The organism is Streptomyces candidus (genome assembly GCF_014207445.1).
GTDB classification, from domain to species: Bacteria; Actinomycetota; Actinomycetes; order Streptomycetales; family Streptomycetaceae; genus Streptomyces; species Streptomyces candidus.
This window is the reverse complement of the sequence record NZ_JACHEM010000022.1, coordinates 1-52,500: the sequence shown is the minus strand read 5'-3', so window position 1 is coordinate 52,500 and position 52,500 is coordinate 1. Positions and strand designations below refer to the sequence as shown.

Sequence of the window (52,500 nt, the reverse complement as noted above, 5' to 3'; positions counted from 1 at the left end):
GCCAGAAGGGCGTCCAGGTCTGTCTTCACACACTGACCAACGGGCGCCCTTCGCCATGGTCGCGACCAGCACAAACATCGGACTCATTCATCTAGGGGGATGCTCTTGCCGCGGCCCTTCCAGGAGTAGCTGACCGCCGCGGTCGTAGCTGTCCGTGTTCCCGGCCGGGCGGGCCGGACGGCTCCTTCGGCTGCTGCCCGTAGGAGGTCAGCTTTCTGCCCGTCGTGTCAGGACCGGGAGTAACCCCATAAGTGCGACGATTGGGTTATTTGCGGGCCCGAACAGTGAGATCGGCGGTCGCTTCCAGCCATTCGGGCAAGTACGCACGGGAGAGAAGTGCGGTGAAGAGAGCAAGTGCGCCCGGGCGGCTCCGGTCAGTTCGCGCCGTTGCACATCCTTAGGGAAGACTGCTGTGCACTTGGGGTCGCGCAGGTGGAAACGTTTCTTTGCACTTCAGGAGCCCCCGCGCCCGAAGTTTTATTTTTGGCCGGAATCTTTGGCCTGCGACGCAGACGTCCGACCGGATGCGCATTCTTCGGATTATCCGATTTTCTTCGGCGCCCTTGCCTCGGCACTTGCACATACGAATAGCTATGACGTGCACCCGCTCTCCCGTTCCGGGCTTCCGACAAGCCCTGGGCAGGGCGGCTGTGGTCCGGTCTCCGGTCCACAGCCGGCCAGGGAGGCCGGCGCGCACATCTGCGCGAAGGAGACGTCATGAAGAAGGCTTACGAAGCGCCCACGCTCGCCAAGCTGGGGACGTTCCGCAAGACGACCGGGCTCCTGGGGCGCTCGGGCAACGACCGGCTGCTCCTGAGCAAGAACTGACGGACCAACGGTTCTGACCACACGTCATGACTGAACTGCACGAGAGTGCGGGGACGGGCCCCGGCGACGCGCACTTCACGGTTTACACCGACCGTGAGGACGCGGCCGCCGTGGCCCGTTCCCTCTCCCGCCCCGGAACCCGTACCCTCACCCATGCCTCGGGCCGTCCCTGGATCGTCGGCCGCTGGCACGACACCGAAATCACCACCGCGCACGCCGGCCGTACCGGTCTCGCTGTCATCGGCTGCTGCCCGGTGGACACCTCCGAACTGGAGCGCCGCGCCGGACGGTTGCGTGACCTCCGCGAACTCGACGCCCTGGCCCGCTCCCTCCCGGGGAGCTTCCATCTCATCGCCGCGCACGACGGGCAGATCAGGGTCCAGGGCACAGCCTCCGGGCTCCGACTGGTCTTCCACGCGGCGGTCGAGGGTGTGCAGGTCGCTGCCAGCCGTGCCGATGTACTGGCCGCGGCGCTCGGCGCCGCGCTGGACGAAGAGCAACTGGCGGTCCGCTTGCTGTGGCCGGTTCCGCATCCGCTCACCGAAGCGCCCATGTGGCGCGGCATCAGTGCCGTATCCCCGCAGGACGCGCTGACCGTCGCGGCGGACGGCCGGACCGTAGGCCACTCCCGCTGGTGGACACCACCGGAGCCCTCGCGCACCCTCGCCGAGGGCGCCCCCCTCGTCCGCGACGCCCTCACCGCGGCGGTCGATGCCCGTACCCGGCAGGGCGGCGTCGTCAGCTCCGATCTGTCCGGCGGCCTGGACTCCACCTCCGTCTGCTTCCTGGCGGACCGCTCACCGGCTCACGTGGTGGCGAGCACCTGGCCGGGACGCGATCCCGCCGACACCGACCTGCACTGGGCCCAACAGGCAGCCCGCTCCATGCCGGACGTCGAGCACGTGGTGTGGGACGCCGACGCCTCCCCACTGGTCTACGACGACCTGCTCAGCATCGAGGACCTGCTGGACGAACCGACCATCGGCGTCATGGACCGCTCCCGGGTCCTGCACCACCTGCCCGCCATGGCCGAGCGAGGCAGCCGACTGCATCTGACCGGCATCGGCGGCGACCATGTGGCCTGGTGCTCCGAGGCGTACTACCACCGCTTGGCGCGGACCCGACCGCTGTTCGCACTGCGGCAGCTGCGCGGGTTCCGGGCCCTGTGGCAGTGGCCGCTGGATGGCACGGCACGGGCGCTGACCGATTCACGGCCGTACGGGAAGTGGCTCGCCGACTCCAGCACTCGCCTGCGCGACCCGCTGCCCACCTCCGTGAGTACCGGCCTCGGCTGGGGCATGCCCCCACGCCTCTTCGACTGGGTCACCCCCGACGCAGAACGGGCAGCACAGCGAGCACTGCGCGAGGCAGCGGCGCACGCGATTCCGTTGCACCCGGACCGCGGGCTGCACGCCGACCTCGAGCAGATCCGCTCCTGCACGCGCATGCTGCGCCAGTGGGACCGGATGGCAGCCCGGGCAGGCGTGCCGATGGCCTCACCGTTCCTCGACGACCGCGTCATCGAGGCATGCCTGGCGGTGCGCCCGAGCGAACGTGTCACGCCCTGGCAGTACAAACCGCTGCTGACCGCCGCGATGAGCGGGATCGTCCCCGACGCGTGCCTGCGGCGCACCAACAAGGCCGCCGCGTCCATGGACGCCGCCAATGGACTGCGCGCACACCGCGCCGACCTGGTGGCCCTGTGGAAGGACTCCCGGCTGGAGCAGTGGGGACTGGTCGACGGAAGCGCGCTGCGCAAGCTCGCCCAGCGGCCGGGAACGCCCGAACTGCGCGACGCGATCCTCTATTCCACCATCGCGGCCGAAAGCTGGCTGCGCGGCCTGGCCCGTACGACCGAGTCCACCGCGCAGGCCCGTTCCTGAACTGTTCGCTGCACTCCACCCGGGAAAGGTACGTACACCATGGCATTGCGGTTCGGCGCCAACGTCTCCGCGGCGGAGACCGAGTACGGCACGGTCCTTCTTGACGAACGCGGCGGCCAGTACTACGAGTTGAATCCCACCGCCACCCTGGTGGTCAAGACGCTGCTGGCGGGCGGTGACGAAGCGGAAGCGGTCGCCGCTGTCACCGGTGAGTTCGACGTCGACGACACCCAGGCGAGGCAGGACGTCGCCGCCCTGGTCCAGCAGTTGCGGAGCTCGGGGCTGGCAGAATGACGACCCCAAGCGCACTGGAGCGGCCCACCGGAGTCCCCTTCGCCCGGCGCCTGGCCGCCCGCCTCGTCCTGCTACCCGCCCTCGTGCTCGCCCTGCTGCCGCCCCGCCGGATCCGTGCCGTGCTCGGCCTCGCACGCCGCGGCGCCAGGCCGGCCACCGGCGTACAGGCCAAGAACGCACGGGATGCCATGTGCGCGGTGAGCCTGCGCTGCGCCGGTCCGATGGGCTGTCTTCCCCGTTCCCTGGGAGCAGCCCTGCTGTGCCGCCTGACAGGGACCTGGCCGACCTGGTGCACAGGGGTACGCGTGGTGCCACCGTTCACCGCGCACGCCTGGGTCGAGGTGGACGGCCGCCCCATCGACGAGGGGGTACCTGACAACTACTTCACCCGGCTCATCACAGTCGCTGCCACGAGCCGATCGGGCCGATGACCCAGACCGTCGCAGATCAGCCACAGCCCACCACCGGGGGCGACCGCTCCACGCACGCCGCAATCGCCACCATGTACCGACTGACCGACGGGCACCGCACCTCCGCCCTCATCGCCACCGCGCTCACCCTCGTCGGCTCCGCCCTCGGCCTGGCCCAGCCGCTCGTCGCGAAGCAGGTCGTGGACGCGAGCGGACGTGGACAGGTACTGGGGCCCCTGCTGCTGCTCCTGGCCGCACTCTTCGTCACCGAAGCGGCAACCGGAGCGATGGGCCGTTTCGTACTGGAACGCATGGGGGAGGGCGTCGTACGGCAACTGCGTCACAGCCTGGTGGGGCGGCTGCTCCACCTGGAGATGCGCGAGTACGACAAGCACCGCAGTGCCGACCTCATCTCGCGCGTCACCACCGACACCACGCTGCTCAGAGAAGTGGTTTCCCAGGCGCTGGTCGACCTCGTCACCGGCACCCTCGTCGCCGCCGGGGCGATCCTGCTCATGCTGTGGATCGACCCGCTGCTCCTCCTCCTGGTCGCGGCGACCGTAGCGGTCGCCGCCGTGATCGTCGCGGCGCTGCTGAAGGGCATCCGGGCCGCCTCCGAGCGCATGCAGACCTCCATCGGCGCCATCGCAGCCGACCTGGAACGCGCGCTCGGCGCCCTGCCGATGGTCCGGGTGCACCGCGCGGAGGACCGGGAAGCCGCCCGCATCGGCGAATGCGTCGAATCGGCGTACAGCGCCGGTGTACGGACTGCGAAACTCGCCTCCCTGATGAGCCCGGCCGTGGAACTGGCCGTACAGGGCTCCTTCTTGATCGTCCTGGTCATCGGCGGCCTGCGGGTGAGCTCAGACGCCAACTCTCTCGGCGACCTGGTCGCCTTCCTGCTCTACGCCTCGTACCTGGCCCTGCCGCTGTCCTCGGTCTTCCGCGCGATCGGCCTCATCCAGCGAGGCATGGGGGCCTACCAGCGCATCGGACACGCACTGTCCCTACCCTGCGAACCCGCACCGACCCACCTGCCGGCCGTACGCCCGCGCACCCTGCGGCTCGCCCAGCCGACCGCTGGGCAGGAGCAGCCCGCCCTCGCGCTGCAGGACCTCACCTTCGGCTACGACCGGGGCCGGCCTGTGCTGCGCGGCGTCTCCCTCAGTGCCCCCCACCGGAGCCAGACAGCTCTGGTCGGCCGCTCGGGGGCGGGCAAGAGCACGATCTTCGCCCTGGTGGCCAGATTCTATGAACCCGATGGCGGTGACCTGCTCTTCGACGGCCGGCCCGCCACTGAGCTGAGCCGCCAGGAGTGCCGGTCACGCATCGCGATCGTCGACCAGAACACGCACGTCGTCCACGGCACGCTGCGCGCCAACATCACCTACGCCCAACCCCACGCCTCCGAGGCGGAAATTCAGCGCGTGGTCGAACTCGCCCAGCTCACCGACGTCGTCACACGTCTGCCCGGCGGACTCTCAGGGATGCTCGGCGAACGCGGGGGCACCCTCTCCGGAGGCGAGCGCCAAAGAGTCGCCCTGGCCCGTGCCCTCCTGGCCCGGCCCGCCCTCCTGCTGCTGGACGAGCCGACCTCCCACCTGGACGCCGTCAACGAAACCGCTCTCACCACCGTGATGCGCGAGGTGGCCCAGGAATGCGCCGTACTGGTCATCGCGCACCGTCTGTCCACTGTGCAGCACGCCGATCGCATCGTCGTCCTGGACAAGGGCACGGCCGTCGCCTGCGGACGCCACGAAGAACTTCTCACCACGAGCCCCGTCTACCGCGAGCTGGCCGCCGGACAGATACTCCGGTCGGCCACACATACGTCCAGATGAAGACCACACACGCCCGCGCGGCCTTTGCCGTCCTGGGCTCGGGGTGTTGACCGCCTTCGCCGACGCCAGCGTACTGTCCGGTCCCCTCTACGGCGGCAGCGTGCCTGTTGCGAAAGTGAGTAGGCTGCTTCCCCTCGCTACATAGCTGGGTGAGGCTTCGTTGCGGGGTGCCCTCCCGCTGCCCCGAGAATTGCAACAGTGTCGGGGTGGGGGCCATTGTCCGCCCAGTCCAGCGGGGACCAGCCTGCGCCGTGGTCTTCGCGGAGGGCGGGATCGGCGCCATGCGCCAACAGTTCCCTGACCGTTGCGGTGTGTCCCCAGCAAGCAGCTGCGCACAGTGGTGTGCCCTCCGTGCCTGGGCCGCTGCTTTCGGTGTCGGGGGAGGCCCCGGCCTCCATGAGCAGGCGGGCCACCTCGGCCTCGCCCTGCACCGATGCCAGGTACAGGGGAGTGGTGCCGTCAGTGCTCCTTCTCTCCGGACTTGCTCCACGGCGCAGAAGCGTCTTCGTGCTCTGGGCGTCGCCTGAAAGGATTGCCCCGAAAAGGCGCCGGGAGTGCTTCTTCTGCTGTCGCTGCGTCATAGCCGGTGAGGCTAGCGATCACGGGTACGCCAGAACCACTCTTATCCATTCGTTGATCATTGCGGTCGGCACAGTGGCCTCCACCGCCCGCCCCGGCCCGTACTTGCCGTTCCGCCCGTCCGGCTGCCCGGCCCGCGGTGGGGAGGAAGCCGCGCGGGTGGAAGAAGGGGCCGGGGGCCGAGCGGGACGTGCCTGCCCGGCACCCCCGTCGGCGTGGGCCCGGGGTCAGGACTCAAGGAGCGATGACAATGCTGTGACCGTGCATCAGGAGACGCGCCACGCAAGGGGCTTCGCTCTCTTGGGGGTGAAGTTCACGGTGACGGGCTTGTCGCCCTTGTCGACGAGGTAGACACCGCACTGCTGGACGGTCCTGCCGGGCTGGACCATGCCGTCGGGGACTCTGGACGCACATCCCTCGGGCTTGGCACCGCCGATGGAGATCAGGAGCATCTGCGATACCCGCTGTCCTGCCTCGGTGCGAAGGACCACCGCGTCGTCCATGGAGGGGGCCAGTTCGGTCGTTCCCTTGTTGCGGTACTCGAACGTGACGAAGTACAGGTCGGCGTCCTTCTCCCCGGCGTCGAGGTCGTAGCCGGCCAGTGCGTCGATACCGACCTTGCGCACGCTCTTCGGCGTGACGGTGAGGGGGAAACCCTTGCCGTCCGAGCCTGTCCATGTGGCCTCGGCGGGCCGTCCTGCAGGCAGGATGCCGCTGTCGTCGGCGTCACCGCCCTCGACCTTCCAGATCTGCGTGCCGGAGTCGTCCCGGTAGGAGACCGTGGCGGGCTTGGCATCCTTGGGAAGCATGACGACCTGGCACTCCAGGGCGGTCTGACCCGCGGCCAGGTTCGTCGGTGCGTTGGTGCCGGTGCACGTCTCCAGCGGGCCGGTACCGGGCTTGCCCAGCGGGTTGGTGTGGAAGAACGACATGCGCTGACCGCGGAAGCCGTCGGCGAGCACGAGGGCGAACCGGCTCGGGGCCGTGCCTGCATCGAAGGTGGCCGTACCGGAGTTGGCGACGGACACGGTCAGGTAGTGCGGCACCATCCCCTTCATGCCGTCCTCCAGCCGGACATCCGCGACATCGGTGTCCGTCCCGCGCGTGAGGGAGACGGGTGCGACCTTCAGATCGAATGCCTTCTCCTCGGTGTCGGTGTACTTCACCTGCCGTGCGGAGGTGTCGAGACGCAGCGGCGTGGCGGGGGACGCGGCCCTGGTTGCCTTCGGCTTGTCGCCGCTCGCGTTCTTGCCGGTCTGACCCGAATCCCCACAGCCGGTCAGAAGCAGGGCGACGAGGCCTGCTCCGGCGATGGTCGTGATCCGGCATTTTGCGCGCTGCACTGCAACCCCCGTGGTTCGTGTGGTTCTTCGCAACTCCCGTTGCGTATGAGGCCAACCCTAAGTGTCAGGTAAGGGGCGTGTGCGCCAGGTGCCCCTGGTCAGCGAACCGGGCAACGGCAAACGAGCCCGTGATACGCACCCGTCGTTGTGTATTCCTGAGACGCCTTCGCCGCACGGACGGCCGACGTCCTGCGGCCTGGCGCATGGTCAGTTTTGCGGCGCCGAGAAGCCATTGGGCCTCTGGTCCGGTAGCTTGCGGCCCTCCTCCACCGTGACCCGAAGGCGCAGATGCGGTGTTCACGGGCGGCAGCGGAGCTGCTGAACGAGGCGGGCGAGTTCGACCAGACGCGGGACGAGGGGTGGCTTTGTACCTCAGTGAGTTTTCGCCGACTTGGAGTTGCAGGTCAAAGGGCTTGAAGCATCGACTCTGCGTTCGCTCGCGCTGGTCGTGGGCGGTTGCTGGGGGTAGATCGTTGGTCAGCGGTCGGCTTTTCGGTTCTGAAGCACGGCTCGTCATCCCGGCCCTGTACCTGCAGGCGGGTTCGGGCCGCGGGGTTCGGGGCGGTGTCAGGTTCGCCCCTCGCAGAGGACCAAGTCGTCCGCCCGGGACCATGAGCGGATGTCCGAGGAACCGAACCCGATGCTCAGCCTGTGGCCGCTCGTGCCGTCCGGTGCCACCTACTGACCGCTGGAGAGCTGTGCGGCGACGGTCCAACCGGTTCATGCCTAGGACGATGCCTGACGCGGTATGGGTCCTCAACGCACTCTACGAACACGATCAGGGACCCCACGAAGCCGTCGCACGACGAGTACCACGACGCACGTCTTGTCGACGGGAGTACCCGGCCCCACATGGTCGGAGGCATCGACCACGACGCCGTGAGCATCGCCACGGGGGGAGGTCTGGGCCGTGCCCGGCACCCCGGCCCTGGCTGGCGCCGGCTGCGCTGGACCGAGCCTGCCCGGCGGACCGGTGACCCGATAGTGCCCGACGGGCTGATGCCCTTCTTCCGCTGCTTTCCCTCGGCCAAGAAGGAGGGCAGCTGGCCGCTGGGCACGGTCCCAGGAACCGAAGGAAGCACCCGTTTCGGCCCGGTCCTCACGCGGGCCCACTCCGAGACCTCCGGCCCCGCCGTGCCCTGGCCGACCCGGGTGCCCAAGAGAACGCGCCGTCACCATCCGCTCGCAGGCGACCTACGACACTCATCCCTCACCGGCGCGTATGTCCGGCAAGTGGGTGAAAGTCCGCGCCACCGCGCAACCTTGGCCACGTTATGCCGGTTGGCCCGGGCGTCGGCACCCGCACGGGGGTGCTGTGTCCTTATCGGAAGGAGCGCTCAGCAGAATGCACCATATGAACAAGCGTGTGTGGGCGGGGTCGTTGGTGGTCCTGGCCGGGACCGGTATGTCCGCCACGTCGGCTATGGCCGACGAGTCGCCGCACGGCCACTATTCGCAGAGCATCGAAGTCATTCGTGACGTCTGTCCGACCGTTCAGGACATCGACGTCATTGTTATTCCCGAAGTGCTGGACGAGGCTCGCGCTTTCCAGTGCAACGAGATCCGTCAGAAATCACAGTACACGGACGAGTCCGCCGCTCCCGCTCTGCCGATTCTGGGCCAGGTCGTCAACCGCTGAAACGAGGTCGTGGACCGCTCAAGCGCAGGTCGGTGCGCGCAGGGCGGTCCCGGTCGGCTCGTAGTTGTCGAGCACCCCGCGCCCGGTCCGCGCCTTCCAGTCCATCCGCAGCGCGACCAGTGGGTCCGCACGTCCTTGTCGTCGGCGATCACGGCGATGCCGCACTGCGGCTGAAGTGGTCAGGGGCTGGCCGGGGTGTCCGCAACCGGTGCACGGGAGCGCCGATCGTGCCCAGGCCAGATCGACAGCCCCCGTCGGCAAGCGTCTTCTGCTCAGGGTCTCCATCGGGAACTCCAGGACCGCCCCCGGATGCCGCCCAGGTAAGGCAACGACGGCCTCGGACATGAAGTGGCGCACCGACATGGCGCCGGTCGTCACCCGTACTGGTCCGGCATCGCCATAGTCGAGTGTGCCGAGCCGGCGCCGTGCCAGGTCCAGGCCCTGACATCGGGCCTTCCGGAACCGACCGCACGGACAGGCGTTGTGCCACCATGCAGACCGCGGTAAAGCTTCAGGCCACGAGTTCATATCGCCGAATGCCTCGCTGAATCGATGTCCCTCGTATGTACTCGCGGCCCGGGCGGTGCCCGGCCTCTGGCGACGTCCACAGCCGGAGAGCAAGCGTGCAGGTCATGGTCATTCGATAGTGACGAGGCGGTCCACCGTTACGGCGCCCACCGACGGCCGGGACGGCGTAGTGCAGGAACGCCTGTTGACCAAGGCGGTCGGAGCCTCCGAGGGCGGCCACGCCCGCAAGCCCAAGGCCTCTTCACGCTACGGAGGCACCCGGCGGCGCGTGGCCGATACGACCAGAGGTCACCCGCGTTCATGGGCCCGGCGTGCAGTCGAGGACGCGTACCGGTGCGTTCCCCCACCGTTGCGAACTGTGGTGGCGATGACCCCGGTCATTGAGGACCGGACTCCTCGAAACGCGACGGCGAACGGCCCGTCGACAGCACGGAATGACACGGCCCGCTTCACGACCAGAACCTAAAGCAGCGTGTTTCAGAGGGATTTGCCGGCTGCGGGCTGTGAGGCGCGTGCCACTACGAGGAGGAACAGTCCGCAGGCCGCTACGAGCAGCCATCCTGGGCGTGAGGCGGCGGCGAGACCGGCAGGGCCGGCGCCCGCGATCAGACCCCCGGCAACGGCGATACCGAGTGCCGCGCCGAGCTGGCGCGCGGTGGAGGTGATCGCCCCCGCTACGCCGGCCCGGGACGGGGGCAGACCGCTGACCGCGGTATTGGTCAGTGGGGCGTTGGCGAAGCCGAATCCGATGCCGATCAGCAGGTGGGCGAGAAGGATCAGCGGAATGCTCGTGTCCTGGTTCAGGCCGATCAGGCACAGACCGCCGGCTGTGGTGAACCCGGCCCCGAGAAGCAGCGGGTGTCTCGGCCCGAAACGGCCCACCAGAGCGCCCGCCCACGGCGCGCACAGGGTTGCACCGAGTGCCATGGGCAGGGTCGAGGCGCCGGCCTCAAGCGGTGTCCAGCCGCGAGTGTGCTGGAGGTAGAAGGTGTTGAGCAGCAGGCTCACGTTCAGTGCGACGAACACCGCCATGGCACCGAGGGCTGCCGTGGCGAACGGCGGCCGGCGGAAGAGGCCGAGGTCCATCAGGGGTTCGCTGCGGCGCGATTGCACGAGGACGAAGCCGGCCGTCGCCGCTGTGATCAGGGCGTAGACGGCGAGGGCTGTGGGTGAGGCCCAGCCGATGCGGGGTCCTTCGATGAGAACTCCGACAGAGAGGCAGAGAACCACAGTGAGGAGTACCTGGCCGGGCAGATCCAGGCGCCGGGGGTGCTTCGCGCGGGACTCGGGGACGAACACGGCGACCAGGACCAGGGCGGCGATCACGACCGGGGCGTTGATCCAGAACACCGAGCGCCAGCCGAAGGCGGCGATGAGCGCCCCGCCGGTGACGGGGCCCGCCGCCATGCTGAGCCCGAACACCGATGCCCACACGCCGATGGCCCGGGCACGTTCGCGTGGGTCGGGCATCGCGTTGACCACTATCGCCAGCGCCACCGGACTCAGCATGGAGGCCCCCACTCCCTGAACGGCCCGGGCCGCGACGAGTACGCCGAACGACGGGGCGAGGGCGCAGGCGAGGGAGGCCAGGCCGAAGACGAGCAGTCCGCACTGGAAGATGCGGCGGCGCCCGAAGCGGTCCGCGAGCGCGCCGGAAACGATGAGGAGGCTGGCCAGCACCACCGTGTAGGCGTTGACGACCCATTCGAGGCCACGGGTGTCCACGTCCAGGCCCCGGCCGACCTCGGGCAGGCCCACGTTGACGATGGTGGTGTCCACCCCCACCAGGAACATGCTGAGCGCGCAGACGGTCAGCACCGTCCAGCGTCGGCGCGCGCTCAGTGGCGAGGGGGGAGCGGTCAGGGATGCGGCGGACATGGGAAGTCCCCCTTCTACGGGATCGGTTGCCGCCCAGGCTCGGGCCGGGGGAGGGCCCAGGCCCAGGAAATTTGCGGAGATTGCAAAATGGCCGCATGGACACCGAACTCGCGGAACTCCTCGCCGGCATCGGCCCACGGCTGCGCGCCCTGCGGCGCGACCGCAACCTCACCCTCGAAACGCTCGCCAAGGACACCGGAATCTCCGTAAGCACGCTGTCCAGGCTGGAGTCGGGCCGGCGGCGTCCGACGCTCGACCTGCTCATCCCACTCGCACAGGCCCACCGCGTCGCGCTGGATCAGCTGGTGACCGCACCGCCCACCGGTGATCCCCGCGTCCATCTGAAGCCGCGGAGCCGGGAGCCCGGAAGTGTCCTCGTCCCGCTGACGCAGTACCCGGGCCGCGTCCAGGTCTTCAAGCAGGTGCTCGCGCACCGCGAGCCGCGGCTGGTGGCCCACTCCGGCTACGAATGGCTCTACGTGCTCGCAGGCGAGCTCCGCCTCATTCTCGGGAAGCGCGAGCTCATCCTGCGGCCGGGTCAGGTGGCTGAGTTCGACACCGGTGAACCCCACTGGTTCGGCCCCGCCCACGCCGAAGCGGTGGAAATCCTGCACCTGTTCGGCCCCCACGGCGACCAGGCGGTCATCCGCACCACTCCGACGGCAAACGACTGAGCGCGCACATCCCGAACCGGAGGCGGCCCCAGGACCGGGCCACCGGCATCATCCCGGTGCGTCGGTCCGCCCGCACGACCCTGGACCTCTTGGAACAGCGGGCAGCCGGCTGAGCGCTGAGCAGCGATGAACCGCCCGGCCCCGAGACGCACCGCCGAGCTGCTCGGGTGGCCCGTCTGACTCACCGCTGGAGGGCGGTCAGCCCGCCGTTGACCTCGTCGGGGCGTTCCTGCTTGCTGCTTCCATTGGCCGCCGTTTCCCCGGAGGTGGGCGGCGGACAGGGCGGGGAGGGTGGCGGGGTAGGCGTCGATGGCGTCGGCATCCAGGTGGTCGAGGCGTCAGGGCGTCGCCCACGAACAGGGCGGGCTGTGTGATCGGGGCTCCGCGGTGGTCGGAAAGACCTTCCCCCTAGTGGCACGGGCATACTCCCTGGACGTGCCCAGCCCGGCGGTGGCGCGTCGGTTGCTCGGGAACCCGCCTGGCACATCCGCAGGTGTAGCGGCAGGCCGCCTCGGCGGTTCGGTGAATCGCTGCTGAGACCAAGGGCCCACTCTCAGAGAGCGTTCGGCTGGATCCTTTTCCGGCCCGATGCGCTTCCGCCGTCCACGGTGATCGACGCACCTGTCATAAAGGGAAGTCGTCGGACGCGAGCCCGAGTACTGCGCGTGCGCTTTTCTCGGCGTCGCCGGGTACTGCGCGTGCGCTTTTCTCGGCGTCGGCCGCAAGAACACGCCTCGGGCGGGGGTGGCCTGGACGTGGTCCCACTCCTCGACGCCCATCTCATGGGGGAGTTTGCCGCTGCCGACGCCGGCGTCGTTGCAGGCCACGTCGATGCCGCCGTAACGGCTCGCGACCCGGTCCATGCAGTTCTGTACCTGGGCGGCCATCGGCCTGGATGCACGTGACTTCGCCGCCCGCGTCCCGTAACTCCCGTTCCCCCTGGCGTCCCAAGTCGTCTCGCCTGCCACAGAATGCGACATGGCGGTGTCCCAGTCCCAGCTCAACGACCTCGGGCTGATCGACTCGGCATCCTGGAGGCTGTGGCGGCGCGCGTCCCTGATTCCCCAGCGGGGCAGCGCCCGGTGATACGGGAGCAGTCCCCAGGGATGGTCCGCGTTACATGCCGTGCGGCAAATGGCCACAAGGGCGCCGAGATGACGAAGTGAGGCCTGTCGTCCAAGCATGAACCAGCCCAGTCAGTCATCTGCGAGGGCCCCGCAAGATCCATCCATGACGGCGTTCCTGCCATGACACGGCGTCCCGTTTGCCCTGCATCCGGTGATCGACATGCTGGGCGTGGGCAATCAGTGCAGTCTGGTGTTTGCGGTGGACTACCGTCCGCGGGAAACAGTGGAATGAATCCCGCCCGGCCTGCTCCGCGGCCGCACCGCCGGTGGGGGTCGTGGCCGGACCACAGGCGGTTCCGGCTTCTGAGCAGGCCGCAGGGCACCGCCCGGGCCGCGAGTGCGTCCGTCTGGAAATCGACTCAGTGAGGCGTTCGGCGATATGAATTCGTGGCCTCCAGCCTTTGCCGAGGTGTGCCACCTCGGCACCCCTCCTGTACCTCCTGTATGTGCGATCGCGCGGCGACGTGCACGACCTGAGGGCACGCGCCCGCGCCCTGCGGGCAGGCGCAGAGATGCGCAAGCCGGCATACCTGGGGTGCTCAGATGACGGCCGCCCGTTGCGACGTGGCACCGCCGGCGCTGCACCTGGTACTGCCCGAGGCGGACTTGCCGTCCTCCGGTGCCGAATGCCCGTCCTCTTGCGGGGCGGCGCTCGAACGCCAGTGGCGGACATCGGAGTGGGTCATGCTGACCCGGCAGGCCGAGCACGGGAAGCCCCTTATCGGCTTCCCTTCTCCGCGCCAACCGGCGGATCTGGCCTGGCACCGGTGGCTGGTCGGCCACCAAGTCACATTCCTGGAGTGGTCGCTTCTGCGGGACGTGCTGACACACGAGCAGTCCGCACCGGCTGAGGAGGTGGTCCGGTTGCTGGACCTGTACTCGGCGTTGCTGCTGTACGCGGGAAGCTGCTCGCCTGCCCTCTATCACCACATTGTCCGGCCGCGCATGGCACAGGCTCATCCCGCATTCAGCGGCGAGTGGGCACGCGACTACCAGGGACTGCCCCGTCTCCTCAAACGCGCGGCGGACGCCGGTCCGCCCGCCATGGCCCAGGCCGCGCGACGCAATCACCGCGTGCACGCCGCGGTGGCGGCCCATCTCGTCCCCGAGGGGGCCTCCCTGCTCCAGCAGGCCGGACGGGGGGCGGGAGAAGAGCCCAGCCAACAGGAAGCCGACCTCTACGACCGGTTCTTCCTCAGCCGCCGAGGCCCCGTATGCCGCCATGCGCTGAAAGCCCAACTGCTGCCTCGTCTGCTATGGGTCATCGCGGATCTGGAAAGCCGCGGCCTCTACTACGCCAGTCCGCCCCTCTCCCAGCAGGCACTACCCACCGCACGGGAACATCTGGTCCAGACCGAAGAGACCATCCAGACCCGACTGCGGCAGCAAGCTGTGCAGCTCGCCTACTCACTCGAGAGCAATACTGCTCAGCCCTGAGGCGACCCTGCTACCGGCACTCCGCAAACCCTCACCTCCACCGAAGCAGGGAGGTCACATGCAACCGGTAAAGGACGTCGTACTGACCGACGAGCTGCGCCGCTACATGATCGGCCACGGAACGCCCCCGGACCCCGTCGCCGAGGCCCTGGGGCCGGAGGCGCAGATGCAGGTACCACCGGAACAGGGAGCCTTGCTCACTCTCTTGGCACTGCTCCTGAGCGCCCGCCACCTGGCCGTGCTTCGGTGCTCGTCGCGGGCGGAGAGGGTCAGGCGGGGGTGATGTTCTCTGCCTGGGGGCCCTTCTGGCCCTGCGTGATGTCGAAGGAGACCTTCTGGCCTTCCTGGAGTTCACGGAAGCCGGAGGCGTTGATGTTGGAGTAGTGGGCGAAGACGTCGGGGCCTCCGCCGTCCTGCTCGATGAAGCCGAAGCCCTTTTCCGCGTTGAACCACTTCACGGTTCCCGTTGCCATGCTCAATGCCTCTCAAGTTGCAGGCCCGCACGGCGCGGACCCGAAGAGGATCATCCCCCGGCGGCGCCCGAAAAAACAGCGCCTCCTGCCAAGAATCAAACGAGCCCGGTGCCGTTGCCCGGGCATCGGCCCGGAACAACGAGGGAGCCGTCGGGTCCTGGCGCGTCGGCGTGCTCAACTTGTCGATGAGCGGGCTGGGTTCTCCTGGCCTCTGAGCATCAAGTTCGTCTTCCGCACACCCCGCGACCCGGAAGCGAGGGGGACTGGCGGAGCGCGCGAACGGCGATGGGGAGGTCCGATTGCGGCCTGACCACATGTTCAGCATTCCGACGGTATCCATCATTCAGCCGGCTCACCGCCGGCCAAGGCCAACCGGGGCATCCCGACTCCTGCCGACCCGTCCCGCCGACCCGAAGGAGGCCCACCGTACGAGGAATCCTTCACCCCACCGATCTCCCCGCGGGGTTGGCGGAACATCCCTCGGGCTGCCGGGTGATCACTACGTCACTCCGGTCTCGACCGGTGATGTGGACGTATTCATCGACAGGCCGCCGACGTGGAGTGGCGACGTGCCATTCGACCACTGCATCGGTCTTGGACAGAGCCGATCATGCCCGTCGATCATGCTGCCCAGCCGGGGCTCCTCAGAATCCTGACAGCCAGTTCGCTGGTGCTGCACGTACTGGGCGTGCTAAGGGCGGACGCGGCTGGCTGGGGTGTGCGGTACGGGATCAAGTCTCCACGCGTACCGGGCGCAGGTCGGGGAAGTGGGGGCCCACCAGCGGGGCGTCGTTCTCGCGGCAGTACGCCCGCCATGTCCGCCGTTGGAAGACGGCCTCGTCCCGGTCCCAGTCCGAGGTTCCGTGCCACTGCGGTTGCCTCAGTTCAGCCGGTGTGTGCAACAGGTCCCCGACCAGCACCAGTCGCTCCTGTCCGGAATGCAGTATGGCCACCGCGGAGCCCGGCGTGTGACCGGGAGCGGCGTGCAGGTTCAGCCAGGGAAAGAGCTCCGTCTCCGGCCCCTCCCAGAGGTTCACCTGGTCGATGAGCGGAGTGAGATGTGCGCGGATCGAGGGGTGGGAGTCACCGTCCACGTAGTAGCGCCAGTCCTCGGCGTGGACGTGGTGACGCGCATGGCGGAAGTAGACGTCACCTCCTACCGTCGCCCATCCGATGTGGTCGGCATGGAGGTGGCTCAGGACGACGTCGGTGATGTCCGCCGGATCGACGCCCTGCGCCCTGAGGGCACCGGGCAGCAGGCCGTGACGCGGCGCGGTGAAGGGAAAGAAGCCCGGATCAGGGCCGGCGCCGAGATCGACCAGTACGGTCCTCTCCTCAGGCCCCAGCACGAGAAATCCTCCGAAGGGGAACTCCAACAGGCCGTCGACGTTGAGGAGTCCTTCCTCTTGCAGTGCGGCGGCGGGGACATCAGCGAAGATGCCCTCGGGTTCCATGACGGCGTACCCGTCGATCACCGGGTGGATGGTGAGATGCCCCAGACGCATGAGCGTCCCCTTCCGACTAGTGCGAACCCTGAGTCCGGCGCCGTTTCCCGTGGCTGCCTGCGTGCTGCGGTGAACCATCCCCACGGATCCGCCCCTGTGCGGAGCGGGAGGGCCGTGCCGGGTGGCGGTGGGTATGAACAGGGACTAAAAGGGGAACAAATACTGGTAAATCTGCCAAGCGGGGGAGTTTCGGATGGCCTGCTCCAGTAGCGGAACCGGCGCGCAAACGGACGACCTGGGGATCGGGCGTCGCGGGTTCGTCCAGGACCACGGCCTCGACAGCTCCGAACGACGCGAAGCCGTTGAGCACGCAGCCACCCGAATACGTGAGCTGGGTCTGCGTACGGTCCGCATGGTCGTCGTCGACCAGCACGGCATCCCCCGGGCCAAGTTCCTGTCCGCGTCGGCCGCTGAAGCGGCCCTCGCGCGAGGGCTGAACTTCTCCAGCGCCATCTACCAGATGGACACCGGCAACACCGTTTTCACCGGCGGATTCGCCCAGGACGCCGATCCGGACCTGCCGGAGATGACAGGCTTCCCCGATGTCGTCGCCGTGCCCGACCCGGCCACTTTCCGCGTCCTTCCCTGGGCCGACCGCACCGGCTGGATGCTGTGTGACACCTATTTTCCCTCCGGCCTGCCCAATCCGCTGTGCGGCCGGGGTGTGTTCCGCCGGCAGTTGGACGCCCTCGCCCGGGACGGACTGCGCTATGTCGCAGGGCTGGAGGTGGAGTTCATGGTCGTACGGCGCGATGCCCAGCGCATCGCCCTGGACGACCTCGGCCACCCGCCGCCCCTGCCCCAGGTGTCCGCGACAGCCCACGGCTACCAATTCCTGTCCGAGACGCGCCTCGACTCCGCGCACGCCGTACTGGGTCCCTTGCGGGATGCCCTGTGGGAGGTGGGACTGCCGCCGCGGACCATGGAGGACGAATGGGGCCCGGGGCAGTTCGAGTTCACTTTCAGCCCCATGGAGGGACTCGCCGCCGCAGACGCGATGGTCGTTTTCCGCTCCACGGTCAAGCAGGTCTGCGCCCGGCACGGGCTTCTGGCCTCGTTCATGAGCACCCCGCACCTGCCGCATTCCTTCCCCTCCGGATGGCACCTGCACTCCTCGCTCGTGACCCGCGAGAGCGACAACGCTTTCGCAGACGAGCACCGCGTGCCCTCGCAAGAGGGCCTGCACTACATCGCCGGCCAGCTCCAGCACGCAGACGCCCTGACCGCGTTCGCCACCCCGACGACCAACGGCTACGGGCGCTACCGTCCCTATTCCTTCGCGCCGTGGCGCCTCGGCTGGTCGGTGGACAACCGAGGCGCCGCGATCCGCGTCGTCGGCGGCCCGGGAGACACCGGCACGCACATAGAGAACCGGCTGGGTGAGCCCTGCGCGAACCCCTACCTCTACATGGCCGCCGACCTCGCCGCCGGCCGGGACGGCATGGCCCGCCGTCTCCTGCCGCCGCCGGCGGAGACATCCGACCCTTACGCGGGTGAGGACCGGCTCCTGCCCCGCACCCTGGCGCAAGCTGTAACCGCGCTGGAGAAATCGGAGTTCTACCGAGCCGAGTTCGGGGACCGATTCGTCTCCTCCTACGTGAAGATGCGCCGCTGCGAGATCGCCCGGAGGCAGGAAGCGATCCAGGCGGCCGGCGCGGACGGTGCGGGAACCGCCGGAGCCAAGGCCGCGGCGGAGAACTGGGAGATGAGGGAGTACTTCGAGTTCTTCTAACACTGGGCCGGTCCGGAATCCGGCCCCCGAAGCGCACATCACCGGCCGGCCGCGACGCCCGCCCAGAAACCATCGAAAAGCTGCCGTGTCATGGCCCGTGAACGTTCCCCCTGCCGGTGCGCCTGAGCCGTCAAGGCTTCGGTGTCGACCCCCTGCTGCTCCAGCGCGTCACGGTTCATCGCCACCCGGCGCTCCAGTTCCTCCGGGGTCACCTCGGGATGGAACTGCACCGCCAGACAACGGCCGTGCGCATACACCTGAGGGGCCACCGACGTGCGCGCCAGCAAGGTGGCGCCCACGGGGACGGTCAACAGGTCCTCGTGCCAGTCCAGCCACGGCCCGGTCGGGAGCGTCGCAGTATTCACGCTGTCAACCTCCACCCAGGCGATCTCCGAACTGGGCGATTCACGGGAAGGCGCTCCCAGCACCTGGCTCAGGACCTGCGCCCCGTAGCAGATGGCGAGAATCGGAACCCCAAGCTCGATCGCGCGCTCGTAGACGCGGTGTTCCTGCCGCCGGGCCTCATCTGTCGCCTCGTCCCGCACCGATGAGAGCGACCCCAGCGAGACCACCAGATCGGCCCCCTTCAGCATTTCCCGGACCGGCCACGGCCGGGAGCGTCCACGATGACACATCCGTACCCCGCCCAGCCCGTGGGCCTCGAAGCACTCAATCAAGTACCCGAGAGCATCCAGTTCCTCATCAGCGACGGTCAGGACAGCCACAGCACACCTCGCAGGTGACGGTAGGGGAAAGCGGTGGGGGAAGGGGGCGGAGCAAAAGGGGCAACGGTGGCAGGGCGCCGGCTGTGCCCGAGGGGGTGATACGGGCGGGGGAGCGTACGTGAACTCGGCCCGTCTCTCATGCATACCCGTGGTGTGCCGACTTCAGCCATGAGGAGTCCGTAGGTCAGGTGCTCGACGTCTCACCTGCGTGCGGCTGACCGAGGTCGCCCCGGCCCCCGGCGGGCAACAAGGTCCCCGCCCCGGAAAGACAAAGGTCTTCGATGTCCGGAGGGGTTTCTTCGGCATCGACCTTCTTTGATTGCCAGAAACTTTCCGCAGGGGTGGCGTGGCCGAGCCGCCACGGCCCATGCTCCTGCGCATCCGTCGGGACAGTCGGACCAGCCACAGCATCCCGGTCCGAACAAGGAGCAGTATGGGACGCCACGTGGTTGCTACGGGGTAGTGCGTTCTCCTGTTCTCAGAGGAAGTTGTGCGCGGGCGCACTCCTCTGCGCCTTGTTAGGACACATGCACCCTGTGTGAACGGCTGAGGCTCGGGAAGTCGGTAGGTGAGCATCTCAAGCGGCCCGAACCGTCCGGACGGCCGTTCACAGAAAAGAACCCCATCGCGGTGGATGGCGTGCGGTCGGACGTAGAGCCCGGAGAGACATCGCCTGGCATATACAAAGCGCGGACTTTGCAGCGCTCACCGCTGCCCGTACATCCAACCGGCCGCGCTCGGTGCCGACGACCAGTTCTGGTGCGACGCGTGCCGGATGGCTCAGTGAAGGCACCCATGGACGATCAACGATCGGGACACAGCTGGTGTCGCGGAGGAGGCACCGTGAGGACACGCAGTTACTGACCCTCGCAGCGTCTTTTTCTGCAATGGACGGCTTTTCCGCCGACCGACCCAGGCAAGGGTGCATGCCGCGCCTGCCAAGCGACCGCTGAGTCGGCGCGTCCGAGCACGACGAAGTCTTCGAACGAAAGCAAGGGCATGTTGATCGTCCAGAAATACGGAGGATCCTCGCTTCAGGGCGCGGACCGGATCAGATCGGTTGCCGAACGGGTCCTCACCGCCCGGCACGACGGGCATGACGTCGTCGTCGTCTGCTCGGCGATGGGTGACACCAGCGACGAACTGATCGACCTGGCGCAGACGGTCAGCAGCAACCGGCCCGCGAGAGAGATGGACATGCTGCTCACCTCCGGGGAAAGGGTCTCCAATGCGCTGGTAGCGATGGCGGTCCACAACCTGGGCGGCACCGCCAGGTCGTTGTCGGGGGCTCAGGCGGGCATTTATACCGATGGACGCCATGGTGCGGCGCGCATCGTCGAAGTCAGCCCCACCCGAGTGCGGGAGGTCCTCGACCAGGGTGCAGTGCCCTTTGTGAGCGGCTTCCAGGGAATCTTTGCGGAAAGCGGAGACCTCACGACGCTGGGACGCGGCGGATCGGACGTCACAGCGGTAGCCCTGGCCGCCGCGCTCAGCGCTGACCTGTGCGAGATATACACCGACGTCGACGGCGTATTCACGGCTGACCCGCGCCTGGTCGCCTGCGCCCGGCTGTTGGATGCCGTCAGCACTGCGGAAATGCTGGAGATGGCCGCTGCAGGGGCGAAGGTCCTGATGCCGCGCTGCGCGGCGTACGCATACCGGCACGACGTGGCCATCCACGTCCGTTCCTCGTTCACGGGCCGTCCGGGAACGCTTGTATCGAATGCGGTGGAGGTCGGCTCAATGGAAGGTTCATGTGTCACGGGGGTGGCCCATACCCGGGCCGTCGCGCAGATCACCGTATCCGGTGCCTCGCTGGACCCGATGGCAACGAGCGAGCTGTTCGACGTCCTCGCGCAGTCGGGGATCACGGTCGACATGGTGCAGAGATCCGGACCGCCGACCGGGCACGGGGTGGCGTTCATCGTGCCGGGCCCGGACGGGCCACGCGCCCTGGAGCTGCTGAAACGACAGTGCGAGAAAAGCGGTCATGGGCAGGTGCGCTGCGACTCCGGAATGAGCCAGGTCTCGCTGGTGGGAGTCGGGATCGGGAGCGAGCGGGCCGACGTGGTTGCACGCCTGTGCCGGACGCTCGCCGAGGATGGCATCGGCATCGGACCGGTCGCAGCCTCCGAACTGCGCGTCTCGGCACTGTGTCCCGCGGACCGCCTTGACGACGCGGTGCGAGCACTGCATCGAGCCTTCGGCCTGGACGGCGCGACCGTGACCCTCGTGGACGAAGGAGCCGGCCGATGAGTGATCAGTGGGCATCCGGGCCGCGGGCGGAACCTGCGCCGTTGCGGGTGGCGGTACTGGGCTGCGGCGTGGTGGGCACCGAAGTAGTGCGCAGGATGCACGACGCCCGCGACGAGCTGGCCGAACGTGTGGGCGTGCCCTTGGAGTTGGCGGGCATCGCGGTGCGTCACCCCGGGCGGGACAGGGGGCTGGGCGTCGACCCGGGATTGTGGACGGACGATGCACTGGGGCTGATCGAACGGGACGGCATCGATATCGTTGTCGAGCTGCTCGGCGGCCTGGAGCCTGCTCGCTCCCTCGTCATCAGGGCCATGGAGCGCGGGGCATCCGTCGTGAGCGCCAACAAGGCTCTGCTGGCAGCCCATGGCCCCCAGCTTCACGAGTCGGCCGCACGTCACGGCGTGGACCTGCTGTACGAAGCGGCCGTGGCGGCCGCGGTCCCTGTTCTCGGCCCCTTGCGCGACTGTCTGTGCGGGGACCGGATCGACCGGATCACCGGCGTGGTCAACGGAACCACCAACTACATCCTGGACCGGATGACGCGAACCGGCGGCGACTACGCGTCGGCGCTGCAAGAAGCGATCGCCTGCGGCTATGCGGAAGCAGACCCCTCGGCCGACGTGGAGGGAACGGACGCAGCGGCCAAAGCGGTGATCCTCTCCTCGCTCGCCTTCCATACCTGGCCGGATCCCACACAGGTGTACCGAGAAGGGATCACCGGTGTGACGGCCCAGGATGTCGCGGACGCCCGAGCATGTGACCGCGTCGTGAAACTGGTGGCCCTGCTGGAGCGATCCGTCGAACCGGACGGCAGCACAGTGGTGCTTGCCCGGATACGGCCGACCATGGTGGCACGCCACCACCCCCTGGCACACGTAGGCGGAGCCGACAACGCCGTGCTCGTAGAAGCCCATGTGGCCGGCCCCCTGCTGTTCAGAGGCGCCGGCGCGGGCGGCGTCCCCACCTCCGGGCCGGTCCTGGGGGACCTGGTGACAGCGGCCCGCCGACGGCTGCAGGGCCGCTTCGCGGCCGGACCCCCTCTCGCGGTGCGGGCGCCGGAACGGCCTGCGGGCGCTCAAGCCGTTGCAGGACTGCGAAGCCGCCACCATCTGCGGGTACCGGTCCACGATCCGACCCTGGCGCAGGCAGAGGCGGGTGCTGTGCTGACCCGCGCGAACATCGGCATCACGTCGATACGCGCGGCGGCCGACGCCCGCGCGCTGCTGATCCTCACAGCAGACATCGAAGAAACCGTGCTGGCGCAGACGGTTGCCGAACTCGCCGCACTTCCTTCGGTCAGCGGAGGGCCGCGCTCCTTGCCCCTGCTCGACGCGGAGGAGGACCGATGACTCTCTTCCTGCCCACCGGTCAGCCCGGGCGTCACTGCGGCGGCGCGGCTGCACGCCTCGCTGGGGGCGTGGGTGGCGTGATGTTCGACAGGCTGGGTCCCGAGCAGGTGCGGCAGCCCGGACAACGATCCGCTGGCCCGCACCCTTGCCGGACATGCGCCTCCGGCTGCGCTTAGGTCGGTATCGAGGGGCCTACCACTACCAGGCAGAAGCGGAAGCCGACCTGGTTCGGGTGACGCAATGACCTCGCGTCGGCCCGCCGAAACTGGGACATGGCATTCGCGGCCCACATACATGCAAGGAAAGGGACAGTAATGAACTCCCGTCAATCCGTCGACGTTGCTTACATCACCTACGACGGGCACGATCCTGACCGCCTGACAGTTCTTGAGGCACTCGAACGCAGAGGGCTCACGACGGAGGCCGTCCGCTGGTCGGACGGCGAAATCGACTGGTCGAACTACCGTGTCGCTATTCTGCGCAGCGCGTGGGATTACCCGGCCTTCCGGGGTGAATTCTTGGAACGGATGCGCAACGTTGACGAAAAATGCGTTCTCATGAACCCGCTCTCCATCCTGGAATGGAACACAGACAAACGGTATCTGCGGACACTCGAAGAGCAGGGTGTACCGGTGGTACCGACGACATGGTTGCCCGCCAACCCCGGCATGACCGAAAGCGAGGCTGCCACGGAAATCCCGGAAGGAACCCAGGACCTGGTGATCAAACCGTCTGTCGGCGCCGGCGGCCGACACTGTCTGCGGACCGGGGACCGTGCCCGCGCCCGCACGTATGCGGCACACCTCGCACGCCGCGGAGACCACGTCCTCATCCAGCCCTACCTGAAGTCCGTGGAACGCCAGGGCGAAGCCTCGGTCATCTACATCGGCGGCACCTACAGTCATGCCATCCGGCGAAATGGGTCCTATCTCGGCCCGGAGACCGAGGTGAATGACCTCATGGTCCCGGGAGGAGATGATGTGGGACCGATCCAAGGCTATGAACCCTCGGACGACGAGTTCAAAGTCGCTGAGAGCGCATTGGCAGCAACCCCTGGGCGGGCTGCGGACCTGGCCTATGCACGCATTGACCTGATCCCCGACTCCACCGGAAAACCGTGTGTAACCGAAGTCGAGTTGACCGAACCCTTCCTCTTCCTCGGCCACTGTCCGACCGCTGCGCACTCCCTCGCCCATGTGGTGGCAGAGGCAGTCGAGGCCAGCACCTGAACGGGGCTCAGAAGGCGGAGGCGCCTGAGAGCAGCAGCCCGGACTGCCGGGACACCAGCCTTCCGGCGAGAGCGCGGTTTCCGCCAAGCCGGGGAGGGAATCCCTACGGTGACGGGAAGTCACGTCACTCGAAAACGCCTGCCGACCGGAGCGACCTGATGGGAAGTTCGACCACCTCCTTTGACGGCGCCGTAGTTGTCGACTCCGGCGGCCTGTATCACATCGTCAACTGTCATACGAGAGAGGCCGCCAGACTTAACAAGATGGCGTTGTCCGGAGATCTGCGCCTCCTCGCCCCTATGGTGGTTTTCTCTGACTGTAGCGCTATGAGGATGTGCTGGGATGCCGAGTGCATCAAGGAAGAAGAGGGAGCCACTGCGTTCAACACGCTGCGAGATTTCCATGCCCGTCGCGGTGTCGAGGTGATTCAGCCATCCACCGAATTCGCATTGGCAGCGGGCGAGCTGTACGAGCGCTGTATCGCACGACACGTCCTCGGATCCGAAGTGCTGAGCTGCTGCCACGCGGCGCTACTGGCCGAACGGGAAGGCCTTCCTCTCGTCTCGGTGAACGAGGCACGTTATTGTTACGTGCCGATTTCCAGCGCCGATTCGATGCAGGTGCACTTCGTCTGAGAGAAGGCCGTATTCCGTTGTTGTGCACTGGATCCTCGCCGGTGAAGGCCGCGACGGTCGTGGCGGCCCTTCATCACACGGCTCCCACAGCGGGTTGCCGTGGCGAGAGAGACTCCCGAGCCGACTGTCCTTCTTCGATGAGGCTCGATGTCCCGCTGTCGACTGGTGGCCGTCCGGATCCCCTTCTTCGCGGAGCTTCCCTCAGATTCGCCGCTGAGGGCCCGGTCCAGCATGGACACCAGGTGCCTTCGAGCAGGCGGGCTGGGACCACGGTGTTGTACTTGATGTAAGAGTTCTGTGCGTCGCGCCACTTCAGTCCTTACTGATGTAGGGCGGATCGGCGCCTCCGATGCGTAACGCGTACGGGATTGCGGGGACGGCGATCTGCACCGGCAGGGGATGACGAAGCTGCGATCGGTGCGGTTGCCCGGTTTCTCAAGGACGACCGGGACGGGCTGCGCCATCTAATGGACGTCGTCGATCCCCTCGCGGAACAGCCCCGGCCCTGTTCAGGCGGCCTGTTTGCGGGCCACGTAGACGGTGTTGGTGGACGTGCCTTCCTGGAGCGGGTTGGCGAAGCCGACGACGTGGGCCTCGGTTTCCGGGAAGACCTCTGCGAGCGCGGACTGGAATACCTTGTCCGGCGGGTCGTTCGACCACAGGGCGAAGATGCCGTGCGGGCGGAGGTGCTGGGCGAGGGCGCGCAGTCCCTCGGGCCGGTAGAGGGCGGCGTGCCGGGGGTGCAGGACGTGCCGTGGTGAGTGGTCCACGTCCAGCAGGACGGCGTGGAACTGCCGGTCCGGCTGCTCGGGGTCGAGCCCGTCGGCGCCGGCGGCCTGCGCGAAGAAGTCACCGTGGACCAGGCGGCAGCGGGGGTCCGAGGCGAGGCCGGTTCCCAGGGGTACCAGACCGCGCTTGTGCCAGTCGATGACTTCGGCGAGCGCGTCGATGACCGTCAGCGACTTCACGCGCGGGTCGTCCAGTGCGGTGCGTGCGGTGTAGCCGAGCCCGAGTCCGCCCACCGCGACGTCCAGTTCGGCGTCCGAGTGCCAGGGCTTCAGGCCGAGCCGGGTGAGCTCGGTCTCGCCCTTGGTGAAGAGGCTGGACATCAGGTACTCGTCGCCGAGCTTCACCTCGTACACGTCCTCACCTGTCGCCGGGTCCCGCCGGCGTCGCAGGCTGATGTCGCCGAGCGGGGTCGGCCGCCAGTCGATCTCCTCGAACCGCATGCTCATCCGTTCACCTCTCCACTGGAACCAATGCGGAAGTTCGTCGGCCCGTCAGGCATCGATGATGACGGGGATGATGAGCGGCCTGCGGCGGTAGGTGCGAAACGCCCAGTTCCCGACGGCGCGGACGATGAGCTGTTCCAGCTGGTGGGCGTCGCCGACGCCTTCCTCGGCTGCGGTGGCCAGGGTCTTCTCGATCACGGGTACGACGGAGGAGAACGTGGTTTCGTCGTGGACGAAGCCGCGGGCCAGGAAGTCGGGGGCCTCGGCGAGCTTGCCGGTATTGGCGTCGACGATGGCGACCACGGTGACCACGCCCTCCTCGGCGAGGGTGAGGCGGTCTTTCAGGGAGGCTTCGGTGGCGCCGCCGACGGTCATGCCGTCCACGTAGACGTAGCCGGCGGGGACCTTGCCGGTGATGCGGGCACGTCCGCCGATGAGGTCGACGACGACGCCGTCCTCGGCGATGACCACGTTGTCGGGGTCGACACCGGTCCGGATGGCCAGGTCGGCGTTGGCCCGCATGTGCTTCCACTCGCCGTGGACGGGCATGACGTTGCGGGGCTTGACGATGTTGTAGCAGTAGACGAGTTCACCGGCGCTGGCGTGTCCGGAGACGTGTACCTTGGCGTTGCCCTTGTGGACGACGTTCGCGCCCCAGCGGGTCAGCCCGTTGATGACGCGGTAGATGGCGTTCTCGTTGCCGGGGATGAGGGAGCTGGCGAGCAGGACGGTGTCGCCCTTGCCGATCCGGATCACATGGTCTCGGTTGGCCATGCGGGACAGTGCTGCCATGGGCTCGCCCTGGGAGCCGGTGCACACCAGGGCGATCCTGTCCTCCGGCAGTTTCTCCAGTTCCTGGAGGCTCACCACCAGGCCGGGTGGCACGTTGAGGTAGCCCAGTTCCCGGGCGATGCCCATGTTGCGGACCATGGAGCGGCCGACGAAGGCGACCTTGCGTCCGTTCTCGTGCGCGGCGTCGAGGACTTGCTGGATGCGGTGGATGTGGCTGGCGAAGCTGGAGACGATGACCCGGCGCGGGGCGGTGCGCAGGACGTGTTCGATGGCCGGGTTGAGCTCCCGCTCGGAGGTGGTGAAGCCGGGGACTTCGGCGTTGGTGGAGTCGGTGAGGAAGAGGTCGACGCCCTCTTCGCCGAGCCGGGCGAAGGCGCGCAGATCGGTGATCCGCTCGTCCAGCGGGAACTGGTCCATCTTGAAGTCGCCGGTGTGCAGGACCAGGCCCGCACCGGTGCGGATCGCGACCGCGAGCCCGTCGGGGATGGAGTGGTTGACGGCTACGAACTCGCACTCGAAGGGCCCGAAGGAACGCCGCTCGCCCTCGCGCACCCGTACCGCCTGCGGGCGGATGCGGTGCTCCTTCAGCTTGGCATCGAGGAAGGCCAGGGTCAGTTTCGAGCCGACGACGGGGATGTCGCGCCGTTCGCGCAAGAGGTAGGGCACGGCGCCGATGTGGTCCTCGTGGCCGTGGGTGAGGACGATGGCCACGATGTCGTCGAGGCGGTCACGGATCGAGGTGAAGTCGGGCAGGATCACGTCCACGCCCGGCTGGTTCTCCTCAGGGAACAGGACGCCGCAGTCGACGACGAGCAGCTTGCCGTCATACTCGAAGACGGTCATGTTGCGGCCGATCTCGCCCAGGCCGCCCAGGGCGACGATGCGCAGCCCTCCCTCGGGCAGCGGCGGGGCGGGCTTCAGCTCGGGATGGGGATGACTCATACCGTGACGCTACCGGAGAGTCGCCGCGAGTGATCCACTGACTGCGCCGTCATCCTGCCCTCGCACCTTCGTCCCGTACCGCCAATTGCCAACCCACTCTGACGTCAGGGTAGGTTTCAGTTCTGTCCGTGCAGGGAGCGGGCGAAGTCCTCCGCCGACGCCAGCCCCCAGGCGCAGTTCCTCGCACCGCCGCCTCTCCCACCTGCTGAAGGGCCCGGCGGCGGATGCGAAGCTGGACCCGTGAATACCGCACACAAGGAAAACCACTCCGACACCCCTCCGGGAAACATGGGCGCAGTGGCCGGGGAGGCCGCCCGGCGACGCACCTTCGCGGTGATCAGCCACCCGGACGCCGGAAAATCCACCCTGACCGAGGCCCTCGCGCTGCACGCGCGGGCGATCACCTCGGCGGGCGCGGTGCACGGCAAGTCCGGGCGGCGCGGGGTGGCCTCGGACTGGATGGAGATGGAGAAGGCCCGCGGCATCTCGGTGACCTCGGCGGTGCTCCAGTTCGCCTACCGCGGCTGCGTCCTCAACCTCCTGGACACCCCCGGTCACGCCGACTTCTCCGAGGACACCTACCGTGTCCTGGCCGCGGTGGACTGCGCCGTGATGCTCATCGACGCGGCCAAGGGCCTGGAGGAACAGACCCGCAAGCTCTTCGATGTCTGCCGCCACCGTGGCATACCCGTGATCACCTTCGTCAACAAGTGGGACCGCCCCGGGCACGGGGCACTGGAACTGCTGGACGAGATCGAGCGGGAGTTCCGGCTCCGGCCGACCCCGGTGACCTGGCCCGTCGGCGCCCCCGGTTACCTGCGCGGCCTGATCGACGTACGCGACCCGGACCGGATGCTGCGCTACACCCGCACCCCGGGCGGCACCCACGCAGCCCTCGAGAAGGCCATCCCCGCAGCCCGTGCCGCGGAGGAGGAAGGCGCCGACTGGGGGCAGGCCAACGACGAACTGGAGCTGCTGCGCGCAGACGGCGCCGGCCTGGACCGGGACTCGTTCCTGGCAGGGCTCTCCACTCCGGTGTTCTTCGGCGCCGCCGTCTCCAACATCGGGGTGCGGCTGCTGCTCGACGCCGTCGTCGACCTGGCGCCCGCGCCCGCCGCGCGGGAGCTGGAGGGCGGCGGCACCCGGCCGGTGGACGCGCCGTTCTCCGGTCTGGTGTTCAAGGTGCAGGCCAACATGGACCCCGCTCACCGCGACCGGATCGCGTTCCTGCGGGTGTGCTCCGGAGTCTTCGAACGCGGTGCGACCTTCACCCGGGCCGCCTCCGGCAAGCCGTTCGCCACCAAGTACGCGCACAGCGTCTTCGGCCAGGACCGCTCGATGGTCGACACCGCCTACCCCGGCGACGTCGTCGGCCTCGTCAACGCCACCGCCCTGCGGGTCGGCGACACCTTGTACGCGGGACCGGCCGCCCTGTTCCCGCCCATGCCGACCTTCGCCCCCGAGCACTTCGCGGTCGCCCGCCCCGCCGACCTCTCCCGCTCCAAGCAGTTCCGCAAGGGCATCGCGCAGCTCGACGAGGAAGGCGTCGTGCAGGTCCTGGTCTCCGACACCCGCGGCGAGGCAGCACCCATCCTGGCAGCGGTCGGCCCGATGCAGTTCGACGTGGTCCAGGCACGGATGGCGGGCGAATTCTCCTCCCGCGTACACCTGGAGACGTTGCCCTACCGTCTGGCGCGGGCCACCGACCCGGCCGGGGCCGAGGCGCTCAACGCCTCCCAGCGCATCACCGGCGAGGCCCTGACCCGAGTCCGCGACAAGGCACTGCTCGCACTGTTCCCCGACAAATGGCAGGTCGGCTCCTTCGAACGCGCCTTCCCCGACGCCCGCCTCGGCCAGCTCCTCGCCGCGCACGAATAGGCCCACGGGCCCCGGTGCGATGATCTGCCCGGCGGGCGACTGGGACGCGCGGGTTCAATGCTGGGGGAAGGCCTCCCGGCGCGCGGTCACTTTTCCGTGCCGAGCCTGCGGCGGAGCGTGCTTGCGAAGTCCTCGGCAGCCATCAGCTGGGCGCGCAGCGTCTCGCAGCGGGCGTCGGCGACCTTGCGGTAGGAGTCCAGCCGCTCGCGCAGCCGCTCCCGCTCGTCCCCTTCCGTAGGGGTCCCGTCAGTGGCGAGCCGGTCGGTGATCTCCAGCAGGTCCCGCATCTCCTCCAGCGAGAAATCCAGCGGCTTCATCCGGCGGATCACCATCAGACGCTCGACATCGGCCTCGGTGTACAGACGGAAGCCGCCCTTGCTGCGGGCGGAAGGCGCCACAAGGCCGACTTCCTCGTAGTGGCGGATCGTGCGCAGCGACAGACCGGTCCGTTCAGCCACTTCACCGATCTGCATCTGCCGCTCAGTCATTTCCGCGCCTTCTCCTTCTGCGTTCCGCCGTATGTCGAGCATGGAAAGTAGCCCAGCTTACGTGTCTGGAATCACCCGACCCGAGAGAGTGTTCCCGTGGAGTTCCCCAACCTCAGGTCACACTCTGCCCTCACGTCAGGGTAGAGTTGCCGGTGAGGCAGCCGGGCCGTGGGTGCGGTCCGGGCCGCCCCGTCGGCGTGCGGGCTACGATCAGGCCCCCGTCGGCGCCCGCAGACTTCCGGGCAATGATGCCCGACCGGCAGCCGCCCACGCTGCCACAGCATCCGGCAGGGCCCCCGTCGAGGCCGGGCCACCGGGGATTCCGCCCCGTTGCGTGGAGTCGAGAACGACGCACGCCCCTCCGGCAGGAGAAGGGCGCGCCCGAGCAGAAACGGTCACATGTCCACACCGCTGTCCACCGCCCCCAAAATGCGCATGCCCAAGCCGGACTGGCTGGCCTCTCCCAAGGTGTTCCGCACCGAGGTCCTGGCCGGCCTGGTCGTGGCCCTGGCGCTGATCCCGGAGGCGATCTCGTTCTCGATCATCGCCGGTGTCGACCCGGCCGTCGGCCTGTTCGCGTCCTTCACCATGGCCGTGGTCATCTCGATCGTCGGCGGACGCAAGGCCATGATCTCCGCCGCCACCGGCGCCGTCGCACTGGTCATCGCCCCGCTCAACCGCGAGCACGGCCTGGGCTACTTGATCGCCGCCGTCATCCTGGCCGGTGTCTTCCAGATCGCCCTCGGTGCGCTCGGCGTCGCCAAGCTGATGCGGTTCGTGCCGCGCAGCGTGATGGTCGGCTTCGTCAACGCCCTCGCCATCCTGATCTTCATGGCCCAGGTGCCCGAGATGACGGATGTGCCCTGGCCCGTCTACCCGCTGATCATCGGCGGTCTGGCGCTGATGGTGTTCTTCCCGAAGATCACCACAGTGGTCCCGGCGCCGCTCGTGTCCATCGTGATCCTCACCGTCATCACGGTCGCCGCCGGAATCGCGGTACCCACGGTCGGCGACAAGGGCGACCTGCCCTCCTCACTGCCGGTGCCCGGCCTGCCCGACGTGCCGTTCACGACGGACACCCTGACCACCATCGCCCCCTACGCCTTGGCGATGGCGCTGGTCGGCCTGATGGAGTCGCTGATGACGGCCAAGCTGGTCGACGACATCACCGACACCCACTCCAACAAGACCCGTGAGTCGATCGGCCAGGGCATCGCCAACATCGTCACCGGCTTCTTCGGCGGCATGGGCGGCTGCGCCATGATCGGGCAGACGATGATCAACGTGAAGACCTCCGGAGCCCGCACCCGCCTGTCCACCTTCCTCGCGGGCACCTTCCTGATGGTGCTGTGCATCGCCTTCGGCCCGGTCGTCTCCGACATCCCGATGGCCGCCCTGGTCGCCGTGATGATCCTCGTCTCCGTCGCCACCTTCGACTGGCACTCCATCCAGCCCAAGACCCTCCAAAGGATGCCCCTCGGCGAGACCACCGTCATGGTCGTCACCGTCGCCGCCGTCGTCATCACCCACAACCTCGCCATCGGCGTCGTCCTCGGCTCGATCACCGCAATGGTCATCTTCGCCAAGCGCGTCGCCCACTTCGCCGAGGTCACCCCGCACCTCGCGCCCGACGGCAGCAGCGTCCTCTACACCGTGACCGGCGAACTGTTCTTCGCCTCCTCCAACGACCTGGTCTACCAGTTCAACTACAAGGACGACCCCGACGACATCGTGGTCGACCTGGCCGAGGCCCACATCTGGGACGCCTCCTCGGTCGCCGCCCTGGACGCCATCGAGACCAAGTACAAGCAGCGCGGCAAGAAAGTCACGATCATCGGCCTGAACAAGTCCAGCGCGGAAATCCACGAAAAGCTCGCCGGACAGCTCACCGGCGGCCACTGAACACGCCTCAGACCGCCCCCGCTCGCCCTGACCACGAGCGGGGGCAGTGTCGTCGCCGGCGGCGACGGCGTCCAGGGCGCCGACGTGCCAGGTATAGAAGTGCTTCGTCCTGCAGCAGAACGCCAGCACGCGTTCGTACGCCTCTTCGGTGCCGATCCGCAACAGGGCCTGGCCCGGCCGTCCTCGGTCCTGGCGAGCAGGCTGGCGCGAGGCGCGCCGTGTCGGGGTCCGGGTCGCACGGGGGGTGCGGAGGAGTCGCTCGACGGCCGGGTGGCGGTGCGGGGGCGGCCACCCGACGGCGGGCAGCGCGTGCAACGCCTCGACCGCGGCGCGGCGCAGGTGGGTGTCCGGGGCGGGGGAGTGCGCGGGGACGAGCAGGGCGGAGGCGGCCCGTGGGGCCTCGATCGCGCCGAGCGTGCGCACGACGCGTACCGCGAGATCGGGCAGACACCCCTGCAGCGTGGCCAGGAGGGGCGTCACGGCGTCCGTGGCCCGCAGCGCGGCAAGGGGGCGTCGAGCACCCGTACCGTCCAGTACCCCCGGCCGGGCGGCAACCGCTCGCACAGGTCCACAAGACCGCGGACGGCCTCCGGTCCACCGATGGCCGGCAGGGCTTCGCACGCCACCTCGTCCAGTCGCCGCGGCGGCACCGTCAAGCCCCTCGGCCGCGTGCAGCACGTCGTGGACCACCCCTTCAGGCCTGGGGCCAGTGGACCGAAGCCAAAGCCCCACCGTCTACGACTACGACGTGACCGTTGCCGATCAGGGAGTCCCAGTAGGTCTGGGTACATGACCCGTCGCAACCCGTACACCGGCAGGCGCAGCGCCAGAGCCGCGGCCGGCAGCAGGGTCGATCCTGTCCAGGCGTGCGGCCCCACAGGCGTACCGAGGCGGTGTCAGTCACGGCGGAAGTACATTGCTCCTGAGGGAAGTCGGCCGACGGACACGCTGTGGGCACCCCTGACAGGAAGGACGGATCCCGGTTCTCGACGACTTCGTCTTTTCAGGGGGATCCCAGGGACGGAGGGGGCACAGTAGCTGCATAGGGGCTTGAGCCAGGCGAAAGTGTGGGGTTCGGCGCCGTGCCGCTGGTCAGCGGCGGGGGGTGTGCAACGTGTCGACGCTGATCGTCAGCAGAACACGTTCTTGCTGTTGCCCGCCGAACTGTGGGTAGGGGCGGCCCAGATACTTGTGTGCCAGCTTGTCGATGTGCTCCTCGGCGCCCTGCGTCGTGGACGATGCGACGGTGCCACGGACTGCCCAGTAGCGGGATGGTGCGGTCGGGTCGGCGACGGCGGCGGCGACGCGTGCGTCGCGGGTGATGTTCTTCATCTTCTGGTGCGTGGTCACCGTGTTGATGAGGATGTTGACGCCGTCGGTGTCGACCCAGGTCTGGGTGATCTGCGGGGATCCGTCCGGCATGAGGGTGGTCAGGAAGCAGAGGGCCGGTGTGTGCAGGACATCGACCAGGTCATTCGGCAGGTTCATTGGCGGCTTTCTTGTCTCGTGCTGTGGCGGGGACCCCGAAAAGGCGATCGATGAGTTCGTCGTCCGGTTGCCTGACGGGCAGTTCGGCGTGCCGGAGCCCGGTGAGTGCCATGGTCAGGGCGCGTCGCCACAGATCCGGGTCGATGTGACGGGCGGCATCCATCACCGCACCGACCATGAGGTGGATCGTGACCAGGTCGGCGGGCATGACCGTGGCCGGTAGCTGGTGGCTCCGGATCGCCCGCTCGAGGAGATCTGTCACGAGAGGCGTGATCTGAGCCCGCCCCCGCATCACGAGTTCGGACGACTGACGGCCGCCGCGCAGCAGCTGGCCAAGTCCGCGGTTGCCTGCCTCCAGTTCGAGCTGCTGCTCCATGAACCAGGTGAGCCCGGTCCAGGGATTGTCGGACTGACACGCCTGCCGGGCGAGCTCGACGACGGCATCGATGTGCTCCGCGAACAAGATGTCCACGAGCTTCTGCCGATCGGGGAACCGGCGGTAGACGGTGCCCATGCCGGTACCGGCCGCGATGGCGATCTCCTCGTACGTCACCTCCAGTCCGTCACGGGCCATCAGGGCATGCGCTGTTTCCAGCAGGAGCTGTCGGTTGCGCTCCGCGTCGCGGCGCAGGGGACGTTCTGGCATGTACGCACCGTAACAACTGGAAATCTTGTTCTCAAGTTGAATCCACATTCCACTTTAGCGTTACGGTGGTACCCCGCCCCCATCCAGGGAGATGTCGCATGTCACCCCAGTCCATGAGTGTCGAGCCGTTCCGCGTTGCTGTGGACGCTGAGGAACTTGACCGTCTCGTCCGCCGCCTCCTCGACACGCGCTGGCCGGACCGGGAAACCGGCCCGGACCAGGGTCCGCAGCTGGAGCAGATCCGCGCCCTTTGCGACCACTGGGCCACCGACTACGACTGGCGGCGTTGCGAGAAGGAGATCAACGACTTCGGGTCGTTCCGTACCCGTCTAGACGGCGTCGGCGTGCACTTTCTGCACGTGCGCTCGCCCGAACCCTCGGCGCTCCCGCTCCTGCTCTGCCACGGCTGGCCCGGCTCGATCCTCGAATTCCGGCACCTGATCGGGCCGCTGACCGATCCCGTCGCGCACGGCGGCCGAGCTGAGGACGCCTTCCATGTCGTCGTTCCCTCGATGCCCGGCTTCGGCTTCTCCGACAAGCCCACGGCGACCGGCTGGGGGGTCCTCAGGATCGCCGACGCCTGGGTCACGCTCATGGGTCGTCTCGGCTACAGCGAGTGGGTCGCGCAGGGAGGCGACTGGGGCTCGGCCGTCGTGGAAGCGATCAGCCGTGAGGCACCCGACGGTTTCCTCGGCATGCACGTCAACTTGCCGATGGTGTTCCCCACCGCCCGGGAGATCAGCGAGGCGACACCGGACGAGCAGCGCATGCTGGCCACAGCGCAGAACTACCAGACACTGCTGGACGGCTATTTCAAGGAGCAGTCAACCAGGCCGCAAACCATCGGCTACTCGCTCGCCGACTCGCCGGCCGGGCTGGCCGCATGGATCTACACACTCTTCCAGGACGTCACGGACAGCGACGCCGATCCCGAATCGGTCATCGACCGCGACGAGATCCTGGACGACATCATGATGTATTGGCTGCCCAACGCCGGTGCCTCCTCAGCACGCCTGTACTGGGAAGCACGGCAAGAGGTGCCCGCCCCGTCCGAGCCGAACCAAGTGCCGGCCGGATTCAGCATCTTCCCCGGCGAGGCCATCCAGGCTTCCCGACGGTGGATTGAACGCCGGTACACCAACGTCCTCCACTACCGGCAACTGGACCGCGGTGGGCACTTCGCGGCCCTTGAGCAGCCCACGGTCCTCACCGAGGAGATCCGGACGACCTTCCGCTCGCTCCGCTGGGACGAGCCGGGCGGGCTCCGACCGGGCGGAACGTCCCACTGGGTATCGGGGTGCATGGGGTGTATGCCGTGGCCGGCGACGTGACCGGGATGTCTCACCGGGAGGGCCCTCACTCGGTCGGGAACTGCTGGAAACCATGCCGGTCCGACATCCGCCTCGGAGTGATCTGGTCCCTTTCTGAGCACTCGACCGAGCGCCCTGTACGGAACACCCGGCGGCCGCGCTCTCTCCGACGCCGGATCCGGTGGTCCCGCGAGCTGTGAGAAGTCTGGGCAGAGAGCGCCCTCCCTGCCACCCTGGGATCAGGCCGGACGGGGGGTGGGGTGATGGCGGATCTTCTGAGGGGCTTGCCGGCTTTCTGGACCTTCGCTGTGGTCTGGACGAGTGCTTTCACGGTGTGCGTGACGTGCTCCCTGCTCCGACTCCGTTTCTCACTCCGGCGTGACCGGCAAGCCATCGGGCGCTTCTTCGGGGCCGGGGCCGCCATGCCGGTTCTCGCCGCGTACTACCTCGCAGGGGAGCAGGCGGCGACGCGGACCGGGATCCTGGTGCTGTGCCGTCTGCAGGGAGCTTCCCACTGCGGGCGGCAACCAGGGCCGGAACTGCACCCTCTGCTGGCAGCGCTCCAGGAAGCCGTTCGTGATGCCGGAAGAGCCGACACCGCCGAAGCTGTGATGGCCTCACCCCGCTTCGCCGCGTTCCGGACCCGACTCAGGGAGGCGGCGCAACGCGAGCTTCCTGCGCGTCGTACGCGCTACATGCCCGACCGGGCAGCGTCCTGGTCGGCACTGTTCGGCCTCTGCGCCGTCGTCGTGTACGGCATCGGGTTCCATGTGCGACAGCCCGACGCGAGCGGGGTGTGGTTCCTGAGCGCCCTGGTCGCGCACGCGCCCGCAGGCATCTGGCTGGGCATGACAGACGGCCAGGGCGGACGGTACGCCGCCCCGCTATGGCCCGAGTTCGACGCGCTGTGCGTGCGCCGGGTCGCCGAGGAAGAGGCCCGCGTTCCCCGACCGGAACAGCCGGCCCCCACGGACACGCGACCCCAGACGCTCCCCGCACAGCGGCCCAACCCGGCTCGTACATCGGGCTGGGCCAACGACGGTGGCGTCGGCGCGACCGGCTCGTGCGGAGGTGGCTGCGGCGGTGGGGTGTGAGCACGACGGGGACGGACGAGGGATGGACGATCCTGCGTCGACAGCTCAACCTCACGGAGCTGGCTCTATGCCCTGCTGCCGCCAGTCCCATCGGCGCCGAGGCCCTTTACCGCGAACACCGCAGCCAGGTTCGCGCCCATGGAGGGACTCCCTGGACCAGCCACGTTTGGCTGCCAGCAGGACCAGCGCGGCGCCCTTGTCCGCACCCGGCGGAAGAACATCGAAGTAGCGACCGTCCGAGTGCACCCAGGAACAGCCCAATGCCGCGACAGTCAAGCAGAGTTGCTCTGTCAGATGACGCGTCTCCAGATAGAAGGAGCACCGGCCCTCCTGCACCACACCGTGCTGGTAGGTAAGGCCCGTGAAGCCTTTGAGTGCGTTGCGCACTCGGGCTGCTCCCGGCCATCCTCCGCGTAACTTCTCCTGCAGAGCGACGTCGGCGCTGAAGCCTTCGCCCTCCGCGACGCTTGCCCCGACGTCCCCGATGATCCAGTGCGGACGCGGTACGAGCGGATCCCCCAGCAGTCGCTGGACGGACGGCATGGACCGGCCGGTCGCGAAAACCACAGTGATTTCCGGATGACTCGTCAACTCGTCACGCAGCTGTCGGCGTTGGTCCGCCTCGCCACCCAGCAGCGTGCCGTCCAGATCAGTGACCAGCACTCTATTGGGACCCCGCTTTTCCTCGCTGTGGTCCAATTCGCCCCCCGGCCGACGCGCGCACGTGTGACTGCTCGACAAGCTTGCGAAGCCCTACCCCATTCTCACCGCGGCAATGCCCCGGGCCGAGCTGCGCTGTCACGAGGCTTGGGACTAGTTGCCGGCCGCCCTGGCCGTCCAGCCTTCGGGTGCGGGTGGCAGGGGCGCCGCCTGCACTGCGCCCTTGGAGACGTGCACGGCCTGTGAGCACGGGGGCCCGGCCACGTTCTCACCCGTCATCGGTGCATCGTCCTTGATCGGGAGTTACCCCGCACCATCCGGAGTCCCGTGTGTGTTGCCTACGAGGCGGCGGCCTTCTCGTGTTGTTCATCTCGCATGTTTTTCATACTTATCGAAGCGATCGCTTCCAGCCGATTGCGCAGTCGAAAAATTGCTGCTTACAGGGGTGCTTTTCGATGTTTTTTGATCACTGTCATATTGACAGCCCTTTGGGTCACGGGTGAGCGTCGAGGACCGGTATGCCATGGGAAGGCGTGGGCCGGTGCACCGTTCGAAGAATTCAAGACTGCCGCTGGCACATGCATGGTTGTGGACGGGTGATCGCACCCGTGATCGTGACGGTGCACGGAACGTCACAGTCCGGCCAGGAGGTCACGATGAACGACTACCAGCAAAGCCTCAGCCCCGATGCCGCACGGCAGTTGGCCAATACCACCAAGACCCGACCGCAGATGCGGGCGATCACCCCCCGCTATCTGCTGCGTGCGCTGCCGTGGGTGGACGTCGAGTCCGGTGTCTACCGGGTCAACCGCCGCCGTACCTTCGTCCTGGGCGACGACCGCATCAGCAGCTACAGCGACAACGGCACCCATCGCGTCATCGCCGAGGACCTGCGCGAGCTGCCCTACCTGCGGGAAGCCGATTCGGCCCTGCTCACCGAACTGGCCGGTTCGTTCACCACCGTCACCTTCGAGGCGGGACAGGTCCTGGCCACGGAGGACGAGCCCTGCGCGCAGCTGTGGGTGCTGGTACACGGCAAGGCAGAGAAGCGGGTCACCGGACGCTACGGCGACGAAGCCGTCCTCGACGTCATCGGTGACGGCCAGACCTTCGACCTCGCATCCTGGACCAGCGGCGCGCCCATGCCCCATTACGTCAAGGCGCTGACCCACGGCGTGGCACTGTGCCTGAACCGCGACGAGCTGACCCGACTGGCCGACGGCGACGAGCAACTGCGAGCAGCACTGGAGGCCTACACCGCTGACGGCGCACCCGAGCCGGGCTCCGAGGTGCCGGTGGAACTCGCCTCGGGCCACGTGGGCGAGCCCGACCTGCCGGGAACGTACGTCGAGTACGAGGACACTCCGCGCGAGTACCACATGAGCCTGGCCCAGACAGTGCTGCGCGTGCACAGCCGCGTCGCCGACCTCTACAACGAGCCCATGGACCAGACCCGGTCCCAGGCCGACCTGACCATCCAGGCCCTGCGCGAGCGCCAGGAAGCGATGATGCTCAACCACCCGGAGTACGGCTTGTTCCACAATGTCGCTCCCGGGCAGCGCGTGCAGACGCGTACCGGCGCACCCAGCCCGGACGACTTGGACGAACTGCTGACCAGGGTGTGGAAGCACCCCGCGTACTTCCTCGCCCACCCCCGGGCGATCGCCGCCTTCGCACGGGAATGTACCCGCCGGGGAGTGCCCCCGCTGATGGACACCCGCTTCGGCAGCCCGCTGCTGACCTGGCGAGGTGTGCCGATGCTGCCCTCGGACAAGGTGCGTTTCTCAGGCCGTGGCGGCACGGGCACCACCGAGATCCTGCTGATGCGGGTGGGAGAGGCCGAGCAGGGCGTAGTGGGCCTGCGCCCCTCGAAGGTGACCGATGAGGTGGAACCGGGCCTGGCCATGCGGAACATGGGCATGGACCAAAAGGGCATCAGCTCGTACCTGATGACCTCCTACTTCAACGCCGCGGTCCTGGTGGAGGACGCCACCGCCGTACTGCAGAACGTCGAGGTGTCCAAGTACCATGACTACTCCTGAGCCCAGGGGGCGCAAAGCCCCCAGAACCCCCCGGGCGCCCACGGCTCCCGCGGCCTCGGCCGGGCACGCGGCGCGGCCCCGCCTCCCAGAACAGACCGCCACCCGAGGGCAGACGGCAGCCGATCCCACCGCTGCAACAGCGTCCGACGTACCTGCGCAGCAGACAGTTGCAGCGCCCCCGGCCGTCCGGCCCGGCCCAGCCGGGCCGGAGGACCACCGCCTGCCGACTGCTCCCGCACGGCAGCTCACCGTGCCCGACCACACGGCACACACCGTCCAGGCTCCCCCCGCCCGGACAGCCCCGCCCGCACCCGGCGCACATGCCGCCCCGGCCGCTACGGTACTTCGAACGCCGCCGTCACACGCATGGACGGAACAACCGTACGCACCCCGCAGCCAGCACGGCGTCTTCTCGCCGGACATGGCGCGCCAAGACATCCCCATCCTGCAGCGTACGGTCAACGGCCACCCCCTTGTCTGGCTGGACAACGGCGCCACCACACAAAAACCGCGCCAGGTCATCGAGGCATTGAGCGCCTACTACGCCAGCGCCAACTCCAACATCCACCGCGGTGCGCACACGATGGCGCGAGAAGCCACCAACATCTACGAGGAGGGCCGCGCCGCGGTCGCCCGCCTGCTCGGCGCGCCCACACCGGACAGCGTCGTCTTCGTCCGCGGCACCACCGAAGCGATCAACCTCGTCGCACAGAGCTGGGGCCGCGACAACCTCGGCCCCGGCGATGAGATTCTCGTTTCGACGATGGAGCACCACTCCAACATCGTTCCCTGGCAGCACATCGCCAAGGAACGGCGAGCCCGGGTGGTGCCCATTCCGCTCCTGCCCAACGGGCAGATCGACCAGAACGCCTACGCCGACCTTCTCTCCTTCCGCACCCAGCTCGTCGCGCTCAGCCACGCCTCGAACGTCCTGGGCACCGTGCCCCCCGTCCGGGAGATGACGGCACTGGCCCACCGTTACGGGGCCAAAGTCCTGGTGGACGGCGCTCAGGCCATCGCCCACTTCCCGGTGGACGTCCAAGACCTCGACGCCGACTTCTACACGTTCTCCGGACACAAGGTGTTCGCCCCCACCGGGATCGGGGCGCTGTACGCCAAGCCGGAAATCCTCCAGTGCATGCGACCGTGGCAGGGCGGCGGCAACATGATCGAATCGGTGGACTTCGGGCAGACCACCTATGCGCCCGTCCCGCACCGTTTCGAGGCCGGCACCGGCCACATCGCCGGCGTCGTCGGGCTGCTGACAGCCCTGAACTGGCTGACCTCCTTCGACCGGCAAGCCGTGGCCACATACGAGGCACATCTGGTCGCCTACGCACAGCAAGCTCTCACCACCCTCCCGGGGCTGGAGATCCTCGGCTCGGCGCCAGGCAGGGTCGCCGTCCTGACCTTCACACTCGCCGGGCACGAGCCGGCGGAGATCGCCGACTGGCTCGACCGGGAAGGAATCGCCATCCGGGCAGGCCACCACTGCGCCCAGCCGACGCTGCGCCACTACGGCCTGCAAGACGCGGCACGGGCCTCACTCGCCCTGTACAACACCCCACACGAGGTGGACCAGTTGGTCCACTCGCTGCGCCAACTGCAGCAGTCCACCGCCTGAACCACCGTGGCGCAGCCCAGCACCACGGTCACCACTGCGGCCACCCGGCTGAGTGATCACCGGGTAGCCGCCCCCTCGGCCCATCTCTACCGATGACCGGTCCGCCTCTGGACCCGCTCAGTTGCGGAAACGGCCGGAAGGACCCATGGAGGAAGCGCGAACGTGCGGGGGCGACGGGGCTCACCGCGGGACAGCTACGACGATCCAAGGAGAGGGAAGGGGAAGGGGTTCCTGGAGACACTCGCCATGCGGTGGGCGACTTCGCCATCCTGTACAAACCCGCTGAGGGCAACGACCGCCGCCTCACCAGGCGGATCGTAGCCGGGCGGGGCCGCCACTCAGTCTTACCTGCATGGATTCGCTAGGACTTCGAACGCGACCGGGCCGCTTTCACGTCGTTCTCCGCGCGTCCGCAGGGGTGGGCGTCCTGCTCGGTCCCAGAGAAGTCGCGAACCACGCCGAGTTCTGCCACTTGCGTCCTGCGATCCCCGGTCGTCCCGTGGGCGCAACCGGAGCCATGTCCGCCCCAGCGGCGAGCTCCTGGGGGCGCAACGAGCGGCGGTGGAACCCAGCCCTCCGCGAGGAGGGATGGTTGCTGACGCAACCTCGGCAGCGCGCCCGTGGACAACTATCCCCAATGGCCCGGCGCTCCCTAACTCATCGCTATAGCGGTGATTTAGGACAGTATCTTTCATTTGTGGGTAACAAGGTGTTGCTGATCAGTCACCCAGACAAGCATGGTCTGTGACCTAGTTCACATCGAACTCATGATCGACGATGCAGCTTTGCAATATCAAACGGTCCGTCCTTGGGTGCGACGCACGCCTCCACCTCTGTCAGATCACCGTTGGCAGTGCCGTCCAGGCACAGCCGTCCTCCCTTGACGCGGAGGTCGATGACGAACGTCGTGACGGCGGCGGACTGCCTCAGGCCGTGGACGCGCTCGTCGATGTAGCCAAGGCCGTTCAGGACCTTCCTGACCTGTGCGGGATCAGGCTGCTTGAGCTGCAGGACCGCCTCGGCCACGCGCTGTTCGTGCTGGACGCCGGCACACCAGTCGCGGGCGTCCAGCTCCACTTCCGGACCTGCCGTGGGGGCGACGGGCTCGACCGCGCCGCCCGGCGGCGGCACCGTGGCGCCGGGCGGCGCCCCTGCCGGAGCAGTCGGCGCCTCGCCAACCGGGGCGGGCGGCGACTCCCTCTTCGCACCTGGCGGGGGGCACTCCCGTGCCACCTCGTCCAGCATCTTGATGAAGGCCGCGTCGCCCGCGTCGCTCCTCGCTGAGACGGCGTCGGCGGACGAACCCCGCTCCCCCCGGGGGCCCGGCTGCTCGGAGCCGCAGGCGGCCAGGGTCAGAACGGCGAGAGTCGTCATCGCGAGGGTGGACCGACGGCCACGCATTTTGGTGTCAACTGTCCTGACCCAGGTCTGTGTTCGCTTCACGTGTCCAGTCTCGGGCCGGGCCGCTCGCGCCACATGAGTACGCGTACTCAACCTCGGGCGGCGGACGGGCGAACTTCACTGCTGCAAGGAAGCGGAATCAACTACCCCTATTTGTAGACCACTTGTGGTCGTGATCGGCGCCGGTCTACGGTCCGCATCGATCAAGCAGCACACCTACGACACGAGGGGGGAACTCGTGCGCAAAACAGCTCTGCCTGTCATGGCCGCACTCTCCATGGCGCTGATGCTTCCGCAGCAGTCCGCCGGAGCCGCTGTCATCGAGCAGCCGCAGCCCGCGGCCGCCACTGTCGAACCACCGCTGGCCGACGGGGAGATCCAGCAGGTCGGTCCCGGCCTGTACTCCACCGCGGAGAAGTCCTTCGAGCTGTACGAGACCGATGTGGCCGAGGGCCTCATGGGCCGCACGCACACGGTGACCGAAGGTGCGGACGGAGTCGCCAAGCCGGAGTCGGCGCCCGCGACCCGTCCGGACCAAGGCGTCTTCGGCCCCGGCTGGGAAGCCGGGTTCCTGGGGGGCCAGCTCAACCGCAAGCTGGAGCAGAAGGCCGACTCCGTCGTGGTCACCGACCTCGACGCGAAGGTCTCGGTTTCGTACGCCCTGAAGAGCAGCGTCGACTACCCGAGCGGCGGCGGCGTCAAGAAGTACGAGACCGCCACCGGCGACAAGCTCAGCGAGACCACCACGTACAACGAGGCGACCGGCACACTGGTGACCACCGCGGTCGAGACCCTCGCTCCGGCCACCGGCACCCCGGACACCGACGTGACGGGCGACGAGGACGCGGGCGCAGCCGTCGGCGTCGCCAACCTCACGGCGACCTACAACTGGAAGCAGGTCGCTCCGGGCGCCGACAAGTGGCGTGTGACCAGCCTTGGCAACCTGGCCGACGGTGCCACCGCCACGGTCTCCTACGACACCAAGGGCCGGGTCGCCACGGTCAGCGAGCCCGCCACCGCCGATACGCCGGCGCAGTCGCTGGCGGTCAAGTACTCGACCGCCACGACGGCCACCGCCACGGCGCCCGGCGAGTACACGGGCCGAGCCAAGGAGATCACCCTTACGTCGGGCGCCACCGCGCAGACGCTGGCGCGCTACTCCTACGACGCCTCGGGTCTGCTGCGCAACGTGACCAACCCGGTCGAGGGCACCGACCCGGTCTCGTCGTACGCCTACGACGGCACGGGGCGCGTCTCCGACGTCGACTCGCCCAGCAACGGTGAGTGGGACCTGACGTTCCCGGCAGAGTCGGCCGCCCCGAACGCCGCGCCCGTTGGCACCGACCTGCCGTCCGCCACCGAGCCCCTCAAGGGCCCGGCAGGCGACGGATCCGCGACCACGCCTCCGGTCGGTGACTTCACCACCGGGGAGATCACCGACCCGCAGGCCTACCCGCGCTACTGCAACCGCGCCACCGAGTGGATGTGGTACCTCAACCGCGGCTGCGTCGCGTGGGCCGCGCACTACGGCTGGCACTGGCCGAAGTTCCGGTACACGCCGACCGGCTTCCGGGTAGCGGGCATCATCTACGACGGCTGCAGCACCCCCGGTCCGAACATCAGCCGCCCGGGAGGCTTCAACTTCCGGGCCGCGTGCGACTCCCACGACTACGGCTACGGGCTGATCGGCAACACGTACAAGGGCTACAAGTACTACCTGGACCGCAGCAAGAAGTCGAACGTCGACAACGCCTTCTACTCCACGATGAAGACGCGCAGCTGCAAGGCGTACAACGTCTTTGTCCGCTGGAAGTGCAACAGCTACGCGTACGCCTACCTCAAGGCCGTGGCATGGAAGGGCAACCCGAAGAACGGTGCCAGGAAGACCTGATCACGGCTCGGCACACCTTCTGACGACACACAGCACAACCTCCTGACGGAGCGGGCCCCTTGGGCCCGAACGGGCCGGGCGGCGAAAAGCTCACGCCGCCCGGCCCGTTCCTCCTGGACCCTTCAGCACTTCGCTCCCCACATCTCTCCGGGCTGTGGCATGTCTGCTTCCCCACGGGCCCAGTCATGACGCGCCCCCCGGCTCACCGAGGCAACATGAAGAGAACGATCTGGGCGACGGTCGTCACCACGATGACGGCCATGGCCCTCGGCGCCGCCATACCGGCCCATGCCGTCACACCGACGAGCACCGCGACAGCCGCCGAAGCCGCGGCTGACCCGGTCGACCCGCCGCTCTACGACCGGACCGCGGGCGACGGCAAGGTCCGCGTCAACGTCGTCACGGACACTCTCGCGGACGTCGCCGACGCGGCGACCGCCGGCGAGAAGAAGCAGGAATTCGAGACCGTGCCGGTGGTCACCCTCAAGGTGGACCGGGCCGGCCTCGACCGACTCGCCGCGAAGCCGGCCGTGGTCAGCGTCACCGAGGACAAGGTGGAGCCGCCGACCCTGGACCAGAGCATCCCGCTGATCGGCGGTGACGACGCCGTCGCGGCCGGCAAGACCGGTACGGGACAGACGATCGCCGTCCTGGACACGGGCGTCGAGACCGGCCACCCGTTCCTGAAGAACCGGGTCGTGGCCGAGGCATGCTTCTCGCCGAGCGATACCGAGGGCGGCATTGTCAGCCTGTGTCCGGACGGCGCCGACACACAGGAGGGCACCGGCGCTGCCAACACCGCGGCCGGCGCCTGCGCGACCATGACCGCCTGCGACCACGGCACCCACGTGGCCGGCATCGCCGCAGGCAACGGCACCGGCATCACGGGCGCTCCCAAGCACGGTGTGGCGCCCGGCGCCAACATCGTCGCCATCCAGGTCTTCAGCCAGTTCACCACCGAGGAGTTCTGCGGTGGCGCCGCCCCCTGCGTGGGCAGCTACCAGAGCGCACAGCTCAAGGGTCTCGAGCACGTGCTGAAGCTCAAGAGGACCGGTGTGCCGATCGTCGCCGCCAACCTGAGCCTCGGCAACGGCCGTTACACCACCGCCTGCGACAGTGACCTGCGCAAGCCGGTCGTGGACAGCCTGCTGACCGCAGGCGTGGCCACCGTGATCGCCGCCGGCAACAACGGTCACACCGACGCGGTGAGCATGCCCGGCTGCATCTCCTCCGCTGTCACGGTCGGCTCGACCACCGACGACGATCAACTGTCCGCTTTCACCAACCGGGGTCCGCTGCTCGACCTGTTCGCCCCCGGTACGGGCATCGTCTCCGCCGTACCCGGCGGCACCTACGCCTCCAAGAACGGCACCTCGATGGCCACACCGCATGTGGCCGGCGCGTACGCCGTGCTCAAGCAGGCCTTTCCCACCAGGAACATCGCCGACCTGACGACCCTGCTGAAGAGCAGCGGCCGGGGCATCATCTACACCGGTGCCACCACTCCGCGGCTCGACCTCGGTACCGCTCTCGGCGGCGGGGGCACCACCCCGAAGCCTGCCGGGATGACCGACTTCAACGGTGATGGCGCTGAGGACGTCGCGATCTCCGACCCCCAGGCCACTGTCGGCACGGACGCGAAGGCCGGCCTGGTCCGCGTCGTGTACGGCGGCGGCAAGGGCACCGCGGAGATCAGCCAGGACCTGGACTGGGTGCCGGGCGGCTCCGAGGCGGACGACTACTTCGGCGAGACCTTGGCCACCATCGACTGGAACAAGGACGGCTTCACCGACCTGGTGGCGGGAACTCCGAGCGAGACCGTCGGCACCGCCGTCGACGCGGGCTTCGTCGACATCCTGTACGGCGCGGCCGGTGGTCTGGGCACCGGCACTCTGAAGGCCACGCACCTCGAGCAGGGCGCCGGCACGGGTGCGATCGCCGGCTCGGCATCCGAAACGGGCGACCGGATGGGCCACAGGATCGCGGCTGCGGTGAACGACGCCGGCCGACCGTACCTGGTTATCGGTCTGCCCGGGGAATCCCTCGGCGACATCGCGCAGGCGGGTTCCTCCTTCTACGTGCACGGCACCACCAGCGTGGCGGTCAGCCAGTCGACGGCCGGTGTCCCGGGCGACCCCGAGACAGGGGACCTGTTCGGCTGGTCCGTGGCCGCCGACCAGAACTACATCGCCATCGGTTCCCCCAACGAGGCCCTGGGCAGCACGGCGAAGGCCGGCGGCGTCGTCATCTTCGACGCCAACCGTTTCGACTCCACCGGTCACCCCCTGCCGCTGGCCGGGCTCGACCAGAACAACGCCGCCATCTCCGGCGGCGCGGAGGCGGGCGACCAGTTCGGGTACGCGGTGGCCATGGCCCCGTTCCGGGCCAGCGGCGCCGCAGCCGCCACGGAGTCGATCCTGGCGATCGGTTCGCCCGGTGAGAGCGTGACGGTCGGCACCGTGGACCGCGCCAACGCGGGCCGCGTGGTGCAGATCCGCATCAAGCCCGACGGCACCTGGAGCTACCTGCGCGAGCTCAAGCAGGGCACGGCGGAGGACGATGTGTCCGGCACCTCCGAGGCCGGTGACCGCATGGGCGAGTACCTCTCCGCCGTCAACACCGCTCCGGCTTCGGTGAGTACCGTGGCGTCTATGCGGCTCGCTGTGGGGACGCCCGGTGAGGACGTCGGCACCGTAGCCAACACGGGTGCGGTCCACACATTCTCGCTGGCCGGTTCGGCCGGTCCGAACGACCGCTGGATCGAGGCCGGGGACGGCGACGGCGTCCCCGGCCCTCCTGGCGCCAACCAGTACATGGGCAGAAGCATCCACTTCACGGCGACGAAGCTGTATGTGGGCATGCCCTCCGGGCCGCTGGCGACCGGTGCGCTCTACGCGCTGCCGATGTCCAACGTGACCCAGGGTGGCACGGTTGCTCCCACCACCACGTACAGGCCCGGCTCCGGAGGTCTCCCGGCCAACGGCGTGGCCTTCGGCTACTCGGCACGCTAGACGTCGGCCGATGTGCGCAGCCCCCGAAGGCACCGGGCCCTCGGGGGCTGCTCGTGTGCTCGGGGCTCGCAGAGAACCAGCATGTGAGCTTGGGCTGCTGTTCGTGAGGAGGAGGCGGCGACGTCGGCGGGCTGAATGTGGCGAACGGCCCTGGTGGACTGTGGTCAGGTAGAGGAACTTCCCTGTCTCCAAGGGAAGATAGGTGATGTCACCGACGTACTTCGTGTTCGGCTCGGCAGGGGTGAAGTCGCGCCCGATCAGGTCCGGTGCCTTCGCCGCGGCCGGGTCCGGGGTCGTGGTGCGGTGCCTGCGACGCAGGCGCACACCTTTGAGGGCAGACATGCATTCCAAAACCCCCTTTCCGGCCGGGCGGCGCCGGGGGTGGCCACTGCCTCCACCGTCCTCCCCTTTGCAGCGCCCTGACCGTGCCCGGCAGGGGTAATTTGGCAATTCCCCTTAAGAGGTCGTCTCATTTGGATGGACTCGGTAATCTGCTGTTGTGGGGATCGTGGAGCGGCTGGTGCCGGATGAGTTGTGGGTGTTGTTCGAGCGGGTGGTGCCGCCCGCTCCGTCGCGGCCGCAGGGTGGTGGCCGTCGGCGGTACGGGGACCGGGAGGTGTTGGCGGCGATCATCTTCGCGGCCACGTCAGGGTGTACGTGGCGGCAGCTGCCGCCGTCCTTCGGGCCGTCGGGGCCGACCGCGCACCGGCGGTTCGCTGACTGGAGCAAGGCCCGGGTGTGGGCGAAGCTGCACCGCCTGGTGCTGGACGAGCTTGGCGCTTGCGGGGAGCTGGACTGGTCGCGGTGTGCGATCGACTCGGTGAACATGCGGGCTCTGAAAGGGGGGACCTGACAGGTCCGGATCCTGTGGACCGGGGAAAGTTGGGGTCGAAAATCCGCTTGATCACCGAACGCTCCGGTCTGCCCATATCGATCGGCATCTCGGGTGCGAACCTGCACGACAGCCAGGCCCTGGAGCCCATGGTGCGGGGCATCCCGTCCATCCGCTCCCGCCGCGGACCCCGCCGCGGGCGGCCGGCCAAGCTCCACGCCGACAAGGCCTACGACAACCTTCATCTGCGTCGATGGCTCAGATCCCGCGGCATCACCCACCGCATCGCCCGCAAAGGCATCGAGTCCTCCAAGCGCCTGGGCCGCCACCGCTGGACCATCGAGCGCACCATGGCCTGGCTCGGCGGATGTCGGCGCCTCCATCGCCGCTACGAACGAAAACCCGACCACTTCCTGGCCTTCACCAGCATCGCTTGCACCCTCATCTGCTACCGCAGGCTCACCAAATGAGACAACCTCTAAGGGACGCAACGAGAAGCACAGCACCACTGGCGCTCCGTAGTCCATCGCCTGCCACCACGCCGGCCGCTTTGTCCAATGTCAGTGGCGGCTGGATGATCAACCCGTGGCACGGCCTCAGCTACCGTGGCGAGGTGCGGCGATCGGAACAGCAGGCGGCAGGGGCCACGCTTCGAGCTCAGGAGTCCGCTTTGAGTTTCCTGATGTCTGGACGGAGGCCGCGCTTGGGGTCGTCGGATTCCCAGATCGTGATTCCGAGCGGGATGCTCTAGGTGCGTGCGATACCGAGGAAGCTGAAGCGCATGGGTATGTCGATCTTGGTGCCGGCGTAAGCGGTTTTCGGGTCATCACAACCGGGTTTGCCAACTCGACCGAGCAATTCGAGCATGAACGATTCCCCCGGTTTCAGTGTGAAAGGCATTTTACGAGCGGGGGCACCCTTTTCCACGGATGTGAAGTGCGCCCGCACCGGCTGTCAGAGGCACGGCGCATGGCTCCGGCGCCAGTCGGCCAGCGCCGGTCCGGGGTCGATGATCCTGATGCTCCGCGAGCTGGTGTTGTGGATCTGTTGGCGGAGCGTGAGCGTGGCACCGTACTCGTTCTTGATCAAGAGAGCCCGGTCATCGAGGAGGAATGAGTTCACTTCCCAGGCGTCGGTCGACGAGGTCGCGTAGGGCCGGCTGCCACCCGTCGCCAGCGGCTGGAAGCCGAACCACACCTTGCCCGCCAGTAGCACGGCCGTTACCACCGCGGCGACGACGGCCCATGTCACCTGTCGCCGGGTCATCCACCTTCTGCGGGCGGGGCCTGCAACGGCTGCGTTCACGGGCCGCTCGGGTGTGGTACTCGTATCCGACATGCGGATCATCCTGGCCTGGACTGGGCATGCCGGGAAGCTCAGCGAGCGGAACTGTGTGGAATCGGCGGTCGGATCCATTAAGGGCTTGCAGAGAATCAACTTGCCGTCGAACACCCTGCATGAGCTGTGATGTCAAGAGCAGGAACGCGCATCTTATTCATCTGCAAGCCCTAAATGATCGTTTCAGAAAGAGATCGGTGTGGTGGCTTGGCAGTTGGGTGTTGGGTCGGCAGGATCTGGCGGGTGTCTGCTGATCTTGTGCCTGATGACCTGTGGGAACGTATAGCCCCGCTGCTGCCGACTCGGCCGGCGCGGCGGCATCGGTATCCGGGGCGGTTGCCGGTGGGTGACCGTGCTGCCTTGCGGGGCATCGTGTACGTGCTGCGCAAGGGTGTGGGCTGGCGGGACGTTCCCGCGGAGCTGGTGGGCTGCAGCGGGGTGACGGCCTGGCGGCGTCTGCGGGACTGGACCGAGGCCGGAGTGTGGCCCCGCCTGCATGGGGTTCTCCTGGCGGAACTGCGTAAGGAGGGCCTGCTGGAGATGGACGACGCCTCGATCGACGGCTCGCACGTCAGGGCCCTCAAAAGGGGGCTCACACCGGACCTTCGCCGGTCGACCGGGCCCGGCCCGGCAGCAAGCACCACCTGATCGTCGACCGGCACGGGACTCCGCTCGCCGTCTCCCTGACCGGCGGAAACCGTCATGACGTCACGCAGCTCATGCCGCTGCTGGACGCCATACCCCGCATCCGTGGACTGCGGGGCCGGCCACGCCACCGGCCCCGGCGGCTGTTCGCCGACCGCGGCTACGACTACGACAAGTACCGGCGTCTGGTCCGCACGCGCGGGATCACACCCAAGATCGCCCGCCGCGGCACCCCGCACGGCTCCGGCCTGGGCAAAACACGCTGGGTTGTCGAGCGGACCTTCGCCTGGCTCCACCAGTTCAAACGACTGCGCATCCGCTACGAGATACGAGCCGACCTCCATCTCGGACTACTCCAACTCGCCTGCAGCATTATCTGCTTGAGACGACTCCGAACCTCATTCTGAAACGATCAGTAAGTGTCGTCTGACTGGTGAAGTGTGTTGTCGTCTTCCGGGTAAAGCAGATGTCGCGCGTGTAGGCAGGGGCGGAGACGGCTGTGCTCGCCGCGGATGTCATGGGCTGCCACGTGGAGCGTGTGGCAGGGACCGTATTGAGTTCCGATCAATGGGTGGCTCGGGTGAGGTCCTTGAGCCAGATCATCGAGGCGCGTAGGTGGAGGCCGGCGAGGTAGCTGTCGGGAGACTTGTCGTACCGGATGGCGATGCCACGCCAGGCCTTCATCTTGTTGATCAGCCGCTCGACGGTGTTCCTCTCCTTAGCACGTCAGAGGGCCGTGCCTCCCGTTGCGTCGATGACCTGGCCGGTTACCCAGCGTGCGTCGTCGGAGGCGAGGAAGGCCACGATGTCGGCCATGTCTTCCGGCCGCCCGATCCGGCCGAGGGCGGCAAGAGACGCCGCTTGCGCCTCGGCATGCGGATCGCCCAGCAGAGTGGCCGCGCTGGCATCGGTGAGGACGGTTCCGGGGGCCACCGAGTTGACCGTGATGCCCCGGGGGCCCAGCTCCTTGGCGAGGGCGAGACTGAAGTTGTCCAGGGCTCCCTTGGTGGCGCCGTAGGCGATCATTCCCGGCGTGGCCAGGCGGGCTACGGAGCTGGAGATGTTGATGATCCGGCCCCCGTCGCGCAGGCGCGGCAGTCCCTGCTGCGTGACGAAGAACGGTGCACGCACGTTCACGGCGAAGACCTTGTCGAAGGCGTCCTCGGTCAACGACTCCAGGGATGCGAAATCCCCGATGCCGACGTTGTTGACGATCATGTCGAGCTTCCCGTCGGGCACGTGCTCCGTGCCCGCGGCGTCGAAGGCGGCCCAGAGGCGGGCCGCGTCGCCGCGCTCGCCCAGCCCCGCCTGGAGTGCGAAGGCCCGTCCTCCGTTCTTGCGGATGTTTTCGACGGTCTCGCTCGCTGCCGTCTCGTCGCGGGCGTAGGTGACGCCGACGGCGGCGCCGTCCTGGGCGAGCCGCTCCGCGATCGCCCGGCCGATGCCCCGGCTGCCGCCGGTGACCAGTGCGACCTTGTCCTCGAGTGCTCTTGCCGACATGGCGGAAGACCCCCTCCCGTTCATCGAATCGTCTCTTGAGTGCTATGGAGCGCCTAGACCAGCGGCTTGTGTTCGGGCCACCACCGCTGGACGGCTTCGACAGCCGTCGTCGGGCTGACGTTGAAGCAGAGTTTCGCGTCGGGTGCCAGCTCGTGGGTGGTGTTGACCAGCACCTCCAACAGCGGGGTCAGCTCCGGGTCCAGCCGGACGCCGGCGCCGATCAGCACGATGTCGTAGTCCTTGGCGGTCAACGCGGCGCGAAAAACCGCCTCGGCCGTGCGGCCGTAGTCGAGCAGGCAGACATCGACACTGAGGCCGAGTTCCTCGAGCCGAGCCCGGCCCGCGGCCATTTCGGCCCGGACCGCCTCGGCGTCGATTTCAGGGAACGCCGCCCGTGACGAGGGCGCGTCGTCCACCAGCGCTGGATCCAGTCCGACGTTGAGCATGGACGGGGACATGTCGGTGCACCTCCGGTGACCTGGGGTTTCTCGGACCCACGGTAGGCGCCTGGAGGTCGGGCGGCCCTCCCACATTTCTGGGATACCGTGGCAAGGGTGAGTTCCCCGATGGCCCGGCGCGAGACCGTGCGCGACATCGAGGCGATCTGCCGTCTCGACCTCGACTCCCGAATACTGCGCCGCCGGATCGCCGACCGGCTGACACGCCTCATCCCGGCCGACTCCTAGTAGGGCTTGGTCATGTGTCGTTTGTGGTGGCGTGTCTTCTTGATCGGTCGTGTCGTTGATCGTGTGTGCTGAGTGAGGAGTTGGCTGCGGTCCGGTGTGACTTGGAGGACTTCGCGGCGGAGATGTTCGAGCCGTTCGCGCGGGCGGATCAGCGGCGGTGGGGCGGGGTCTATCTGCGGGGCCTGCTGCTGGACGGGGGGCGCAAGTCGGTGGAGCCGATGGCCGCCCGCCTGGGCGAGGACGGGAACCGGCAGGCGCTGGCCCACTTCGTCACCTCCAGCCCGTGGGACGCGGCGCATGTGCGGGCCCGGCTGGCCTGGCGCATGCAGCCGGTCATCAAGCCCACCGCGCTGGTTATCGATGACACCGGGTTCCTCAAGGACGGGGACGCGTCGGCGTGCGTGAGCAGGCAGTACACCGGCACCGCGGGCAAGGTCACCAACTGCCAGGCCAGAGTCTCGCTGCACCTGGCTTCCCACGGCGCCTCGGCGGCGGTGAACTGGCGTCTGTTCCTGCCCGGAAGCTGGGACCCCGCCTCGCCCAAGGCCGATCCGGCCAAAGTGGCCCGCCGTGACAAGTGCGCCATCCCTGCCCAGGTGGGGCATGTCGAGAAGTGGCAGCTGGCCCTCGACATGATCGACGAGACGCGGTCCTGGGGCATCGATGTGCCCCAGGTCATCGCCGACGGCGGCTACGGGGACACCGCCGCCTTCCGGCTCGGCCTGGAGGAACG

At 68.1% G+C, this 52,500-nt stretch carries 42 protein-coding genes and 1 pseudogene; 26 read left to right on the top strand and 17 right to left on the bottom strand.

The genetic code is table 11. The annotated features are described in order from the left end of the window. Positions 1–717: 717 nt before the first annotated feature. The 5 genes from HNQ79_RS29470 to HNQ79_RS29450 are packed head-to-tail and all read left to right on the top strand — an operon-like array spanning position 718 to position 5,256. A complete protein-coding gene (locus HNQ79_RS29470) occupies positions 718–828 on the top strand; it encodes a keywimysin-related RiPP (protein ID WP_185036034.1) in 111 nt (36 codons plus the stop codon). Positions 829–854: 26 nt separating this feature from the next. Then, complete coding sequence (locus HNQ79_RS29465) at positions 855–2,711, top strand: lasso peptide isopeptide bond-forming cyclase (protein WP_185036033.1); 1,857 nt, start codon at positions 855–857, stop codon at positions 2,709–2,711. A gap of 39 nt (positions 2,712–2,750) precedes the next feature. Then, complete coding sequence (locus HNQ79_RS29460; protein ID WP_185036032.1) at positions 2,751–3,005, top strand: lasso peptide biosynthesis PqqD family chaperone; 255 nt, start codon at positions 2,751–2,753, stop codon at positions 3,003–3,005. Beyond that, a complete protein-coding gene (locus tag HNQ79_RS29455) occupies positions 3,002–3,436 on the top strand; it encodes a lasso peptide biosynthesis B2 protein (protein WP_185036031.1) in 435 nt (144 codons plus the stop codon). The genes HNQ79_RS29460 and HNQ79_RS29455 overlap by 4 nt, the downstream gene beginning before the upstream one ends. Continuing rightward, entirely contained in the window at positions 3,433–5,256 is a 1,824-nt protein-coding gene (locus HNQ79_RS29450; RefSeq protein WP_185036030.1) for an ABC transporter ATP-binding protein, read from the top strand. Before HNQ79_RS29455 ends, HNQ79_RS29450 begins: the two co-directional genes overlap by 4 nt. A 137-nt stretch (positions 5,257–5,393) precedes the next feature. Here the strand turns inward: HNQ79_RS29450 and HNQ79_RS29445 are convergent, their stop codons facing one another. Both HNQ79_RS29445 and HNQ79_RS29440 read right to left on the bottom strand, forming a co-directional pair. Further along, entirely contained in the window at positions 5,394–5,837 is a 444-nt protein-coding gene (locus HNQ79_RS29445; RefSeq protein WP_185036029.1) for an ankyrin repeat domain-containing protein, read from the bottom strand. A gap of 264 nt (positions 5,838–6,101) precedes the next feature. Continuing rightward, positions 6,102–7,178: a DUF4352 domain-containing protein gene (locus HNQ79_RS29440; protein ID WP_185036028.1), complete on the bottom strand. Its 1,077-nt coding sequence runs from the start codon at positions 7,176–7,178 to the stop codon at positions 6,102–6,104. 1,354 nt (positions 7,179–8,532) lie between these two features. On the opposite strand from HNQ79_RS29440, the gene HNQ79_RS29435 reads away from it, so the two are divergent. Beyond that, positions 8,533–8,817, top strand: coding sequence for a hypothetical protein (locus tag HNQ79_RS29435; protein ID WP_185036027.1), 285 nt, complete (start codon positions 8,533–8,535; stop codon positions 8,815–8,817). A 1,005-nt stretch (positions 8,818–9,822) separates the two neighbouring features. Here HNQ79_RS29435 and HNQ79_RS29430 read toward each other — a convergent pair. After that, positions 9,823–11,223, bottom strand: coding sequence for an MFS transporter (locus HNQ79_RS29430; RefSeq protein WP_185036026.1), 1,401 nt, complete (start codon positions 11,221–11,223; stop codon positions 9,823–9,825). Between the two features lie 95 nt (positions 11,224–11,318). On the opposite strand from HNQ79_RS29430, the gene HNQ79_RS29425 reads away from it, so the two are divergent. The 3 genes from HNQ79_RS29425 to HNQ79_RS29415 all read left to right on the top strand — a co-directional run bounded on the left by HNQ79_RS29425 (position 11,319) and on the right by HNQ79_RS29415 (position 14,744). Then, positions 11,319–11,897: a helix-turn-helix domain-containing protein gene (locus HNQ79_RS29425; RefSeq protein ID WP_185036025.1), complete on the top strand. Its 579-nt coding sequence runs from the start codon at positions 11,319–11,321 to the stop codon at positions 11,895–11,897. 1,670 nt (positions 11,898–13,567) lie between these two features. Beyond that, positions 13,568–14,461: a 3-methyl-L-tyrosine peroxygenase-related protein gene (locus HNQ79_RS29420; RefSeq protein ID WP_185036024.1), complete on the top strand. Its 894-nt coding sequence runs from the start codon at positions 13,568–13,570 to the stop codon at positions 14,459–14,461. 58 nt (positions 14,462–14,519) lie between these two features. Beyond that, positions 14,520–14,744, top strand: coding sequence for a hypothetical protein (locus HNQ79_RS29415; protein ID WP_185036023.1), 225 nt, complete (start codon positions 14,520–14,522; stop codon positions 14,742–14,744). Here the strand turns inward: HNQ79_RS29415 and HNQ79_RS29410 are convergent. Next, positions 14,731–14,934, bottom strand: a complete 204-nt coding sequence (locus tag HNQ79_RS29410; RefSeq protein ID WP_185036022.1) for a cold-shock protein — start codon at positions 14,932–14,934, stop codon at positions 14,731–14,733. The genes HNQ79_RS29415 and HNQ79_RS29410 overlap by 14 nt on opposite strands. A 731-nt stretch (positions 14,935–15,665) precedes the next feature. Further along, positions 15,666–16,439 (bottom strand): MBL fold metallo-hydrolase, encoded by a 774-nt coding sequence (locus tag HNQ79_RS29405; protein ID WP_185036021.1) that lies wholly within the window; start codon positions 16,437–16,439, stop codon positions 15,666–15,668. A gap of 193 nt (positions 16,440–16,632) precedes the next feature. On the opposite strand from HNQ79_RS29405, the gene HNQ79_RS29400 reads away from it, so the two are divergent. Then, entirely contained in the window at positions 16,633–18,171 is a 1,539-nt protein-coding gene (locus tag HNQ79_RS29400) for a glutamine synthetase family protein (RefSeq protein WP_185036020.1), read from the top strand. A gap of 38 nt (positions 18,172–18,209) precedes the next feature. Here HNQ79_RS29400 and HNQ79_RS29395 read toward each other — a convergent pair whose 3' ends face one another. Further along, positions 18,210–18,896 (bottom strand): type 1 glutamine amidotransferase, encoded by a 687-nt coding sequence (locus HNQ79_RS29395; RefSeq protein WP_185036019.1) that lies wholly within the window; start codon positions 18,894–18,896, stop codon positions 18,210–18,212. A 999-nt stretch (positions 18,897–19,895) separates the two neighbouring features. On the opposite strand from HNQ79_RS29395, the gene HNQ79_RS29390 reads away from it, so the two are divergent. The 4 genes from HNQ79_RS29390 to HNQ79_RS29375 all read left to right on the top strand — a co-directional run bounded on the left by HNQ79_RS29390 (position 19,896) and on the right by HNQ79_RS29375 (position 24,365). Continuing rightward, positions 19,896–21,152 (top strand): aspartate kinase, encoded by a 1,257-nt coding sequence (locus HNQ79_RS29390; protein WP_185036018.1) that lies wholly within the window; start codon positions 19,896–19,898, stop codon positions 21,150–21,152. Continuing rightward, positions 21,149–22,501, top strand: coding sequence for a homoserine dehydrogenase (locus HNQ79_RS29385; protein WP_185036017.1), 1,353 nt, complete (start codon positions 21,149–21,151; stop codon positions 22,499–22,501). Before HNQ79_RS29390 ends, HNQ79_RS29385 begins: the two co-directional genes overlap by 4 nt. Positions 22,502–22,815: 314 nt before the next feature. Further along, on the top strand, positions 22,816–23,730 hold the full coding sequence (locus HNQ79_RS29380; protein ID WP_185036016.1) for an ATP-grasp domain-containing protein: 915 nt from the start codon (positions 22,816–22,818) through the stop codon (positions 23,728–23,730). Between the two features lie 158 nt (positions 23,731–23,888). Beyond that, entirely contained in the window at positions 23,889–24,365 is a 477-nt protein-coding gene (locus HNQ79_RS29375; RefSeq protein WP_185036015.1) for a hypothetical protein, read from the top strand. Positions 24,366–24,874: 509 nt separating this feature from the next. Here HNQ79_RS29375 and HNQ79_RS29370 read toward each other — a convergent pair. Then, positions 24,875–25,600, bottom strand: a complete 726-nt coding sequence (locus HNQ79_RS29370) for a polyamine aminopropyltransferase (RefSeq protein WP_185036014.1) — start codon at positions 25,598–25,600, stop codon at positions 24,875–24,877. Positions 25,601–25,645: 45 nt separating this feature from the next. Further along, positions 25,646–27,331: a ribonuclease J gene (locus tag HNQ79_RS29365; RefSeq protein WP_185036013.1), complete on the bottom strand. Its 1,686-nt coding sequence runs from the start codon at positions 27,329–27,331 to the stop codon at positions 25,646–25,648. Positions 27,332–27,571: 240 nt separating this feature from the next. Between HNQ79_RS29365 and HNQ79_RS29360 the strand changes: the two genes are divergently transcribed. After that, complete coding sequence (locus tag HNQ79_RS29360) at positions 27,572–29,209, top strand: peptide chain release factor 3 (RefSeq protein ID WP_229923767.1); 1,638 nt, start codon at positions 27,572–27,574, stop codon at positions 29,207–29,209. Positions 29,210–29,295: 86 nt separating this feature from the next. Here the strand turns inward: HNQ79_RS29360 and HNQ79_RS29355 are convergent, their stop codons facing one another. After that, positions 29,296–29,697 carry a MerR family transcriptional regulator gene (locus tag HNQ79_RS29355; protein ID WP_185036012.1) on the bottom strand — a complete coding sequence of 134 codons (402 nt, stop codon included), beginning with the start codon at positions 29,695–29,697 and terminating at the stop codon, positions 29,296–29,298. 399 nt (positions 29,698–30,096) lie between these two features. On the opposite strand from HNQ79_RS29355, the gene HNQ79_RS29350 reads away from it, so the two are divergent. Then, entirely contained in the window at positions 30,097–31,599 is a 1,503-nt protein-coding gene (locus HNQ79_RS29350; protein WP_185036011.1) for a SulP family inorganic anion transporter, read from the top strand. Positions 31,600–32,691: 1,092 nt separating this feature from the next. On the opposite strand, the gene HNQ79_RS29345 is transcribed toward HNQ79_RS29350, so the two are convergent. Beyond that, positions 32,692–33,087 carry a TIGR03618 family F420-dependent PPOX class oxidoreductase gene (locus HNQ79_RS29345; protein WP_185036010.1) on the bottom strand — a complete coding sequence of 132 codons (396 nt, stop codon included), beginning with the start codon at positions 33,085–33,087 and terminating at the stop codon, positions 32,692–32,694. After that, positions 33,071–33,733: a TetR/AcrR family transcriptional regulator gene (locus HNQ79_RS29340; protein ID WP_221508287.1), complete on the bottom strand. Its 663-nt coding sequence runs from the start codon at positions 33,731–33,733 to the stop codon at positions 33,071–33,073. Before HNQ79_RS29340 ends, HNQ79_RS29345 begins: the two co-directional genes overlap by 17 nt. Positions 33,734–33,831: 98 nt before the next feature. Here HNQ79_RS29340 and HNQ79_RS29335 point away from each other — a divergent pair, with 98 nt between their 5' ends. Both HNQ79_RS29335 and HNQ79_RS29330 read left to right on the top strand, forming a co-directional pair. Then, positions 33,832–35,064, top strand: a complete 1,233-nt coding sequence (locus HNQ79_RS29335) for an epoxide hydrolase family protein (RefSeq protein ID WP_185036008.1) — start codon at positions 33,832–33,834, stop codon at positions 35,062–35,064. 401 nt (positions 35,065–35,465) lie between these two features. Continuing rightward, on the top strand, positions 35,466–36,137 hold the full coding sequence (locus HNQ79_RS29330) for a hypothetical protein (RefSeq protein WP_229923768.1): 672 nt from the start codon (positions 35,466–35,468) through the stop codon (positions 36,135–36,137). Between the two features lie 51 nt (positions 36,138–36,188). Here HNQ79_RS29330 and HNQ79_RS29325 read toward each other — a convergent pair whose 3' ends face one another. Further along, positions 36,189–36,836, bottom strand: coding sequence for an HAD family hydrolase (locus HNQ79_RS29325; RefSeq protein ID WP_185036006.1), 648 nt, complete (start codon positions 36,834–36,836; stop codon positions 36,189–36,191). 617 nt (positions 36,837–37,453) lie between these two features. On the opposite strand from HNQ79_RS29325, the gene HNQ79_RS29320 reads away from it, so the two are divergent. Further along, on the top strand, positions 37,454–38,839 hold the full coding sequence (locus HNQ79_RS29320; protein WP_185036005.1) for a family 2B encapsulin nanocompartment shell protein: 1,386 nt from the start codon (positions 37,454–37,456) through the stop codon (positions 38,837–38,839). 421 nt (positions 38,840–39,260) lie between these two features. Next, entirely contained in the window at positions 39,261–40,463 is a 1,203-nt protein-coding gene (locus HNQ79_RS29315; protein WP_308437375.1) for a cysteine desulfurase, read from the top strand. A gap of 765 nt (positions 40,464–41,228) precedes the next feature. Here the strand turns inward: HNQ79_RS29315 and HNQ79_RS34160 are convergent. Continuing rightward, positions 41,229–41,906, bottom strand: a complete 678-nt coding sequence (locus tag HNQ79_RS34160) for a hypothetical protein (RefSeq protein WP_229923770.1) — start codon at positions 41,904–41,906, stop codon at positions 41,229–41,231. Between the two features lie 196 nt (positions 41,907–42,102). Between HNQ79_RS34160 and HNQ79_RS29305 the strand changes: the two genes are divergently transcribed. Together HNQ79_RS29305 and HNQ79_RS34155 are read left to right on the top strand one after the other, a co-directional pair. After that, on the top strand, positions 42,103–43,755 hold the full coding sequence (locus HNQ79_RS29305; protein ID WP_229923771.1) for a phospholipase A2: 1,653 nt from the start codon (positions 42,103–42,105) through the stop codon (positions 43,753–43,755). A 215-nt stretch (positions 43,756–43,970) separates the two neighbouring features. Beyond that, positions 43,971–46,766, top strand: coding sequence for a S8 family serine peptidase (locus tag HNQ79_RS34155; protein WP_229923772.1), 2,796 nt, complete (start codon positions 43,971–43,973; stop codon positions 46,764–46,766). A gap of 156 nt (positions 46,767–46,922) precedes the next feature. Here HNQ79_RS34155 and HNQ79_RS34150 read toward each other — a convergent pair. Further along, positions 46,923–47,093, bottom strand: a pseudogene (locus HNQ79_RS34150) (IS3-like element ISRhosp5 family transposase); the annotation flags it as partial. 181 nt (positions 47,094–47,274) lie between these two features. On the opposite strand from HNQ79_RS34150, the gene HNQ79_RS29290 reads away from it, so the two are divergent. Continuing rightward, positions 47,275–48,068 (top strand): IS5 family transposase gene (locus tag HNQ79_RS29290; protein WP_444545300.1). Its coding sequence is split into 2 segments (ribosomal slippage): positions 47,275–47,607 and positions 47,610–48,068, totalling 792 coding nucleotides; the frame shifts between segments, so codons are not numbered across the junction. A gap of 484 nt (positions 48,069–48,552) precedes the next feature. Here HNQ79_RS29290 and HNQ79_RS29285 read toward each other — a convergent pair. Continuing rightward, a complete protein-coding gene (locus HNQ79_RS29285; protein ID WP_185036004.1) occupies positions 48,553–49,050 on the bottom strand; it encodes a hypothetical protein in 498 nt (165 codons plus the stop codon). Between the two features lie 129 nt (positions 49,051–49,179). Between HNQ79_RS29285 and HNQ79_RS29280 the strand changes: the two genes are divergently transcribed. After that, positions 49,180–49,988 (top strand): IS5 family transposase gene (locus HNQ79_RS29280; RefSeq protein ID WP_376700002.1). Its coding sequence is split into 2 segments (ribosomal slippage): positions 49,180–49,519 and positions 49,519–49,988, totalling 810 coding nucleotides; the frame shifts between segments, so codons are not numbered across the junction. Positions 49,989–50,307: 319 nt separating this feature from the next. Here the strand turns inward: HNQ79_RS29280 and HNQ79_RS29270 are convergent. Both HNQ79_RS29270 and HNQ79_RS29265 read right to left on the bottom strand, forming a co-directional pair. After that, complete coding sequence (locus HNQ79_RS29270; protein ID WP_185036002.1) at positions 50,308–51,081, bottom strand: SDR family oxidoreductase; 774 nt, start codon at positions 51,079–51,081, stop codon at positions 50,308–50,310. 53 nt (positions 51,082–51,134) lie between these two features. Further along, complete coding sequence (locus HNQ79_RS29265) at positions 51,135–51,539, bottom strand: hypothetical protein (RefSeq protein ID WP_185036001.1); 405 nt, start codon at positions 51,537–51,539, stop codon at positions 51,135–51,137. A gap of 96 nt (positions 51,540–51,635) precedes the next feature. Between HNQ79_RS29265 and HNQ79_RS34145 the strand changes: the two genes are divergently transcribed. Both HNQ79_RS34145 and HNQ79_RS29260 read left to right on the top strand, forming a co-directional pair. Continuing rightward, on the top strand, positions 51,636–51,767 hold the full coding sequence (locus tag HNQ79_RS34145; RefSeq protein ID WP_260421855.1) for a hypothetical protein: 132 nt from the start codon (positions 51,636–51,638) through the stop codon (positions 51,765–51,767). 122 nt (positions 51,768–51,889) lie between these two features. Beyond that, a partial coding sequence (locus tag HNQ79_RS29260; protein WP_221508288.1) for an IS701 family transposase occupies positions 51,890–52,500 on the top strand: 611 nt, incomplete at its 3' end.

Bases quoted from the DNA above. Each gene is read 5' to 3' on its own strand.
- HNQ79_RS29455 (WP_185036031.1), top strand. From the start codon at position 3,002: ATGACGACCCCAAGCGCACTGGAGCGGCCCACCGGAGTCCCCTTCGCC.
- HNQ79_RS29355 (WP_185036012.1), bottom strand. From the start codon at position 29,697: ATGACTGAGCGGCAGATGCAGATCGGTGAAGTGGCTGAACGGACCGGT.
- HNQ79_RS29265 (WP_185036001.1), bottom strand. From the start codon at position 51,539: ATGTCCCCGTCCATGCTCAACGTCGGACTGGATCCAGCGCTGGTGGAC.
- HNQ79_RS29405 (WP_185036021.1), bottom strand. From the start codon at position 16,439: ATGCGTCTGGGGCATCTCACCATCCACCCGGTGATCGACGGGTACGCC.
- HNQ79_RS29420 (WP_185036024.1), top strand. From the start codon at position 13,568: ATGACGGCCGCCCGTTGCGACGTGGCACCGCCGGCGCTGCACCTGGTA.
- HNQ79_RS29335 (WP_185036008.1), top strand. From the start codon at position 33,832: ATGTCACCCCAGTCCATGAGTGTCGAGCCGTTCCGCGTTGCTGTGGAC.
- HNQ79_RS29450 (WP_185036030.1), top strand. From the start codon at position 3,433: ATGACCCAGACCGTCGCAGATCAGCCACAGCCCACCACCGGGGGCGAC.
- HNQ79_RS29350 (WP_185036011.1), top strand. From the start codon at position 30,097: ATGTCCACACCGCTGTCCACCGCCCCCAAAATGCGCATGCCCAAGCCG.
- HNQ79_RS29415 (WP_185036023.1), top strand. From the start codon at position 14,520: ATGCAACCGGTAAAGGACGTCGTACTGACCGACGAGCTGCGCCGCTAC.
- HNQ79_RS29400 (WP_185036020.1), top strand. From the start codon at position 16,633: ATGGCCTGCTCCAGTAGCGGAACCGGCGCGCAAACGGACGACCTGGGG.
- HNQ79_RS29315 (WP_308437375.1), top strand. From the start codon at position 39,261: ATGGCGCGCCAAGACATCCCCATCCTGCAGCGTACGGTCAACGGCCAC.
- HNQ79_RS29460 (WP_185036032.1), top strand. From the start codon at position 2,751: ATGGCATTGCGGTTCGGCGCCAACGTCTCCGCGGCGGAGACCGAGTAC.
- HNQ79_RS34155 (WP_229923772.1), top strand. From the start codon at position 43,971: ATGAAGAGAACGATCTGGGCGACGGTCGTCACCACGATGACGGCCATG.
- HNQ79_RS29320 (WP_185036005.1), top strand. From the start codon at position 37,454: ATGAACGACTACCAGCAAAGCCTCAGCCCCGATGCCGCACGGCAGTTG.
- HNQ79_RS29380 (WP_185036016.1), top strand. From the start codon at position 22,816: ATGAACTCCCGTCAATCCGTCGACGTTGCTTACATCACCTACGACGGG.
- HNQ79_RS29425 (WP_185036025.1), top strand. From the start codon at position 11,319: ATGGACACCGAACTCGCGGAACTCCTCGCCGGCATCGGCCCACGGCTG.
- HNQ79_RS29330 (WP_229923768.1), top strand. From the start codon at position 35,466: ATGCCGGTTCTCGCCGCGTACTACCTCGCAGGGGAGCAGGCGGCGACG.
- HNQ79_RS29270 (WP_185036002.1), bottom strand. From the start codon at position 51,081: ATGTCGGCAAGAGCACTCGAGGACAAGGTCGCACTGGTCACCGGCGGC.
- HNQ79_RS29345 (WP_185036010.1), bottom strand. From the start codon at position 33,087: ATGAACCTGCCGAATGACCTGGTCGATGTCCTGCACACACCGGCCCTC.
- HNQ79_RS29430 (WP_185036026.1), bottom strand. From the start codon at position 11,223: ATGTCCGCCGCATCCCTGACCGCTCCCCCCTCGCCACTGAGCGCGCGC.
- HNQ79_RS29340 (WP_221508287.1), bottom strand. From the start codon at position 33,733: ATGCCAGAACGTCCCCTGCGCCGCGACGCGGAGCGCAACCGACAGCTC.
- HNQ79_RS29435 (WP_185036027.1), top strand. From the start codon at position 8,533: ATGAACAAGCGTGTGTGGGCGGGGTCGTTGGTGGTCCTGGCCGGGACC.
- HNQ79_RS29445 (WP_185036029.1), bottom strand. From the start codon at position 5,837: ATGACGCAGCGACAGCAGAAGAAGCACTCCCGGCGCCTTTTCGGGGCA.
- HNQ79_RS29375 (WP_185036015.1), top strand. From the start codon at position 23,889: ATGGGAAGTTCGACCACCTCCTTTGACGGCGCCGTAGTTGTCGACTCC.
- HNQ79_RS29470 (WP_185036034.1), top strand. From the start codon at position 718: ATGAAGAAGGCTTACGAAGCGCCCACGCTCGCCAAGCTGGGGACGTTC.
- HNQ79_RS29370 (WP_185036014.1), bottom strand. From the start codon at position 25,600: ATGAGCATGCGGTTCGAGGAGATCGACTGGCGGCCGACCCCGCTCGGC.
- HNQ79_RS29365 (WP_185036013.1), bottom strand. From the start codon at position 27,331: ATGAGTCATCCCCATCCCGAGCTGAAGCCCGCCCCGCCGCTGCCCGAG.
- HNQ79_RS29410 (WP_185036022.1), bottom strand. From the start codon at position 14,934: ATGGCAACGGGAACCGTGAAGTGGTTCAACGCGGAAAAGGGCTTCGGC.
- HNQ79_RS29465 (WP_185036033.1), top strand. From the start codon at position 855: ATGACTGAACTGCACGAGAGTGCGGGGACGGGCCCCGGCGACGCGCAC.
- HNQ79_RS29385 (WP_185036017.1), top strand. From the start codon at position 21,149: ATGAGTGATCAGTGGGCATCCGGGCCGCGGGCGGAACCTGCGCCGTTG.
- HNQ79_RS29390 (WP_185036018.1), top strand. From the start codon at position 19,896: ATGTTGATCGTCCAGAAATACGGAGGATCCTCGCTTCAGGGCGCGGAC.